Annotated in this window: 50 protein-coding genes and 1 riboswitch (2 of these 51 cut by a window edge); of the genes, 41 read left to right on the top strand and 9 right to left on the bottom strand. The window is 57.8% G+C overall.

All coding sequences use genetic code 11. The features are described from left to right. The 30 genes from ACTHO6_RS07240 to ACTHO6_RS07095 all read left to right on the top strand — a co-directional run. Positions 1-2468 carry the 3' portion of a DNA translocase FtsK gene (locus ACTHO6_RS07240; protein ID WP_440240846.1) on the top strand. 610 nt of this gene lie to the left of the window's left edge, so only the last 2468 of its 3078 coding nucleotides appear in the window; its start codon lies beyond the left edge, outside the window; its stop codon occupies positions 2466-2468. A gap of 193 nt (positions 2469-2661) precedes the next feature. Further along, on the top strand, positions 2662-3057 hold the full coding sequence (locus tag ACTHO6_RS07235) for a hypothetical protein (RefSeq protein WP_440240845.1): 396 nt from the start codon (positions 2662-2664) through the stop codon (positions 3055-3057). A gap of 250 nt (positions 3058-3307) precedes the next feature. Then, positions 3308-4291 carry an NAD-dependent epimerase gene (locus ACTHO6_RS07230; RefSeq protein WP_440240844.1) on the top strand — a complete coding sequence of 328 codons (984 nt, stop codon included), beginning with the start codon at positions 3308-3310 and terminating at the stop codon, positions 4289-4291. Then, complete coding sequence (locus ACTHO6_RS07225; protein ID WP_440240842.1) at positions 4284-5564, top strand: nucleotide sugar dehydrogenase; 1281 nt, start codon at positions 4284-4286, stop codon at positions 5562-5564. Before ACTHO6_RS07230 ends, ACTHO6_RS07225 begins: the two co-directional genes overlap by 8 nt. Positions 5565-5604: 40 nt before the next feature. Next, on the top strand, positions 5605-7503 hold the full coding sequence (locus ACTHO6_RS07220) for a polysaccharide biosynthesis protein (protein WP_440240840.1): 1899 nt from the start codon (positions 5605-5607) through the stop codon (positions 7501-7503). Between the two features lie 5 nt (positions 7504-7508). Further along, positions 7509-8576, top strand: a complete 1068-nt coding sequence (locus tag ACTHO6_RS07215) for an LCP family glycopolymer transferase (protein WP_440240839.1) — start codon at positions 7509-7511, stop codon at positions 8574-8576. Beyond that, positions 8573-9325, top strand: coding sequence for a YveK family protein (locus ACTHO6_RS07210; protein ID WP_440240838.1), 753 nt, complete (start codon positions 8573-8575; stop codon positions 9323-9325). Before ACTHO6_RS07215 ends, ACTHO6_RS07210 begins: the two co-directional genes overlap by 4 nt. Next, the gene (locus ACTHO6_RS07205; RefSeq protein ID WP_440240836.1) at positions 9306-9995 is read left to right on the top strand and encodes a CpsD/CapB family tyrosine-protein kinase; all 690 of its coding nucleotides are present in this window, start codon (positions 9306-9308) and stop codon (positions 9993-9995) included. The genes ACTHO6_RS07210 and ACTHO6_RS07205 overlap by 20 nt, the downstream gene beginning before the upstream one ends. Positions 9996-10025: 30 nt before the next feature. Continuing rightward, on the top strand, positions 10026-11429 hold the full coding sequence (locus tag ACTHO6_RS07200) for a flippase (protein WP_440240835.1): 1404 nt from the start codon (positions 10026-10028) through the stop codon (positions 11427-11429). A 15-nt stretch (positions 11430-11444) separates the two neighbouring features. Next, a complete protein-coding gene (locus ACTHO6_RS07195; protein ID WP_440240834.1) occupies positions 11445-12296 on the top strand; it encodes a CDP-alcohol phosphatidyltransferase family protein in 852 nt (283 codons plus the stop codon). Then, entirely contained in the window at positions 12217-12933 is a 717-nt protein-coding gene (locus tag ACTHO6_RS07190; protein WP_440240833.1) for an NTP transferase domain-containing protein, read from the top strand. Before ACTHO6_RS07195 ends, ACTHO6_RS07190 begins: the two co-directional genes overlap by 80 nt. 11 nt (positions 12934-12944) lie before the next feature. Next, entirely contained in the window at positions 12945-14135 is a 1191-nt protein-coding gene (locus ACTHO6_RS07185; protein WP_440240832.1) for an O-antigen ligase family protein, read from the top strand. Continuing rightward, positions 14104-15330 (top strand): glycosyltransferase family 4 protein, encoded by a 1227-nt coding sequence (locus tag ACTHO6_RS07180; RefSeq protein ID WP_440240830.1) that lies wholly within the window; start codon positions 14104-14106, stop codon positions 15328-15330. The genes ACTHO6_RS07185 and ACTHO6_RS07180 overlap by 32 nt, the downstream gene beginning before the upstream one ends. Beyond that, the gene (locus tag ACTHO6_RS07175; protein WP_440240829.1) at positions 15296-16309 is read left to right on the top strand and encodes a polysaccharide deacetylase family protein; all 1014 of its coding nucleotides are present in this window, start codon (positions 15296-15298) and stop codon (positions 16307-16309) included. Before ACTHO6_RS07180 ends, ACTHO6_RS07175 begins: the two co-directional genes overlap by 35 nt. Next, positions 16293-16940: a sugar transferase gene (locus ACTHO6_RS07170; RefSeq protein WP_440240827.1), complete on the top strand. Its 648-nt coding sequence runs from the start codon at positions 16293-16295 to the stop codon at positions 16938-16940. Before ACTHO6_RS07175 ends, ACTHO6_RS07170 begins: the two co-directional genes overlap by 17 nt. Further along, on the top strand, positions 16909-17928 hold the full coding sequence (locus ACTHO6_RS07165) for a GNAT family N-acetyltransferase (RefSeq protein ID WP_440240825.1): 1020 nt from the start codon (positions 16909-16911) through the stop codon (positions 17926-17928). The genes ACTHO6_RS07170 and ACTHO6_RS07165 overlap by 32 nt, the downstream gene beginning before the upstream one ends. An 11-nt stretch (positions 17929-17939) precedes the next feature. After that, positions 17940-19124 (top strand): DegT/DnrJ/EryC1/StrS family aminotransferase, encoded by a 1185-nt coding sequence (locus tag ACTHO6_RS07160; RefSeq protein WP_440240824.1) that lies wholly within the window; start codon positions 17940-17942, stop codon positions 19122-19124. Next, positions 19111-20391, top strand: coding sequence for a diaminopimelate decarboxylase (locus tag ACTHO6_RS07155; RefSeq protein ID WP_440240823.1), 1281 nt, complete (start codon positions 19111-19113; stop codon positions 20389-20391). Before ACTHO6_RS07160 ends, ACTHO6_RS07155 begins: the two co-directional genes overlap by 14 nt. After that, positions 20388-21437 carry an ATP-grasp domain-containing protein gene (locus tag ACTHO6_RS07150; protein ID WP_440240822.1) on the top strand — a complete coding sequence of 350 codons (1050 nt, stop codon included), beginning with the start codon at positions 20388-20390 and terminating at the stop codon, positions 21435-21437. Before ACTHO6_RS07155 ends, ACTHO6_RS07150 begins: the two co-directional genes overlap by 4 nt. Positions 21438-21612: 175 nt before the next feature. Next, entirely contained in the window at positions 21613-22494 is an 882-nt protein-coding gene (locus tag ACTHO6_RS07145) for a putative RNA methyltransferase (protein ID WP_440240821.1), read from the top strand. A 134-nt stretch (positions 22495-22628) separates the two neighbouring features. Further along, positions 22629-23192, top strand: a complete 564-nt coding sequence (gene lepB, locus ACTHO6_RS07140; protein ID WP_440240819.1) for a signal peptidase I — start codon at positions 22629-22631, stop codon at positions 23190-23192. A 94-nt stretch (positions 23193-23286) separates the two neighbouring features. Next, complete coding sequence (locus tag ACTHO6_RS07135) at positions 23287-24783, top strand: helix-turn-helix domain-containing protein (protein WP_440240818.1); 1497 nt, start codon at positions 23287-23289, stop codon at positions 24781-24783. A gap of 192 nt (positions 24784-24975) precedes the next feature. Next, positions 24976-26619 carry a urocanate hydratase gene (gene hutU, locus ACTHO6_RS07130; RefSeq protein WP_440240999.1) on the top strand — a complete coding sequence of 548 codons (1644 nt, stop codon included), beginning with the start codon at positions 24976-24978 and terminating at the stop codon, positions 26617-26619. Positions 26620-26625: 6 nt separating this feature from the next. After that, the gene (hutI, locus tag ACTHO6_RS07125; RefSeq protein WP_440240817.1) at positions 26626-27900 is read left to right on the top strand and encodes an imidazolonepropionase; all 1275 of its coding nucleotides are present in this window, start codon (positions 26626-26628) and stop codon (positions 27898-27900) included. Beyond that, positions 27897-28898 carry an agmatinase family protein gene (locus tag ACTHO6_RS07120; RefSeq protein WP_440240816.1) on the top strand — a complete coding sequence of 334 codons (1002 nt, stop codon included), beginning with the start codon at positions 27897-27899 and terminating at the stop codon, positions 28896-28898. The genes hutI and ACTHO6_RS07120 overlap by 4 nt, the downstream gene beginning before the upstream one ends. A gap of 226 nt (positions 28899-29124) precedes the next feature. Beyond that, positions 29125-30066: a GntR family transcriptional regulator gene (locus tag ACTHO6_RS07115; RefSeq protein WP_440240815.1), complete on the top strand. Its 942-nt coding sequence runs from the start codon at positions 29125-29127 to the stop codon at positions 30064-30066. A gap of 131 nt (positions 30067-30197) precedes the next feature. Next, positions 30198-31022, top strand: coding sequence for an aldo/keto reductase (locus tag ACTHO6_RS07110; RefSeq protein WP_440240814.1), 825 nt, complete (start codon positions 30198-30200; stop codon positions 31020-31022). A 222-nt stretch (positions 31023-31244) separates the two neighbouring features. Beyond that, a complete protein-coding gene (locus ACTHO6_RS07105) occupies positions 31245-31988 on the top strand; it encodes an IclR family transcriptional regulator (protein ID WP_440240813.1) in 744 nt (247 codons plus the stop codon). A 177-nt stretch (positions 31989-32165) separates the two neighbouring features. After that, positions 32166-32798, top strand: a complete 633-nt coding sequence (locus ACTHO6_RS07100) for a TetR/AcrR family transcriptional regulator (RefSeq protein WP_440240812.1) — start codon at positions 32166-32168, stop codon at positions 32796-32798. Positions 32799-32809: 11 nt separating this feature from the next. Further along, a complete protein-coding gene (locus tag ACTHO6_RS07095) occupies positions 32810-33280 on the top strand; it encodes a DUF4188 domain-containing protein (protein ID WP_440240811.1) in 471 nt (156 codons plus the stop codon). A 12-nt stretch (positions 33281-33292) separates the two neighbouring features. Here ACTHO6_RS07095 and ACTHO6_RS07090 read toward each other — a convergent pair whose 3' ends face one another. From ACTHO6_RS07090 to ACTHO6_RS07080, 3 genes are all read right to left on the bottom strand, one after another. Next, complete coding sequence (locus ACTHO6_RS07090) at positions 33293-34900, bottom strand: alkaline phosphatase family protein (RefSeq protein ID WP_440240810.1); 1608 nt, start codon at positions 34898-34900, stop codon at positions 33293-33295. 134 nt (positions 34901-35034) lie between these two features. Next, the gene (gene alr / locus ACTHO6_RS07085; protein ID WP_440240809.1) at positions 35035-36222 is read right to left on the bottom strand and encodes an alanine racemase; all 1188 of its coding nucleotides are present in this window, start codon (positions 36220-36222) and stop codon (positions 35035-35037) included. A gap of 211 nt (positions 36223-36433) precedes the next feature. After that, on the bottom strand, positions 36434-36763 hold the full coding sequence (locus ACTHO6_RS07080) for a DUF3892 domain-containing protein (protein WP_440240808.1): 330 nt from the start codon (positions 36761-36763) through the stop codon (positions 36434-36436). 154 nt (positions 36764-36917) lie between these two features. Here ACTHO6_RS07080 and ACTHO6_RS07075 point away from each other — a divergent pair, with 154 nt between their 5' ends. The 3 genes from ACTHO6_RS07075 (at position 36918) to ACTHO6_RS07065 (ending at position 41243) form a co-directional block, all read left to right on the top strand. Beyond that, complete coding sequence (locus tag ACTHO6_RS07075) at positions 36918-37565, top strand: TetR/AcrR family transcriptional regulator (RefSeq protein ID WP_440240807.1); 648 nt, start codon at positions 36918-36920, stop codon at positions 37563-37565. A gap of 43 nt (positions 37566-37608) precedes the next feature. Continuing rightward, positions 37609-39339, top strand: coding sequence for an ABC transporter ATP-binding protein (locus ACTHO6_RS07070; RefSeq protein WP_440240806.1), 1731 nt, complete (start codon positions 37609-37611; stop codon positions 39337-39339). 68 nt (positions 39340-39407) lie between these two features. Further along, entirely contained in the window at positions 39408-41243 is a 1836-nt protein-coding gene (locus tag ACTHO6_RS07065; protein WP_440240998.1) for an ABC transporter ATP-binding protein, read from the top strand. 139 nt (positions 41244-41382) lie between these two features. Here ACTHO6_RS07065 and acnA read toward each other — a convergent pair whose 3' ends face one another. Continuing rightward, complete coding sequence (gene acnA / locus ACTHO6_RS07060; protein ID WP_440240805.1) at positions 41383-44112, bottom strand: aconitate hydratase AcnA; 2730 nt, start codon at positions 44110-44112, stop codon at positions 41383-41385. 312 nt (positions 44113-44424) lie between these two features. On the opposite strand from acnA, the gene ACTHO6_RS07055 reads away from it, so the two are divergent. The 3 genes from ACTHO6_RS07055 to ACTHO6_RS07045 are packed head-to-tail and all read left to right on the top strand — an operon-like array spanning position 44425 to position 47983. Further along, positions 44425-46206, top strand: a complete 1782-nt coding sequence (locus ACTHO6_RS07055; protein ID WP_440240804.1) for an ABC transporter ATP-binding protein — start codon at positions 44425-44427, stop codon at positions 46204-46206. Next, complete coding sequence (locus ACTHO6_RS07050) at positions 46203-46877, top strand: response regulator transcription factor (protein ID WP_440240803.1); 675 nt, start codon at positions 46203-46205, stop codon at positions 46875-46877. The genes ACTHO6_RS07055 and ACTHO6_RS07050 overlap by 4 nt, the downstream gene beginning before the upstream one ends. Then, positions 46874-47983, top strand: a complete 1110-nt coding sequence (locus tag ACTHO6_RS07045; RefSeq protein ID WP_440240802.1) for a sensor histidine kinase — start codon at positions 46874-46876, stop codon at positions 47981-47983. Before ACTHO6_RS07050 ends, ACTHO6_RS07045 begins: the two co-directional genes overlap by 4 nt. Positions 47984-48043: 60 nt before the next feature. Here ACTHO6_RS07045 and ACTHO6_RS07040 read toward each other — a convergent pair whose 3' ends face one another. From ACTHO6_RS07040 to ACTHO6_RS07025, 4 genes are all read right to left on the bottom strand, one after another. Further along, positions 48044-49069, bottom strand: coding sequence for a ThiF family adenylyltransferase (locus ACTHO6_RS07040; RefSeq protein ID WP_440240801.1), 1026 nt, complete (start codon positions 49067-49069; stop codon positions 48044-48046). Positions 49070-49074: 5 nt separating this feature from the next. Next, complete coding sequence (locus ACTHO6_RS07035; protein WP_440240800.1) at positions 49075-49782, bottom strand: molybdenum cofactor biosynthesis protein; 708 nt, start codon at positions 49780-49782, stop codon at positions 49075-49077. Positions 49783-49880: 98 nt separating this feature from the next. Continuing rightward, on the bottom strand, positions 49881-50735 hold the full coding sequence (locus tag ACTHO6_RS07030; protein ID WP_440240799.1) for an SPL family radical SAM protein: 855 nt from the start codon (positions 50733-50735) through the stop codon (positions 49881-49883). Beyond that, entirely contained in the window at positions 50696-51241 is a 546-nt protein-coding gene (locus ACTHO6_RS07025) for a methylated-DNA--[protein]-cysteine S-methyltransferase (RefSeq protein ID WP_440240798.1), read from the bottom strand. Before ACTHO6_RS07025 ends, ACTHO6_RS07030 begins: the two co-directional genes overlap by 40 nt. 269 nt (positions 51242-51510) lie before the next feature. Between ACTHO6_RS07025 and moaC the strand changes: the two genes are divergently transcribed. The 5 genes from moaC (at position 51511) to ACTHO6_RS07000 (ending at position 56933) form a co-directional block, all read left to right on the top strand. Next, on the top strand, positions 51511-51993 hold the full coding sequence (gene moaC, locus ACTHO6_RS07020; RefSeq protein WP_440240797.1) for a cyclic pyranopterin monophosphate synthase MoaC: 483 nt from the start codon (positions 51511-51513) through the stop codon (positions 51991-51993). 3 nt (positions 51994-51996) lie between these two features. Beyond that, positions 51997-53295 carry an MFS transporter gene (locus tag ACTHO6_RS07015; protein WP_440240796.1) on the top strand — a complete coding sequence of 433 codons (1299 nt, stop codon included), beginning with the start codon at positions 51997-51999 and terminating at the stop codon, positions 53293-53295. Positions 53296-53390: 95 nt separating this feature from the next. After that, positions 53391-53506: riboswitch (SAM riboswitch) on the top strand. Positions 53507-53595: 89 nt separating this feature from the next. Then, on the top strand, positions 53596-54777 hold the full coding sequence (locus ACTHO6_RS07010) for a pyridoxal phosphate-dependent aminotransferase (protein WP_440240795.1): 1182 nt from the start codon (positions 53596-53598) through the stop codon (positions 54775-54777). 274 nt (positions 54778-55051) lie between these two features. Next, positions 55052-55522 (top strand): hypothetical protein, encoded by a 471-nt coding sequence (locus tag ACTHO6_RS07005; protein ID WP_440240794.1) that lies wholly within the window; start codon positions 55052-55054, stop codon positions 55520-55522. A gap of 205 nt (positions 55523-55727) precedes the next feature. Then, the gene (locus ACTHO6_RS07000) at positions 55728-56933 is read left to right on the top strand and encodes a PLP-dependent aminotransferase family protein (RefSeq protein WP_440240793.1); all 1206 of its coding nucleotides are present in this window, start codon (positions 55728-55730) and stop codon (positions 56931-56933) included. A 179-nt stretch (positions 56934-57112) separates the two neighbouring features. Here the strand turns inward: ACTHO6_RS07000 and ACTHO6_RS06995 are convergent, their stop codons facing one another. Next, positions 57113-57671: the 3' portion of a family 1 encapsulin nanocompartment shell protein gene (locus tag ACTHO6_RS06995; RefSeq protein ID WP_440240792.1), read on the bottom strand. It continues 290 nt past the right edge of the window; only the last 559 of its 849 coding nucleotides appear in the window; its start codon lies beyond the right edge, outside the window; it ends in the stop codon at positions 57113-57115.

The raw sequence follows: 57671 nt of genomic DNA, 5'->3' as shown, positions 1-57671 counted from the left end.
AGATCAAGCAGTGGGAGCAGGAAATCAGCGAAGGGTATTTCCCCGAGGACAAAGCGGCGGCACAAGATGAGGCCAGCGGCAAAGCGGCCCTGTCTACGGATGAAAAAGCGGGGAAAGACCACGAGCGGTTGGATCGCCCGATCCGGGCGTTTGGGCAGCAAGCGAACGTGCTGGCAGAAGCCGAAGCGCAGACGGCTGCTGCGACAACGGCGGAGGCAACGGCTATGACAACGGCGGAAGCAGCGCAGGAAGCGTTGGACGAGCCTGCGACGGAGCGCGTAGAGCCGGGGGACGCCGAGCAGGAGCGCGTCCGGCTGCGGCAGGAGGCAGAGGAAGCACAACCGGACGAAGCGCAACCGGATGAAGCCGTGCCAGTTCGCGGCGAGGAGCCAGCGTCTTCTGTTCAAGGCATGAGCGCGACAGCCGAAGCAGACGAAGGACGGGCAGCGACTGCTGTTGAAGCCGCGGAGGAGCCGCGTCGGGAAGAAGCGGTCGGCCCGGAGCAGGAAGCAGTGGAACCAGCAGACCTGACAGACACAACAGATCTAGCAGAAAACGAGCGAGCATCTGGCGAAACCGGCACCGATTTGCACGAAGCAAAGGCCGTCGAGGCGCGTCTTCCCTTCGCAGCAGCCGAGTCCTTGCCGGAAGCACGGCCAGAGACGGCGGCAATGGAGCAGCACGCCCAGCCAGTGGAGCAGCCGAATCAGCCAGGCCAACCAGAGAAAGAGCCAATGCTGGTCGCAGCGCTTGGCGAAATGGTCCGCACGGAGATCGAAGCAGGCATAACGGCTGCCTGCGAGCGCGTTCAGGACGGCGAGGCCGTCCAGCCAGCCGCTCCTTCCGGCAACGGCACAATCCGTCCGCTCGACGGCCCGAGCAACAGTGGCGATGTGTCCGTTTCCCCTGAGGCGGAAAAGGAACAGGAACAGGTGCCCGCCTCCCCAGACGACGTTCATCGTCTGCTGGCGCGCGCCATGCCAGAGGCCGCAAGCACGCCGAGCATTCTCGCCCCTCCTCGGCCAGAGCCAGCTCCCGAAGCGGACATCCAGGAGCCGCCGTATTGCCTGCCGACGCTCGCGCTGCTCAATCCCAGTCCGCCGGTAAGCGACGACGACGATGAACATACGCAGTTGCAAAAACTGCTTTTGGAAGAGACGTTATCTAACTTCAACGTCAGCGCGAGCGTCGTCGGCATCGTCAAAGGACCGTCTGTCACGCGCTTCGAGTTGCAGCCGGCCCCAGGGGTGAAGGTGAACAAGATTACCGGGCTGATCGACGATATCAAGCTGAATTTGGCGGCCAAGGACATTCGCATCGAGGCCCCGATTCCAGGCCGCAACGCGATCGGGATTGAGGTGCCGAACTTGACGAGCAGGCCCGTGCTGATCGAGAAAATCATCGGCTCGGAAAAATTCCAGCAGCATCCGTCGCCATTGGCTGTGGCGCTTGGCATGGACATCGGCGGCGAACCGATTATCGCCGATATCAAAAAAATGCCGCACGGCCTGATCGCAGGCTCGACCGGATCGGGGAAAAGCGTCTGCATCAACTCGATTATCGTCAGCCTGCTGTACAAGGCGACGCCGGAGCAAGTCCGCCTGCTGTTGATCGACCCGAAAATGGTCGAGCTGGCGCCATACAATCATTTGCCGCATCTCGTGACGCCGGTGGTGACGGAGGCCAAGCAGGCGACAGCGGCGCTGAAGTGGGCCGTCGAGGAAATGGAGAAGCGCTACGCTCTGTTCGTCGACGCGGGGGTACGGGATATCGACCGCTACAACCAGACGACAGACGACCAACTGCCGTATATCGTCATCGTCATCGACGAGTTGGCAGACCTGATGATGGTCTCTCCGCAGGACGTGGAGGACTGCATCATCCGCATCGCGCAAAAGGCACGCGCCTGCGGCATTCACTTGTTGCTCGCGACCCAGCGCCCGTCCGTGGACGTCATCACGGGCAATATCAAGGCAAACGTGCCGACGCGTCTGGCCTTTGCCGTCTTCTCCCAGGTCGACTCGCGCACGATTCTCGACCAGTCCGGGGCAGAGCGGTTGCTGGGCAGAGGGGACATGCTGTTTTTGGAGAGCGGCACGACGCCTGTGCGCTTGCAGGGGAACTTTGTGTCCGACGACGAGATCGAGAGAATCACGCAGACGATCAAGAAGCAGCGCAAGCCGGCGTATCTGTTCAGCAAGGAAGACCTGGAGCAGCAGGTCCAATCCTACGATGTGGGCGACGATCCGCTGTACATGGAGGCGCTCCTGTTTGTGGCCGAACAAGGTCAGGCTTCCGCATCCGGGTTGCAGCGCCGCTTCCGGGTCGGCTACAACCGCGCCGCGCGCCTGATCGAAATGATGGAGGCAGACGGCTATGTCGCCGGACAGAGCGGAGGCAAGGCGCGGGCGGTGCTGATTACCCGCGAGGACGCGCAAGCGTTAGTGGAAGGGACGACATTGCTGTAGCAAAAAAAACGAGAGAATCGCAGGAGCTTGCACAAAAGGGCAAGCTCCTGTTTGTTCTCATCCGGCCTGTGGCGAACAAATGGATTTATTTTTTGTTAATTCAACATTTTCTGTCGAATGAATTGCGTAACGATTCGCCAAGATAGTATGCTATAGGATAGAGGATGGCGATAGCTGGAAGGGGACCAAGACAATGAATCCGCTCGCAAAAAAGTATCAGCAAATCGATGACCAAATCGTGTTGTTCAATGAAGAGTATTACTTGAGCGTGGAGAAGCTCGATATTTCCTCCCTGACACAAGAAACGAGGGAAGCGCTGTTCAACCACCTCTACGATTTCGACAGCAACGATATGGAGCTGGAAATCGACGTGTCCGAGGAAGAGAAAGGGGTGTGGTACCTGCAATTGCTCGTGCCGCACGTGCTGACCTTGCCGGAAGCGGCGAAACGACGCATCGACCAAGGCGCGGCGCAGCTTGCCCAGCATCTGGCGGGACGGGTGGGAGCACTCGGTCAGGTACGTCTGCAAAACGACGAAATCTATGAATACGTGAAGCGGTACAATCCGGATTTGGAGCGGATCGCCTAACATCAGGCATCTCTTCTGCCCTGCGGGAAACCAGGGAGGAGGGATGTTTTTTTTCTTGGAGCAAGGCCGGGAAAGGCGGGTTCGCTTTTCGCGATCTTGGTTGTCGTGGCCAAAGCCATCGGCAAAGGGGGCTTTCGGCACGGGACCTCACCGCGCATCCCTGTCTGGGCAAGTCGTCCTGCGACCTCTTTCATCCTGCTGGCATATTTGTCCTAGAACCTCCGTATGAATAAGCAAAGAGGTGGGAGGTATGCCGATTTTAGTGACGGGCACGGCTGGATTCATCGGGTTTCACGTGGCGAAAAGACTTTTGGAAGGAGGAGAAGTCGTATGGGGGGTGGATAATTGCAACGGGTACTACGATCCCCGCTTGAAAGCCAAAAGGCTGGAAATGCTCCAGGCGTTCGACCAGTTCCGCTTCCATCAAGCGGATATAGCCGACGAGGAGACAATGGACGAGTTGTTTCGCAAAATTCAGCCGGAACGGGTCATCCATCTGGCGGCGCAGGCTGGCGTCCGCTACAGCCTGGAAAATCCTCATGCCTACACCTCCGCCAATATCACGGGCTTTTTGCACATCTTGGAAGGGTGTCGGCAGACGGGCGTCAAGCATTTGCTGTATGCTTCGTCAAGCTCTGTGTACGGGGGCAACAAGAAGCTGCCTTTTTGCGAGACGGATCGGGTCGATGAACCGAACAGCCTGTATGCCGCAACGAAAAAAGCCAACGAACTGATGGCGTACACGTACAGCCACCTGTACGGCATTCCTGCGACAGGACTGCGTTTTTTCACCGTGTACGGACCGTGGGGGCGCCCGGATATGGCGCTGTACACATTCACCAGGGCGATTTTGGCGGGGGAGCCTGTCCGCATCTACAACCACGGGAAAATGACGAGGGATTTTACGTACATTGACGATGTGGTGGAAGGAGTCTGCCGACTCATGGGACGGCTGCCACAGCCGCAGGACGGCAAAGCGCCCCACCAGGTGTTGAATATCGGCAATCATCAGCCTGTAGATCTGCTGCAATTCCTCTCGATTTTGGAACAAAAGCTGAACCGATCCGCCCATCGCCACTACATGCCCATTCAACCGGGGGACGTACCGGCTACGTTCGCCTCCGTCGATGCCTTGTATGCCGAAACAGGCTTTCGCCCCCAGACGCCGATCGAGGTAGGCATTGCCCGGTTTGTCGATTGGTATCTGGACTATTACGGTGACGCCCATGCGTAAAAAAGTGGGAGTCGTAGGACTTGGATATGTCGGATTGCCTGTTGCGGTTGCGTTTGGGCAAAAGGTACCTGTCATTGGGTACGATGTGGACCGGAAGCGAATCACCGCGCTGCAGGCAGGCTGGGACGAGACGGGAGAGCATACGGCGGAGGAGTTGGCGCGGACGAACGTCTCCTTCACGGATGATCCCGGCAAGCTGGCAGCGTGCGACTTCATTATCGTCACGGTGCCTACGCCTGTCGATAAGGCCAAGCGGCCCGATTTGAGGGCGCTGCTCTTCGCCTCGGAAACGGTCGGGACGTACATGCAGCCGGGGACAATTGTCGTCTATGAATCGACGGTGTATCCTGGCGCGACGGAAGAAGTGTGCGTGCCAGCGCTGGAGCGTTCGTCCGGAAAGCGTGCAGGCGAAGATTTTTTTGTCGGCTATTCTCCCGAGCGGATCAATCCGGGGGACAAGGAGCGCAAGCTCGCCCAGATTGTCAAGGTCGTCTCCGGCCAGAACCGTGCCATCTGCGACGAAATCGCAGAGATGTACGCGCTGGTAGTAGAGGCGGGGATTCATAAGGCGTCCTCCATCCAGGTCGCCGAAGCGGCCAAGGTGATCGAAAATACCCAACGCGACCTGAATATCGCCCTGATTAACGAGTTGGCGATCATTTTTGACCGATTGGGCATCGCGACTGCGGAAGTTCTGGAAGCGGCGGCAACCAAATGGAACTTCCTTCCGTTTGCGCCGGGGCTGGTCGGCGGCCATTGCATCGGCGTCGATCCGTACTATTTGACCTATAAAGCCGAGAGCGTGGGCTATCATCCGCAGGTCATCCTGGCGGGACGCCGCATCAACGATGGCATGGGAAAATTCGTCGCTACTTCCCTGGTCAAGCAGATGATCTGGCGTCATATCCCGATCCAGGGGTCGCGTGTGACGATTTTGGGGATGACCTTCAAGGAGAATGTTCCGGACATTCGCAATAGCCGGGTTATCGATATCGTCCACGAGCTGCGGGAATTCGGGGTCGAGGTGCAGGTAACGGACGATCTGGCAGATCCGGCGAAGGCATGGGCCGAGTACGGCATCAGGCTGATGGATTGGGAGGAGTTGCAGCCGGCCGACGCGTTGGTCCTGGCCGTTCCGCACGCGAGATACGTGCATCTGGGCTGGGGGGAGCTGACGTCTTTACTGCACGGGGGGCGCGGCGTGATTGCGGATGTAAAGAGCGTGCTGAATCAAAAAACATGCCCGTCTGACATCGTTGTCTGGCGCTTGTAAAGGCGCGACCAACGAATGCAGCGGCCTGGAGCGGATGAATATGAGCTACCGGAAGAGAAGATTCTGGTTAAGCTTATCGGACGCAGGGATTATCAGCATAGCGGTATGGCTGGCCTGCCTGGTTCGATTTGATTTTTCCCTTACCCAAGTAAGCGTTCATCAGCCGATCTATCTGATCTTCGGACATGTCCTGTTTGTTTTGGCGGGCATGCATCTGGCTGAGTTGTATCGTCCTGTCTACCGCTACGTCAGCGCAAACGAGCTTGTCTCGATCGTCAAGGCGACGAGCCTGTCCATCCTGGCGCTCAGCTTCTTTTTGAACAACCTGGGATCGTGGCTGTTTTTGCCCGCCCGCTTTCCGATCTCCCTGTTTTTGATTACGTGGACGTTCGTGCTGGCGGGGATCACCGGTTCTCGCTTCGTCTGGAAATGGTGGAAGGAGGAGCGGGAAAAAAGAAGCCAGGACCGCAGGCGGACGCTGATCGTCGGAGCGGGGAGCGCAGGCGTGCTGGTGGCGCGAGAGATGAGGCGGTCGCCTCTGTCGGAGCAGCGGCCGATCGCTTTCATTGATGACGAGCCGAGCAAGCAAAATTTGCGTGTGTACGGCTTGCCCGTCGTCGGCAAAAGAGAGGACATTCCCCGCGTCGTACAGCGGCAGGCCATCTCAGATATCGTCATCGCCATGCCGTCCGCTTCGCGGCAAACGATCCGGGACATTTTTGACCTATGCAAAACGACGAAAGCCAGCGTCAAAATTTTGCCGCACGTCTCGGATATTCTCAGCGGGAAAATCAGCATGAGCATGATTCGCAACATCAGGCTGGAGGATTTGCTGGGACGCGAGCCAGTGGAGATCAATCTGGAGGAAGTCACCGGCTACTTGCGGCAGCAGGTCGTTCTCGTCACAGGCGCAGGGGGATCGATCGGTTCGGAGCTATGCCGTCAGATCGCCCGCTTCGGCCCGGCGAAAATGCTTTTGCTCGGGAATGAGGAAAACGGCATTTTCGAAATCGGTCTGGAGGTCAAGCGGTTGTTTCCTGATTTGCAGACGATGAGCCTCATCGCGGATATTCGCGATCGGCAGCGAATAGCCGCGATCATGGGCGAGTACCGCCCGACCGTCATTTTTCATGCGGCTGCCCACAAGCATGTGCCGCTGATGGAGCAAAACCCGAGCGAGGCGTTGAAAAACAATGTGTTGGGAACGAAAAATGTCGCGGAGTGCGCACTGGAAATAGAAGCGAAGCATTTCATCCTGATTTCGACCGACAAGGCGGTGAACCCGACTTCCGTGATGGGCGCCACCAAGCGCATCGCCGAGCTGCTGATCCAGGGCTACAACCGCTTGGGACCTACCCGCTTTGCTGCCGTTCGCTTCGGCAACGTGCTGGGGAGCCGGGGGAGTGTCGTCCCGCTTTTTCTCGAGCAGATTCGGGCGGGCGGTCCGGTGACGATTACGCATCCGGACATGGAACGGTTTTTCATGACGATTCCGGAAGCGGCCCAGCTGGTGATTCAGGCGGGCGCGCTGGCCCGTGGCGGTGAGGTTTTCGTGCTCGACATGGGCAAACCCGTCAGGATCGTGGATATGGCGATGGATCTGATCCGGCTGGCAGGTCTGGAGCCGGAAAAGGATATTCCGGTCGTCTACACGGGGATTCGTTCCGGCGAAAAGCTGTCCGAAGAGCTGTTCACGGCGGAAGAAGGGTTGACTTCAACCTGCCACGACCGAATTTTCATCGGCAAGCCGCTCGACTTTTCCTGGAGCGAGCTGTTGACGGCCATATCCCGGCTGGAGCAGCTTGCGACAAAGGGCGGGATGCTTGAGGACGATGGTGTCATCATGAAAATGTTACAAGGAATCATTCCGAATTACCAGTCTTCTGCCCAGCCTCAGCCGGAAAATCAGCCAGTGCCGTACTCGATCGCGACAGGATGATGGAGATGACGAGGAAGGAGAGGGCAGCCAGGAAAAAGAAGCGGAGCCGTCTTTTGCTGATCGGAGGGCTGGCTTGTCTGCTCGGACTGGGGGGATACGCGGCTTCTATCTACGTGTCGCTGCAAGCGACGGCCAAAAGCATGTACGTCCCGATCCGCACGCAAAAGTCGCTGGCGTCCTCGGCGCTCCCGGCATCGTCCGGGCAGCCGCCGCTAAACAAGCAGGAACTGTCCTCGCTTCCGCAGCAGGAGCCAGTGCCAGCGGAAGCGCAGGAGCCGCTCACGGTGCTGCTGCTCGGAATTGATGAGCGGGAAAACGACAAAGGACGCTCGGATGTCATTCTCGTGCTGACGATCAATCCGCAGGCAAAGTCGGCGCTTCTGGTCAGCATCCCGCGGGATACGCGCACGCTGATCGCCGGGACGCAGAAGATGGATAAGATCAATCATGCGTACGCTTTCGGCGGGATCCAGCAGGCAGTGGACACGGTCGAGCAATTCATCGCGGCGCCCGTCGACTATGTGGTGGCAGCGAATATGGAAGGATTTGCCGGGATCGTGGATTCGGTGGGCGGAGTAGACGTCGAGAACCCGTTTGCCTTCACCTACGCAGACTACCACTTCCCGCTCGGCCCCATCCATTTGGACGGCAAGCAGGCGCTCGTCTATGCGCGCATGCGCTACGAGGACCCGCGCGGCGATCTCGGCCGAAACGAGCGGCAGCAGCTGATTTTGAAAGCGTTGATGCAAAAGAAGGCGGCTTTGGCGTCTCCCGCCACGTTGAACGGAGTGCTGGAAACGATGGCCAAATACGTGAAGACGAACATGACGTTTGCCGACATGCAAAGGCTGGTTCAAGGCTACAGTGCGGCCGTATCGAGCGTAGAGACGATCCGGCTGGAAGGAAAGGGTCAACTCGTCAACGGAATCTACTACTTTCTCGTCAGTCCGGAAGAGCGAACAAAGCTGATCGACCAGCTGTCCGCCTTTCGCCAGCTGACAAAAGCCCGCCCACCGTCTACAGCCGAATCAAGCGAGTGGCAGTCTGGAGGGGCGAAGGGGGGAACAAAATGAATGAAACCGTGAATCTGCGGGAAATCTTGCTGGTCTTGTCCAAACGCTGGGGCGTGATTCTGCTGGTTACCTCCCTGTTTACCGTCGGCACGGCACTCATCAGCTTCTTTCTGTTGACGCCGATGTATCAGGCCAAGACGGAAATTTTGGTGAATCGCTCCTTGCAGGCGGAGGGGGACGGGGGCTTGTCGGCAGCCGAGATTGATTCCAACCTGAAGCTGATCGAAACCTACCGGGTCATCATGGAAAGTCCGCGGGTGATGGAGCGGGTCGTAGAAGCAATCGGACCAGGGGCGAGCATGGAAGCGCTGCTGCTGCACACACAGGTAGAGGCGGTCAAGGATTCGCAGGTGATTTCCATTACGGTGGAAGACCCCGATCAAGCGAGAGCGGTGCGGATCGCCAATACGATTGCCGCGATCTTTCAGGAAGAAGTCGTCCAAATGCTTGGCATGAACAACGTGCATATTCTCGCAGAGGCGCGTCATAATCCGGCGGCCCTGCCTGTCAGTCCCAAGCCGCTGTTGAACGCGGTCATCGGCTTCGTGCTCGGGCTGGCTTCTTCCCTGGGAGTCGTGTTTTTCATGGAGCAGCTCGATACCCGGCTGCGTTCGGAAAAGGAAGTGGAGGCGTATTTGGGATTGCCTGTGCTGGCCACGATTGCCGTCATGGACAAAAAGACGAAAAAGCATTTTCGGCAAAAAAGAGGGAAGGAGGGGAGAGGCGAGTATGAGAAGGCAGAAGCGTGACGATCGTTATCAAAAGCTGATTGCGCATTGGGAGCCGTTCTCCCCGCTGGCTGAGGGCTACCGGACCTTGAAGCTCAACCTTGCCTTTTCCGCGCAAGGCCAGAAGCTGCAGACGATTTTGGTGAGCAGTCCAGGGGCGTCAGAAGGGAAGACGGTGACAGCGGCCAACCTGTCGCTGATGCTGGCAAAGGATCAGCGCAAGACGGTACTGATCGATTGTGACCTGCGCAATCCCCGGATCCACTTCACCTTTGAGCTGCCGAATTTGTACGGAGTCAGCTCGTATCTGAACGGCATGTGCCCGTTTTCCGCGATTGTCCAGGAATCCGGGGTGCCCTACCTGTCCATTGTGACAGCAGGACCGCTTCCGCAAAGTCCGGCTGAGCTATTAGGCACCCCGCGCCTGCCGGAATTGCTGGAACAGCTGCGCAACCATTTCGATGTAGTGGTCGTGGACAGTCCGCCGCTCATCGTGAGCGACGCGATGCTGCTGGCCGGAAAAACGGATGGGTGCGTGCTCGTGGTAGACGCCAGCAAGACGAAGCGGGACGCGGCCGTTCGCGCAGTCGACCAGCTGAAAACGGCTGGCGCCAACCTGCTCGGGGTCGTGCTCAACAACAAAAAGCTGGGGAAGCGGGAAAGTTATTACGGGTATGGGTATAGGGAATAGTCCAGCCGGAAACGGGAGCGATTGGTGCCTATGAATGCACGTAAATTCGTCTGGCACAAGCAACTGGTCAAGGTGCGCTACAACCGGGATGTACGTGAAGTGCTGCACGGTTCCGCGATTACGTTTTTGTTTCGTCTGTTCGGCTTCGTCCTGCTCTATACGCTACAGCTGTTGATTGCAAGGGAATACGGGCCGGGCAATCTGGGCGTCTATTCGCTTGCGATCACCTTGCTCAATATCGGGATGGTGCTGGCTTTGTTTGGCACCGACACGGCGATGCTTCGTCTCATGGCCGAGTATCGCGCGCAAGGAGCGCTTTCGCGAATGCGGCAACTGTTCAGCAAGGTGGCGCTTTGGACGTTTTTGCCCTCCCTTCTGTTGGCCGGGCTGGTTTATGTATGGGCGGACCCCATCTCCCGCTTCGTGTTTGCAAAAGAGCTGCCCGCCGAAACACTCCGGGTCATCGCCTGGATGCTGCCGTTTGTCTCGCTCGCCAGACTGTGCGCCTCGGCATTTCGCGCGCTGCACCGCGTGACCGCTTCCGTGATCGTCGACACCGTCGGCATGCGCTTTTTGCACCTCCTGTTTCTCCTTGTCGCTCTGCCCTTGTTCGCTCCGACCTCACAGCTTCTGATCGGCTCGCTCGCAGCAGCCGTCATGTTGAATACGTTGTTCGGCATGGGGAAGTGGTATGGTCTCTTCCGGGATAGGCGGACGGACTTACAGCCGCCTGAGCAGAGCGAAGGAGCGGCCATCAGCTTTCGCACGCTTTGCACGCTGGCATTCCCGATGTATTTAAGCGCTTCCATGGAGCTTTTGATGAGCTGGACAGACACGATTATGCTGGGAATTTTTACAGATGCAAAGACAGTCGGGGTCTACAGTGTCGTCCTTCGCCTCTCGATGGTGACGAGCTTCGCGCTTATTTCGATCAACACGATGCTTTCTCCGAAATTTTCCGAGATCTACGCGCGGGGCGATCTGGACGGGTTGAGAAAGATGATTGCCTTTGCCAATCGGCTCATTTTCTTCGCATCTGCGCCGCTCAATTTGCTCGTCGCCATTTTCGCCGAGCCGCTGCTCTCGTTGTTTGGCGAAGAGTTCGCCGCAAGCAGTCTGATCCTGGTCATCCTGTGTCTGGGACAGTTCATCAACGTAGCCTCGGGCAGCGTCATCCCCCTCTTGACCATGACCGGTCACCAGAAAACAGCGCGCAATATTCTCGTTTTTTCCGCTCTGTTGAATGTGGGCGGTAACAGCCTGCTGATTCCCTGGTTCGGCCTTGCGGGAGCAGCCATCGCCACCGCGATTAGCGTAAGCTGTCGGGATATTTGCGCTTCATATTGGGCTTACCGGTATTTCGGGTTTCGCACGTGGTATATTCCGTTCTTCTCTGAAAAACCAGTTCGTCTCGCTGCGAAGACGAGGTCATGAAGAAGGGGGCTTACGGTGAAAGAAGACTTGTATCCGAGCATGTTGTGGGACAGCGAGGAAGTTCGGAAGTCCCGGATTCAGGTGCAAAAGCCATGGGAGCGAGAGGAATTTTGGTCGTTTTATTTCTCCAGGCGGATTTCCATTTACGTGAGCCTGTTTCTGGCGAAAAAGCAGCGAATCTCGCCGAACGCCATTACGCTGGCAGGAATCGCTGCCGGTCTGATCGCTGCTGCGGCCTTCCTGTACGGATCGGCGACTTCCTTTGTCATCGGTTGTTTTTTCTACCAAATGTGCTATCTCGCCGATTGTGTGGACGGCGAAGTCGCCCGCATGAAAAAGCAAAGCAGCGCAGGCGGCGTCTGGTTGGATATCGGGCTGAACTACGCGCTGTATCTCGTCTCGTTTTGCGTGATCTACGGGGTTTCCAAGAGTCAGCCGACACTCGGTCCCTATCTGATCTATTTGATCCTGGTGACGATTTTTGCGGAAATTTTGGCGACGAACGGCTCGGATCTCGCATTCGGTCAGGGGAGAATCTCGCGCGAAACCGTCTCCATGCGCAAGCGCAGCAAGTGGGTCGATGCCGGCGTCTTTCTATTTTTCACCCAGACAGGTTTCCAAAGCGGAGTGCTGATTGCGGCCATGCTGTGGGCACTAAGCGGGCAGCACCAGGTTCTCGTTTGGTGGACCGACTATCACCTGCTGGTGGGACTCCTCAGGGCGCTTTACAAGCTGAAGCTGAACGTCAAATACGTCACGGCATCGAGGCAAGAGGGAGGGGAAGCCAATGAAAGCGTTGCTCATGGCGGCGGGACTCGGATCGCGGATCAGCGGGCACATCGACGGGAGTCCCAAGTGCACGATTGAGGTCGGGAACAAGGCGTTGATCGTCAATACGATTGAGGAGTTGCAGCGAAGCGGAATCGACGAGATCGCCATCGTGGTCGGGTATCGCGCTCCGGTCATTACCCGGTTGCTTTGCAGTAAGCCCATTCGCTTTTTCTACAATCCGTTTTACGACCGTACCAACAGCATCGCCTCGCTGTGGTTCGCTCGCGAGTTTCTTACGGGCAGCGACTGTCTTTTGCTCAACGCAGACGTGTATTTTGAACAAAAGGTGCTGGATGTGGTCATGCAGGAGCAAAGAAGTCCGGTGATGTTCGCGGACCCTTCGCGACGAAGAGAGGGCGATTACAAATTCGGCTATGAAAATGGCTTGCTGCGCAAGCATGGCAAAGAGCTGTCCCTGGAGGAAACGACAGGCGAGTACGTCGGAATCGCCCGGCTGCATCAGGAGTTTGTGCCGCTTTTTCAGGAGCGGCTGCAAAGTCTGATCGAGCAGCAACAGCACGATTTATGGTGGGAAAACGTGCTGTACTCGTTCCTGGGCGAACAAGAGGTGCATGTCGCGCCCATTCCGCCGGGGCTGTTTTGGGCAGAGGTCGATACATGGGAGGATTACCAGCGGATTCTTCAATTCACGAATGATCCAGCCCATACGTGAGGGGGGCTTGCGTGAAGCTCTCGCTGGATAAAGTCCTGCTGTTCCTGTACGTCCTCCTGAAGCCCTTCTACCTCTTTCCGAGCGGCAATCCGCAGATAGCGGACTTTGTCATGCTGCTGCTCATTGCCTACACCTTGTTGTTTCGCGTCAACCAGTTGCAGCGCAAGTATTGGTTTTTCGTGCTGCTTACGCTGGCGTTTCTGTACGATATTTTGCTCGTCAACGGACTGTGGGCGATCGTGCTGGGCGGCGCCATAGAAGTGTTCGAGTCGACCAAATGGTACGGCTACAACTGTGCCGTCCTGCTGACTGTCGTCGTGTTGTGCCAGCGCGAGCCGCGTGCATACGCGAAATGGCTGTTCTGGTCCGTCGCCTGCTCGCTCGCGGTGCAGACGCTGGCGCTTCTTCTCGGACTCGCGCCGGGAGACCAGGACTTCCGTCAGTCGCTGTTTTTCAACAATCCGAATCAGCTCGGGTATTTCGGCTTGCTCTGCCTGGGGATTTGCCTGTTCTGTGCGCGGTTCTTTCCCGTCCGAGCCATCTATTTGTTTCTGGTCATTAGCTGTTCGTTGAGCGTGATCGCCGCTTCCTTGTCCAAGGCGGCGATGGTGAGTGCGGTCTTGATGTACGCGGCCTTTCTGTTCGTCTCGTCGAAGGAGCGGACCGGGCTGTTCTGGAAAAACGTCGTCTGCGTGCTGGCCTGTTTTTTTCTGCTCTTTTGCATTTTTCTGTACACGAATGAAAACGTGCTGTACGAGGCGACGATGTACACGCAAGTCAAGGAGCGGCTGGAAACGTTGGGAGAGGACTCCGACGACAACCTGGCGTCCAGAGGCTACGACCGGATCGCGAACCATCCCGCGTACATGTTTTTCGGGGCAGGCGAAGGGCAGTACGAGCGGTTTGAAAGCAGCATCGCCCTCGAATTGCACTCCACGGTCGCCAATCTATTTTTCTCGTATGGCCTCGTGGGAACGCTGCTGTTTTTCCTGCTCTTGTACGCCGGGGTGCGCGGTCATCGGCTCTACGCCTGGTATCCGCTGTTTTTTCAAATCGTGTACGGTGTGACGCACAACGGAATCCGGGAGACGTTGTTCTGGATCTTGCTGGCGCTCTATTGTGCGACAGCCGGGATAAGCTCTGGCTCCATCAGAAAGGGCGGTGACCTGCATGGGGAAAATTTTGCAAATATGCGCCATTGACCAAACGGTGGAAAGCCTGCTCTTGCCGCTCATCCAGAAGCTGGCGGAGGAAGGCCATGAAGTGCATACGGCTTGCACAGACACCGGGCGTTTTCAGGCGCTGCGGGACAAGGGCCTCACACTCTGGCCGATCGCGATCAAGCGAAAAATCGAGCCGCTCTCCAACCTGCGTTCCATTTTGGCGCTATATCGGCTGATGAAACGGGAGCGCTACGATGCCGTACACGTCCATACCCCGGTTGCGGCCGTACTGGGCCGGGTGGCAGCGAAGCTCGCGGGAGTCAGCACGGTCGTCTACACGGCGCACGGCTTTTACTTTCACGACGGCATGAGCCGGGGGCAATACCGGCTGTACTACGCCGTGGAAAAGTGGTTCGCGAAGCATTTGACAGACTACTTGCTTGTGCAGAGTCGGGAGGACTACGAGCTGAGCGTGCAGGACGGCTTTTCGCCGCCGGAGCGAATCATGCATATCGGCAACGGGGTGGATGTCGAGCGGCGGTTTCATCCGCAGGCGGTGTCGCCGGAGGAAGCGAGGGAGGTGCGTTCGGCGCTTGGAATCGGCGCGGATGATCTCGTCATCGCCTACGTAGGGCGGATGGTTGGCGAAAAAGGGATTTTCGAGCTGCTGGACGCGTTTTCCAGGCTGGCGCGAGAGTCGGGCCGCGTGCGGCTGTTGCTCGTCGGGGACGTGTCGGACAGCGAACGGGACCAGCGCGGCAAGGCGCTACGGGAGCATTGCCGAAAGCATCCGCAAATCGTCCTGACCGGGTTTCGCCAGGACATCCCGCAGCTGCTCGCCGCAAGCGACATCTTCGTCCTGCCTTCGCATCGCGAAGGGTTGCCCCGCTCGATTATCGAAGCGATGGCGATGGGCAAGCCGATTGTCGCCACGAACATTCGCGGCTGCCGGGAAGAGGTGGCAGACGGCGTGAACGGGATTTTGGTAGAGCCTAAGCAGTCCGGGCATTTGTACACGGCGCTGAAAAAGCTCGCCTGCGACGCGCGGCTGAGGGAAGCGTACGGACAAAACAGCCGCTATTTGGCGGAGGAGCATTTTCATGAGCAGCACGTACTCGCGAGGCAGGCCGAGCTGTTTGCCATGCTTCTGGCGGCCAGGACAGAGCCGTCGCGCACGGAAAAGGAGGGGGAGGAACGGCTTGGGCAAAACAGGAGCATTGGTCATCTCCCTTGATTTTGAGCTGTATTGGGGCGTTCGCGACAAGCGGACGTTAGCCGACAGCGAAAGGAGCTTGCAGGGGACTCGTCAGGTGATTCCGGCGATTCTGGAGCTGTTTGGCAAGTACGAGATTCACGCCACCTGGGCGACCGTAGGCTTTTTGTTCTGCGAGACGCGCGAGGAGCTGACCAGTACGCTGCCAAAAGAGCTGCCGGACTATGCCGATCCGAACCTGTCGCCTTATCGCTACGTGCAGTCGGGAGCGCTTGGCGCGCGCGAGCAGCTAGACCCGTATCATTACGCCCCGTCCCTCATCCGGCTGATTGCCAGCTACCCGCACCAGTTCATCGGCAGCCATACGCATTCCCACTACTACTGCCTGGAGCCGGGACAGACCGCTCAAACATTTGCGGAAGATTTGGCAGCCTTCCAAAGAGCGGCGCGCAAGAAAGGGTACTTCCCGACCAGCATCGTCTTTCCGCGCAATCAGCTCCAGCCCGCCTACCTGGCTTCCTGCAAGCAGCACGGGTTCACCGCGTATCGCGGAAACGAGCGGTCGTGGATCTATCAGGCGGGTCCGGGAGCGCAGGATACCTTGCTCAAGCGGGCTTTGCGGCTCGCCGACGCCTATGTCAACCTGACCGGGCATCATGCGTACGAGAAGCTTGACAGTAGCCAGGACGGGCTTGTCGATGTCCCGGCGAGCCGCTTTTTGCGCCCGTATTCGCCCCGGCTGCGCTGGCTGGAAAGCATCCGATTGAACCGGATCAGGCGCGATCTGCTCTATGCGGCCCAAAATCGCAGGCTGTACCATCTGTGGTGGCACCCGGAAAACTTCGGCAGCCATCCCGAGGAAAATCTTCGCGTTCTGGAGCGGTTGCTTCACGATTACGCGGAATTGCGCAGCCAATACGGGATGCAGAGTCTGAGCATGGAGGAGGCTGCTGCGAGTTGGATCAGGCAAAGGGAGGGACAGCATGAAGTCTCTGTTTGATCGTGTGGTCGCTTTGTTCCTTCTCATCGTCTGCTTCCCGCTGCTGCTCCTGCTCTTCCTGTTGATTCGCTTCAAGCTGGGCGCCCCGGTCCTGTTCGTCCAGGAGCGGCCAGGCCGGTACGGAAAGCCCTTTTTGCTGTACAAATTTCGCACCATGACCAATCAGCGCGATGCGTCCGGACAATTGCTGCCGGATGCCCAAAGGCTGACGCCATTTGGCATGAGGCTTAGAGCCTACAGCCTGGATGAACTGCCGCAGCTATGGAATGTGTTGAGGGGCGAACTGAGCTTGGTCGGCCCGAGGCCGCTGCTCATGGAATACCTGCCGCTTTACACGCCTCGCCAGATGAAGCGGCACGAGGTGCTGCCAGGCATGACGGGCTGGGCGCAGGTCAACGGACGAAACGCAATTACGTGGGAGCAAAAATTCGAGCTGGATGTCTGGTACGTCGAAAACCGCAGCTTTTGGCTCGATCTGAAAATTTTGCTGCTGACGGTCAAGCGGGTTTTCCCAAAAACGGGGATTCGCTGCGAAGCGGGCAGCACGGTGGAGAAATTCACCGGAAGCACACAGGCGGAGCCGGTTAGGAGGGAAATGGGTGAGTTTGATCGTGCTTACGAGTCAGGATGACTGGACCGCTTATTTGCGCCATTTCGAACAGGCGGATGTTTCCTACGCAAAAGAATACGTGAGCCTGTACGCCGACAGGGAGGGGGGCGTGCCGGAAGCGGTGTTTTTTTCCGAGGGGGACTGCCGGATTTTTTATCCCTACCTGGTCCGCTCCCTTGACGCTCTCTTGCCGGGGTATGCGGATATCGTCTCCATCGGCTACGGCGGTCCTCATGTCGTTCCGAAGACAGCAGGAACGGAATCGTTTTCCGCCCAGTTTTCCGCCTATTGCCGCAGCCAGAACTACGTGACGGAAACGGTGCGGTTTCATCCGCTGGAGAAAAACGCCGAGCGGTTTCGCGAGCAGATGCGGCTCGATCTGGTACGGACGACCGTCGCCGTCGATGTCCGGCCGCCGCTTGCGCAGATTCGCGCCGACTACAGTCAAAACGTCAGGCGCAATCTGAAAAAAGCTGCTGCCAACCAGGTGAGCATCGTGGAAGCGAGCGACCGGGACGGCTTGCAGGCGTTCCTGCCGTTGTACCGGGAGACGATGGAGCGAAACTGCGCTGCTCCTTCCTATTCCTATGAAGCGGAATTTTTCACGGGGCTGCTGAAGGAAACCGCGTTGTGCAAGCCGCGCCTCCTGCTCGCGATGCACGAGGGCGCAGCTGTCGCAGGCGCAATCATGCTCAGCGGAGCCCGCTTTGCCCATTACCAGCTGGGAGCTTCGCGCAAGGCGGACATGCCGCTTGGGATCAACCATCTGCTCTTCGACGCGATGATTCAGCGGGCCAAGGAAGACGGGCAAGAGTATCTGCTGCTTGGCGGGGGGAACCGGGATGGAGACGGCTTGTTCCGCTTCAAAGCGTCGTTTTCCAAAACCGGCCATTATCCGTACTGGATGGGCAAACGCGTGCACGATCCGGCGGCTTATCGGCTGCTATGCGAAAAAAATCAGGCAAATCGCGCGGGGGACGGGGCTTTTTTTCCAGCCTACCGGGCGTAGGGGGATACGCGATGGGAGAACATTCGCGCATTTATTTGTCGCCGCCGCATATGGGGACAGAAGAACAGGAGCTGTTTGCCAGTGCGTTTGCGTCCAACTGGATTGCGCCGCTGGGGGAACACGTCGATGCATTTGAACAGGAGCTGGCCCGCTATGTCGGCGTGAAGGAGGCGCTTGCCGTCTCTTCCGGTACGGCCGCGCTCCATCTCGGGCTGAGGCTTGCGGGAGTGGGGCCGGGCGATACTGTTTTTTGCTCCAGCCTGACGTTTGTGGCGAGCGCCAACCCGATTTTGTACCTGGGGGCGACGCCGGTCTTCATCGATTCCGAGGCAGCGACCTGGAACATGTCGCCAGTCGCGCTGGAGCGGGCGCTACGGGAAGCGGCCCGGCAGGAGAAGCTGCCCAAAGCGGTCGTGATCGTCCATTTGTACGGGCAAAGCGCCGACATGGACCCGCTTGTCGCGCTGTGCGAAGCGTATAAGGTGACGGTCGTGGAGGATGCGGCAGAATCGCTCGGGGCCGATTACAAAGGGCGGATGAGCGGCTCGATCGGTCAGTTCGGTGTGTATTCGTTCAACGGCAATAAAATCATGACGACCTCCGGCGGGGGGATGCTCGTCTCGGACGATAGCGAGGCGCTGGAGCGGGCGCGGTTTTGGGCGACGCAGGCCCGCGAGCGGGTGCGTCACTACGAGCATGAGCAGATGGGCTACAACTATCGCTTGAGCAATTTGCTGGCGGCTGTCGGCAGAGGGCAGCTGCGCGTGCTGGAGGAACGCATCGCGGCACGGCGACGCGTCTATCAGCGCTATGAGGCAGAGCTGCGCCAGCTTCCCGGCATCGCGTTCATGCCGGAGGCTCCGACAGGGCGGGCGACGCGCTGGCTGACGGCGCTGACGGTTGATCCGCAGCAGGCAGAGGTCACGGCGGGGCAGGTGATCGACGCACTGGAGCGGGCAAACATCGAGGCGCGTCCGGTCTGGAAGCCGATGCACCGCCAGCCGCTGTTTGCCGGGTGCCGCTATTACCGGCATCTGCCGGAGCAGAGCGTCTCCGATGAGCTGTACGCGCGGGGGGTCTGCCTTCCCTCCGGCTCCAGTCTCACGGAATCGCAGCAGGAGCGGGTCATCTCCACCGTCAGACAGTGCCTGTCAGGACGAGGACGGGCAAAGGAGCCGGGCCATGTACACGTATGAACAGCTTGCGACTTGGCGAGAGCGTTGTCAGTCGTCGTTCTTTTTGCTCGATCCGGACAGACTCCGCGACAATTACGAGCGGTTTTCCCGTGCCTTTTCCAGCCGGTATGAACAGGTGAGCATCGGCTACTCGTACAAGACGAACTACTTGCCGTATGTGTGCCAATGCCTGCATCGGCTGGGCGCACTGGCGGAGGTCGTCTCCAGGCTGGAGTACGATCTTGCGCGGAAGCTTGGCGTCGAGCCGACCGCAATCATTTTCAACGGGCCGCTGAAGACGGCGGAAGACATCCGGCTCGCCCTGGAGCTGGGCAGTCTGGTCAATCTCGACTCGGTTGCGGAGATTGCCCCTGTGCTCGCCTACGCGAGACAGCATCCCGAACAGACGGTTCGCGTCGGCTTGCGCGTCAATTTCGATTTGTCGCGCGGCGGCGTCAGTCCGTTGCAAAACGGCTACGCCGTGAGCCGCTTCGGCTTTTGTGTGGAAAACGGCAGCTTTGCCCAAGCGCTCACGCTGCTGGCTGCCGTGCCGAATGTGCGGGTCGCGGGCTTGCACGGGCATTTTTCCACGAATCGCAGCGTAGGGGTATATCGACAGATTGCCCGCGAGCTGTGCCGACTGGGCAAAGCGCACCTCGGCGAGCAGCTTGCCTATATCGACATCGGGGGCGGATTTTACGGCGAGCTGCCTGCCACGTTCGGGATGGCCGGCGTTCCGAGCTTTGACGACTACGCTCTCGCCATCACGTCTGTCCTCAAAGACGAACTGGCAGAAACGGCTAGCCTGCCGCAGCTCATCCTGGAGCCGGGCATCTCGCTTGTGGCCGATGCAGTCGAATTCGTCTGCCAGGTCGTGGATGTCAAGGAGAACCGCGGCGAGCGCTTTGTGCTCGTCGACGGCAGTGTCCACAATATCAAGCCGACCATGCACGCGTACCAGCTACCTGTCAGCGTCGTGACACAGAACAGCGAGGCGAGGGAAGGGACGTACCACGTAGTAGGCTATACGTGCATGGAAAAAGACTACTTGCTGCAAAACTTTCGCGGCAACGTGCCAGAGCCGGGCGATTTTCTTGTGTTCGGGCACACAGGGGCGTACACGCTCGTGTTCAATCCGCCGTTTATTCGCGAGCGGCCGCCTGTCCTGGCCAAGGCAGGCCGCGATGTCGTCGTCGCGAGGCGCAAAGAGACGCTGGCGGAGTTTTTCCCGGAGTCGCTCTATGAATTTCCATTCCAGGCTGGCAAGCAGGAGGATACGCGTAGATGAACGTACTGCTGACGAGCGTAGGCCGCAGGGTCAAGCTGATCGAGTATTTCGTCCGGGAATGGGGCAGCGCGGGCAAAATCATCGCGGCGGACTGCGATCCGACCGCTCCCGCGCTGTTCGCCGCCCACCACAGGCAGATCGTCCCGCGCATCGACGACCCGGCGTATGTGCCGACGCTGGAGGAGATTTGCCTGCGCTATGACATCAAGGCAGTGCTCTCCCTGATCGATCCCGAGCTTGGCGTGCTTGCCGCCCATGCCGACCGCTTTTCGCGGCTGGGCGTGCAGGCCGTCGTCTCGGGGACGGATGTGGTGAATCTGTGTCTCGACAAAAAGGCGACCTGCGATTTTTTGCGCGCCCACGGGCTTTCGTGCGTGCCTACGTATACGCTGGAAGAGGCGAAAGCAGCGCTTGCCTCGGGAGCGCTGGCCTATCCGGTATTGGCGAAGCCGCGAATGGGCAGCGCCAGTCTGGGCCTTGCCCGGATCGAAAACGAGGCGGAGCTTGCCGCGCTTGCGCATAAGCAAGCGGAGCTGATCGTCCAGCCGTTTTTGCAGGCGGAGGAATACGGCGTGGACGGCTACGTCGATCTCGTCACGGGCGAGTTGACGGCGCTTTTTACACGCCGAAAAATCCGCATGCGGGCGGGCGAGACGGATCGCTCGCTGGCAATCCGGGACGAGCGGCTGACGTCGCTGGTGACGTCGCTCGTCTCTGTCCTGCCGCTTCGCGGACCGTTCGATATCGATTGCTTTTTGCTCGGGGAGCAGTACGTGATTTCCGAGATCAACCCGCGTTTTGGCGGCGGCTATCCGCATGCGCACGAAAGCGGCGTTAACGTGGTCGCCGCCTTGCTCCGCAACTTGCGAAACGAGGCGAGCGAGCCGAACCTCGGCGACTACGAAGCAGGGACGATCATGCTGAAATACGATCAGGTCATGCTCGTCCCCGGCAGTCGGCTGACAGGGGAGGGGATGGTAAAAAGCGCGCCAGCCTTGGGCAATCTGTTGTATAATGAAAGCGGCGGGGGACAAGTGCCCCCGTGAGTATGGTGACAGGAGCGTCGTTCACGATGACAATGAGCCCTCAATTCATGCGCTATCGGTAAGAAAAGGTACAGTCCCCCATGATCCCGCTCGTTTTTTTTAAAAGGAGAGCTGGGGTTTATTTGACTGTGCCTTTTTTCATTCACCGATACCGAATGAATGGGGTGTTTTTTTTATGCTTCCAACCAGAAAAGAGCGGCTGGCCCACCTGCTGGCCCGGCATAGCGGAATGTTCCGCTGCCCGGTCTGCCAGGCGGCGCTGACGCTCCATCATACAGCCAGCCTTGTCTGCGCCAATCGCCATTGCTTCGATTTGTCGAGGCACGGCTATGTGCACCTGGCGAATGCGGGCTACCGTTCGAAGTACGAGCAAGAAATGTTTTTGGCGAGAAGAACCATTTCCGAGAAAGGCTTTTTTTCTCCACTGCACGCCGTTGTCAGTCAAAAGCTCGTGGAATGCGCTGCGATAGGCGACGAGCCGTTTTGCGTGCTGGATGCCGGGTGTGGCGAAGGCTCGCACCTGGCGCGCATTCGCGAGGAGGTGAACAATCGCCGTCCAGTTGATTTCGTTGGCGCGGGGGTCGATCTGTCCAAAGCAGGCATCGCGCTCGCAGCCAAAGCGTATCCCGAATTCCTCTGGTGCGTCGGCGATTTGGCCCGTGCTCCGTTTGCCGACGGGAGCTTTGCGGTCATCCTCAATGTGCTGTCGCCCTCCAACACGCGAGAGTTTGCGCGTATGCTCAAAACTGACGGGCTTGTCATCAAGGTCGTTCCCGGCGAGCGATACTTGCAGGAACTGCGCGAGCGGCTTTCTATGCAGCCGGGCAAGCGGACGTATTCCCGTGCAGCGACCATCCAGCATTTTGCAGCCAGCTTTTCGCTGATCGACTGCGAGCGGGTGGCGTATTCATTCCGGCTGGATCAGCCGAGCGTGGCGGCGTTGATCCGGATGACGCCGCTAACATGGGGGGCCGAGCCGCAGCAGTTGGTAAAGGCGCACGAACTGGCGGGCAGAGAAATCTCCGTCGACTTTACGCTTCTCGTCGGAAAAAGATAGGCGGGGCGGCAGACCCGGCCGCGCCCAGTCGTCTCCCGGACGGATCCAGCCTTTTGGGATTGGCTGTCTGTTGTGGTATGATGAAGGGTAGAGAGTAGGGGGAATGAACAGGACGAGAGGAGTGACAACGCACAATGAAAGAGATCATGGGATGGATTCGCTCGATTGCTTTGGCAGTCGTGTTCGCCCTGGTCCTGGGAATCTTCGTGTTCCAGCCTTACAAGGTGGATGGTCATTCCATGGACCCTACCTTGCAGGACCAGCAGCGCATTTACGTGTCCAAGCTGTCGCATACGTTTTCGTACTTGCCGGACTACGGCGAGATCGTGGTGATCGACAGCCGGGTGGAGCGTGAACGGTCCTTCCTGGACGACATCGTCAGCCATCCCCTGGTGGCGCTGTTGACGGGCACGGCTGACGACCATTCGATGTACGTCAAGCGCGTCATTGGCAGACCGGGCGACGTGCTGGAGCTGAAAAACAACCAGGTGTACCGCAACGGCGAACCGCTGAGCGAGCCGTATATCAAGGAAGCGATGCGGGATGTGGCTGACGCCAAATGGACGGTGCCGGCAAACCACATTTTCGTCATGGGGGATAACCGCAACCACAGCACGGATTCCCGGGACATCGGCTTTATTCCGCTCGACCACGTCATGGGCACGATGATCGAAAATCCGTTCCAATCGGAGAAATAGAGCAAGAAGCAAAGGTTGTCCGCGAGAGGGCAACCTTTGTTTGCAGGAAGAAATGTCGGATTTTTTGGGCAAATGAAAGAAAGGAGTGCTGAGGATGCCCCGTTTGCTGATTGCGGACCGAGACCCGACAGAGCGGGCAGGGATCAGCTGGCTCGTCGCAAGCTGCGCCATCCCGTACGACAAGGTGCACAGCGCCGGGACGACGGCCGAGCTGTTTCAGGCGATGGAATCGCATACGCCAGAGGTCGTCTGCATCGAGCTGGACATGATCGACAAGGCGCACTGGGAGCGCTTGAAGCTGCTGGTCGCCCAGTACCGGCCGACGGTGCTCGTCACCACCTCGGAAGCGACGTTCGAGCGGGCAATGCAAGGCATCGAGCTGGCTGCGCGCGATCTGTGGCTGAAGCCGCAAACGCCGGAGTACATCCGCCGTGTTTTGACGCGCTGCTGTCAGGAACGAACGGGTGACGCACGCTTGGATGCGGGGGCGGGGAGCAACGAAGGACGGCGCGGGGAGATTTCGTATCACGACCTGTTTTTGCCGCAGCCATCGTCGCCAGGTGCGCACACCGTGATGCTCGCCCAGTTGGAAGACGCGAAACGACACCCGGAGCTGCTGCGTTTTTTCGCGGACTATCCGTTTCGGGACAAGCCGGTACTGCTGCCGACGAGTGAGGCGCTTGTCGCCGTGTTTCCGGGGGAGATGGGGCTTTCCTGGTTCCAGTGGCACCAGTTTGGCAAACGCTTGCTGATGGATTGGGAGGCGACGAGCGACGCTCCGCTATTTCTCGTCCTTTACAAGGCCGAGGACGCCGGACAGAGCTTGCAGCAAACATACGAGCAGGCCAGTCAGGCGTTGCAACTGCGTTTTTTCAAAGGCTATCGGCAGGTAAGCATGGTCGAAGGAAAGGTCAACTGGACGATGCTCGACCCGTTTTTGACGCCAGCCGAGCAGCGGACGTGGATCGACATGCTGCACAGCGGCAATCGCGAGCAGTTGAAGCAGTGGCTGTACACGCATTTTTTCTACAAGGACGAGCCGTATCCCGAGCCGGGACTGCTGCGCATTCGGTTGACGAGCATTTTGGCCCAGGTGAGGCGCTACATGAAGGCGCACGGGCTGGACAGCGCGGCTTTGGAGGAAGCGTACCACCGTGTGTTCGAGACGATCCTGTATGCGCCGATTTTGTATCGCATGGTGACGGAGCTGCTTCTGTTCATCAATCAGCTGCTCGACGCCGCAAACAGCCGTAGCGGGGAAAGCAGGGCTGACGTGGTCGAACGGGCGATGCGCTACATAGAAGGACGCTACACCGACCCGACTCTGCGGCTGGAGGATGTCGCCCGGCACGTCGATCGCAGTCCGGCGTATTTCAGCACGTTGTTTGCGCAAAAGCAGGGCAGCTCCTTCCGGCAGATTCTCACGGCAATGCGGGTGAAGGAAGCCCAGCGGCTGCTGATGGAAACCGCTCTGTCCGTGCAGGAGGTGGCGGAGCGCAGCGGGTTCGTCAACGCCCATTACTTTCGGAAAATTTTTAAGGAAAAGACGGGGACAACCCCACGTTTGTTACGAAATCAAAAGAAAAGATAGAAATCGAAAGAAAGGAGAGGTTTTGCGCCCATTCCCTCTGCTTGGGGCGTAGCAATCGAAAGAAGAGGCACCAAATCGAAAGCCGGGTGCCTTTTTTTGTATATCCCGCCGCTTTTACAATAAAGCCAAGAGATATCGATTCGATGGAAAGCAGGTGGAAATTCCGTGACGAGGACACAAACGATTACCCGGATGATACAGGCATATGCGGGCACCGAGCTGCATACAAAAGGCTGGGTGCAGGAAGCGGCGCTGCGCATGCTGTTGAACAACCTGAACCCTGACGTGGCCGAGCGCACAGAAGATTTGGTCGTGTACGGCGGAATCGGGAAAGCGGCCCGCAACTGGGACTGTTTCGATGCGATTGTCAAAACATTGCAAACATTGGAGGGCGACGAGACACTGCTGATCCAGTCGGGCAAACCGGTGGCGGTGTTCAAGTCGCACACCGATGCGCCGCGCGTGCTGTTGGCGAACTCCAACCTCGTGCCAGCCTGGGCCAACTGGGAGCACTTCCACGAGCTGGACAAAAAAGGCTTGATGATGTACGGGCAAATGACAGCCGGAAGCTGGATTTACATCGGCAGCCAGGGGATTGTGCAAGGCACGTATGAGACGTTTGCGGAGCTTGCCCGCCAACATTTTGCAGGCACGCTCGCGGGGACGATCACCGTCACGGCCGGGCTCGGCGGCATGGGCGGCGCGCAGCCTTTGGCCGTATCGCTCAACGGCGGCGTGAGCATCAACATCGAGGTTGACCGCACCCGCATCCAGCGCAGACTGGATACGCGCTATCTCGATGTGATGACAGAGAGCCTCGACGAAGCGATCCAGATGGCGGAGACGGCCAAGCGGGAGAAAAAAGGCATTTCGATCGGGCTGCTGGGCAATGCCCCGGAAGTGCTGAACGCGATGCTTGCCCAGGGCTTCATCCCGGACGTGTTGACCGACCAGACTTCTGCGCACGATCCGCTCAACGGCTACATCCCGGAAGGCATGAGTCTCGAAGCGGCGGCAGAGCTGCGCACGCGCGATCCCAAGGAGTATGAGAGACGCTCCAAGGCAAGCATCGCCCATCACGTTCGCGCCATGCTGGCTATGCAGGAAAAAGGAGCCGTCACTTTTGATTACGGCAACAACATCAGGCAGGTGGCGAAAAACGAAGGCGTCGAGGAGGCGTTCCGCTTCCCTGGCTTCGTGCCCGCCTATATCCGTCCGCAGTTTTGCGAGGGCAAAGGGCCGTTCCGCTGGGTCGCGCTGTCCGGCGATCCCGAGGACATTTACAAGACCGACGAAGTGATTCTCCGCGAGTTTTCCTACAATACGCATCTGTGCAACTGGATTCGCATGGCGCAGGAGCGCATTCAGTTCCAGGGACTGCCGTCCCGCATTTGCTGGCTGGGCTACGGCGAGCGCGCGCGATTTGGCCAGATCATCAACGACATGGTAGCGCGCGGCGAGCTGAAAGCGCCGATCGTCATCGGCCGCGACCACCTCGATTCCGGCTCCGTCGCCTCGCCCAACCGCGAGACGGAAGCGATGAAGGACGGCAGCGACGCGGTGTCCGACTGGCCGATCCTGAATGCGCTGATGAATGCGGTAGGCGGAGCGAGCTGGGTATCTGTCCATCACGGCGGCGGCGTTGGCATGGGCTATTCCTTGCATGCGGGAATGGTCATCGTGGCAGATGGTACGCCGGAAGCCGCCCGGCGCCTGGAGCGCGTCCTGACCACCGATCCGGGAATGGGCATCGTGCGCCATGCGGATGCCGGCTACGAGCTGGCGATTCGCACCGCGAAGGAAAAAGGCGTCAACATCCCGATGTTGGAGGGGTAAACAGCGATGAAAAAACCAGTATGGATTCGCCATGCCAGCCAGCTCGCCACGCTGGCTGGCGGGTCTTCTGCTCCGGTGACAGGGGCCGGAATGAACGAGCTGGCGATTATCGAGGACGGCAGCGTCTGGCTGGAAAACGGCGTGATCGAGCGGGTCGGCACCGACGACGAACTGGCGAGCGTCTACCGCGAGCGGGCGCATGAAGCAGACGTCATCGACGCCACGGGCAAGCTGGTCACGCCAGGCTTGATCGACCCGCATACGCACCTCGTGCATGCGGGTACGAGACAAAACGAGTTCAACATGCGCCTGAACGGCGCGACGTACATGGACATCATGAACAACGGCGGCGGCATCCACGCGACGACCGCGGCGACGAGACAGGCGACACACGAAGAGCTGTATGCCGAGAGCAAGCGGCGGCTCGACCAGTTTTTGCTGCACGGGGTGACGACGGTCGAGGCCAAGAGCGGCTACGGCCTCACCCTGGAGGACGAACTCAAGCAGTTGGAAGTAGCGAAAAAGCTGCATGAGGAGCATCCGGTCGATCTCGTTAGCACGTTCATGGGCGCGCATGCGGTTCCGCGCGCGTACAAGGAAACGCCGGATGCGTTTGTCGATTTGGTCGTCGAGCAAATGATTCCCGAGGTCGCGCGGCGCAAGCTGGCTGTTTTCAACGACGTGTTTTGCGAGCGCGGCGTCTTTACCCCCGAGCAGTCGCGGCGCATTCTAGAAGCCGGGATGCGCCACGGCCTGCTGCCGAAAATCCACGCGGATGAAATCGAGCCGTACGAAGGAGCGGAGCTGGCGGCTTCGCTCGGCGCCGTCTCTGCCGATCATTTGCTGCGCGCCTCCGATCGCGGGATCGAGCTGATGGCAAAGGCAGGCGTGATCGCGGTGCTGTTGCCGGGCACGGCCTTGTTCCTGATGGCCGAATCCGCGAACGGGCGCAAAATGATTGACCGCGGCGTGGCGGTCGCGCTCTCGACCGACTGCAACCCTGGCTCCTCGCCGACAGTCTCGCTGCCGCTGATGATGAATCTCGGCTGCCTGAAAATGGGGATGACTCCGGCGGAAGTGTTGACGGCTGCGACGATCAACGCGGCGCACGCCATCCGCCGCGCGCACGAGGTCGGCAGCATCGAGGTCGGAAAAAAAGCGGACATCACCATTTTTGACGTGCCTGACTTCATGACCTTGCAATATCGCTACGGCGTCAACCACGTAGACACGGTCATCAAGCAGGGCACGGTCATCGTCGCGGGAGGGAGACGCGTATGACAGCAGGGTACCCGTATCCGCTCCTGAAGCCGCCCAGCTTTTCCTGGGACCGGAGCGCAGCGCCTGCCGAGCCAAAAGTAAGCGAGTGGATTGCGACGCTCGATCCGGCAACGGCGGGCAGCACCGACTGGAGCGACTACGATGTGGCGCTGCTTGGGGTGCCGCTGTCGCGCTCGTCCATTTCGGCGTCAGCAGCGAGCGAGAATCCGGACGCGATGCGGCGGGCGTGGAAGTATTTTACGACCTACAATCTCGATCACGACGTAGACTTGCAGCCGCTGCGCGTCGTCGATCTCGGCGACGTCAGGCAGCATGTGACCGACATCGCCCAGTGCCACCGCAACATCCGGGAGGCGATGGCGCACATGCGCACGCACCATCCGCAGCTTTTGCCCGTGATGCTGGGCGGCGATCATTCGATCACGGCGATGCTCATCAAAGGCTACAAGGACGTCCATCCCGACGAGCGGGTAGGCATCCTGCAACTGGACACGCATTTTGACCTGCGCGACCTGGCGGATAACGGCCCCTCGAACGGCACGCCGATCCGCAATCTGATCGAGAGCGGCACGATTGGCGCGCGGGATGTGCACAACATCGGTTTGCACGGCTTTTTCAACGCCCGCTCGCTCAAAGCATACGCCGACGAAACAGGCGTGCGCTATACGACGCTTCGCCAGGCGCGGCAAAAAGGGGTGGCCCGGACGGTGCAGGAAGCGCTGGAGCAGCTCGCGGGCCAGGTGGACACGATCTATTTGACCGTGGACATGGATGTGCTCGATTGCAGCTACGGCCCTGGGGTTCCTGCTTCCACGCCCGGCGGCATGCACAGCGACGAGCTGTTCGAAGCTGTCTACGCGGCAGGGCTGCATCCGAAGGTCAAGGCGATGGACCTCGTCTGTCTCGACCCGTACAAGGACCGCGCTGAAGCGACGGTCAAGACGGCTGTTCACGTGCTGCTGTCGTTTTTGACCGGATTTCGCCTGCGTGGACAATAGGTGAACAGGGAGGCTTTGCAGCTCTGTCGCGGAAACAGCCTGGGCCATGTCGGAACCGTCTATTTAGGCATAAACGAACGGATGGGGATGTGAAGGCGAATACTCGCTGCATGGGGACGGAGAAAAAAGAAGACCGGATGCAAATTGGCTCTCGTATCTGGCCCTTGCTTTGTCGTCATACAGTATGACAGAATATTACTGCGATACCATTTCACGGGGTGATTCGATGCAGAAGTCTGTCCATGGTTCATCCGCCATTCCCGTCTTTGTTCAATTGAAGGAACAATTAAAAAATTTGATGGAGCAACGAATTTATCAGTCACCTGACAAATTGCCGACAATCCGGGAACTGTCCGGTTTTTTACGTTTGCGTCAACAGACGGTCGAAGATGCGTATGCGGCGCTGGAAGCAGAAGGCTATGTGGTGCTGGACGATACGGGGGCGGTGCTGATTGCCGACCAGCTCCCGACGAAAAAGAGCGGCCAGCCAGAACCCGCGAGCGCGGCAGCGCAACGGGAACAGAAGGGCTTGCCGCGTGTTCCGAAGGAGGCGAGACAGTCGCTTTTGCCAAAGACGCAGGACCGGGCGAAGCCGACCATCCTGTTTGCCGAGTGCAATGTGGTGCAGGTGCAGGAATACGCGGTCGAGCTGGAAAAGGCGACAGGCTACACGGTCAAGCCATGCCTGCTTAAAGACCTGGAGCGGTTTGCAAGCAGCATCCGCAACGGCTATTACGATCTCGTCGTCACGACATTTTTACACATAGAAGAGGTGCAAAAATGGTTGGACAGTCTCGGGGACTGCCATGTGCCGAAGGTGATCGGCTGTTTGCTGGAATCGAATCTCCAGTCGATCCGCGAGCTGCAACAGCTGCCGCCTGGCAGTCTGGTGGGCATCGGCGGCACGACATGGGAGGGCGCCTATAACTTCCGTCAATCCATCGTCAATGCGGGGATGACGCATCTGGAGCTACAGATCGGCTCGATGGAATACCCGTCCTCGTTGGATGAACTTCTTTCGGCCAAGCCCAGGCTGATCGTATGCACCAGCATCGTCGGCGACTATCTGAAAAGGCAGTCGCGCTTTTTGCCGCTTTTGATCGAGGACCGTTATTTGAACGCTCAATCCGTGCAGTACATTCAGCAGTGCGTCGAAGGCTGGCACTGAGCGAAGCCCCCTAATGGTTGAGGGAGATCGTTGGTTTCCAAAAGGGGATAGGTGAGTTCTCCGATCGCTCAACCTGTGATATACTTTCCTCATAATCCGTACATAAAAAGCGTGAATCGGGAGGAGATCGGATGACAGCACAAATCACAGATCGTTCCGTTTTGAACAACGGAGTGGAAATGCCCTGGCTGGGTCTGGGCGTCTGGAAAGTAAAAGGCGGCCAGGAAACCGTGGCCGTTCGCACGGCGATTGAGGCCGGCTACCGCAGTGTGGACACCGCTGCTGTCTACAGCAACGAGGAAGGCGTAGGCGAAGGAATCCGCCAGGCGGGAATCGACCGCGACCAGCTGTTCATCACGACAAAGGTGTGGAACGCCGACCAAGGCTACGAGTCGACCCTCAAGGCTTTCGACGCAAGCCTGAAAAAGCTGGGTCTGGACACGCTTGACCTGTATCTGATCCACTGGCCGGTCAAAGACAAGTTTGTGGAGACGTGGAGAGCGCTGGAGAAGCTGTACCGCGATGGATACGTCCGCGCGATCGGCGTGAGCAATTTTCACATTCACCATCTGGAGGAGCTGAAAAAGCACAGCGAGATTACGCCTGTGGTCAACCAGGTCGAGTACCATCCGCTGCTCACGCAAAAAGAGCTGCACGCGTATTGCAAGGAGAGAAGCATCCAGTTGGAGGCGTGGAGCCCGCTGATGCAAGGGAACCTCGATCATCCGCTGCTGGCGGAACTGGGACGAAAATACGGCAAGTCGCCCGCGCAAATCGTCATTCGCTGGGATTTGGAAAACAAGGTGGTCACCATTCCGAAGTCCGTTACGCCGGAGCGCATCGTGCAGAACGCGCAAGTCTTTGACTTTTCGCTGAGTGCCGAGGACGTGGAAAAAATCAATGCGCTGAATGAGAACAAGCGCTTTGGGCCCGATCCGGACAACTTCGCTTTCTGACAAACCTCGCGAAACAACCAACGCCAAAAACGCCAAATCAGTAGGGGGCTGTCCCGTATGTCTAGCGAGAGACAACGGGATGTGCCCCTTTTCCGGTGCCTTTGTCTGGACGGGGGAAGATTCGCTCTTTACTATGCTTTTAATTTTTGTATACTGAAAAGTAGATCTTTGTTTCATCAGATGAAACGAACGGAACCAAGTAGGAAGCAGGTGTAAGAACAAATGGATGAACAAAAAGCAAACGTTCGCTCCGTCGAGCGTGCTTTGGATATCCTGCTCTGTTTTACGGACGCCACAGACCTTGGGCTTAGTGAGATATCGAGCCGGCTTTCCTTGCACAAAAGCACGGTGCATCGTTTGCTGGCAACGCTGGAAAACAAGGGGTTTCTCATCCGTGATGTCCAGACGGAAAAATATCGGTTAGGCTTTCGCATTTGGGAGCTTTCCGCCAACTTGACGCATAATGATGATCCGGCCACGCTGCTGTTGCCCGAGATGGAGCGACTGCGGGATTTGGTTGAGGAAACGATCAGTCTGTACGTGCGGGATGGAAACGAGCGGATACGCATTCAGGCTGTCCAAAGTCGACAGCCGATTCGCAGGGTCGCGCCGATCGGGGCGCGCATGCCGCTGGCCGTCGGGGCGTCCAGCAAGGTGTTGGTCGCCTATGCCGAGCCGTATGTGCTGGAGCAAGTCCTGAACGATGCAAACTGGCCGGAATACGTGAATCGGGAAGCGTACGTCGAGCAGCTGGACCAGATCAGAAGACAAGGCTTTGCAACCAGCGTGGAAGAGCGGGAGCTGGGAACAGCGGCAGTCGCGGCGCCAGTCTTCAACCGCAATGGACAGCTGGTGGCATCCATCGCCGCGTCCGGCCCATCCAATCGCCTCACCCCGGAAAAAATGAGCGAGTACGCTCCTTACATCATGGAAGCTGCCTATCGCATGGGAAAAATGATGAAATAGCCAAAAAGCCAACACGCTGCAAGCAGCAAGCGTGTTGGCTTTTTTGTGCTGCCATTCGGGCAACGCAGGCGGCGCCAATGGCTTGAGTAACTTTACTGAGATAAATAACTTTACTCAGGTTAACTAATGTGCTATGATGCTGCTTGGATACAACTGGATAGGGAAAGAGAGGGAACTATGGCGGAAACCATTTCGTTGCGGGAAAAGAAAAAAGCAAAAACAAAGCTCGCCCTGCTGGAAGCAGCACTGGCCCTCATCGGCGACGGAACGTTTCGCAGCGTACTCGTCGACGATATATGCGAGCGGGCGGAAGTATCGAAGGTGACATTCTTTAAGTTTTTTCCACAAAAAGAGGAGCTGCTCATCTATTTCATGAGCGTCTGGCAGGCTCGCTGCTACTGCGAGCTGGTAGCCAACGGGAAGCGCGGCTTTGCTGCGGTGCGCCACGTCTTTTCCATGGTGGCGGAGGAAAGCGGGAAGTATCCCGGAATCATGCTCAGCCTGATTAGCTTTCTCGCCGAGCAAAAAATGCACCCGTCTGTTCCCCCGCTGTCAGAGGCGGAGCTGGCTTTGCTGTTCCCGGACGTGGAGGACAGGGCGGCTATGGGCAGTACGGACTTGCACCAGATTTTTGCCCGCTGTGTGCGGGAAGCGCGCGAGGACGGACAGCTGGCAGCCGATGTCAGCGAGGAGCAGGCTGTCGTGCTGTTGTTCTCCATGTTTTACGGGGCGTATTTGACTGCGCATTTGTTCCGGTCGGACGATTTTATGGCGTGCTATGAGCTTCATCTCAAATCTTTGACCAAGTAGGAGAGATCGCGATGGCAAAAGTAATGCCTGGACGGTACACAGCCACTTTGGAAGGGTCGTACGTGGTGTTCATCATCGGTATGCGGATCAACCAGCTTTGGGCCGTCCACAAATGGGTCCCGATGGCCCGGGCAATGGGTAACATGATGGAGGAGTTGTATCGGCATCCCGAGCTTGGCTTTTTGGGCAGCCGATCCAGCGTGAGCCTGCGCACGATTACCCAGATTCAATATTGGCGTTCGTTTGAGCATTTGGAAAAGTACGCGCATGGCCCCCTGCATCTGAAGGCGTGGAGAGCGTTCAATCAGGCAGTGGGCGCAAGCGGCTCGGTAGGGATTTACCATGAGACGTACCTGGTGGAAGCGGGCCATTACGAGTGTGTGTACGTCAACATGCCTGTTTTCGGTTTGGGAGAAGTGGGAGAGCTTGTTCCCGCAACAGGCAAACGGGAATCGGCCAGACAGCGGATCACCAAAGACTAGAGCGGCATCCGCCTAGTCTTTGGTGTTGACCAGGCGCAGCAGCCATTCCTTGAGGTCGACGATGCGCAGCGACTTCGGACGGGAATCGGTGCCGGTGACAAGCAGCGGGACGAGTGAATCCGCTTCATGCAGCGAGCCGTGAGCGCCGCCGCCGAGATGCATAGGAGAGCTTTCCGCCATCAGCTCGTAGCCGGGCTGCACAGTGGCGATGATGTATCTTCCGGGGTGGGAGTTCATGGCTCCGTACAGCCGGGCCAAAGCATCCGGGTACTTTCCGTACGTGAGCCGCTTTTTGCTCACGGTCATGTCCAGCACTTTCGGATCGCCTGTGACCGTCCATGTCTGTCCGTACTCGTCCTGGAGCGGACCGCCTGGCTTGTACGTCACCCGTTTGTTGCTGCCTCCTGCCGTGATGACAATCGACTGTCCGTCTTTTCGCGCGATCACATCCAGCCGCGGCTCACGCTGTAGCTGCGCGGCGACGGCAGAGAGGGGCAACTGCGGATCGAGCGCGTACACGTACGCCATCCGCTCATTGGCTGCGATGACAATCTGGTCGCTGGTCTGCGGCGGCCGGCTGATCGGGGCGATCCGGTACGGGGCGAGCAAGCCGGGCAAATCAATTGTCGCCGCTTGCCGCTCGTCCTGCACCGCGTTTTGGGCGCTGTCGCCCATGACGATCCAGCGCACCTGCTCCACGGCCTGGTCCCACGAGCCAAATGCATCGAGAATGGTTTGCAGCGCCTTGTCGGCATGTTCAATGCCTTCCATCGTCAGTGGTCCTTTGCCGTGTACCTCCATGTCATTTTCCGGCAAGTACGTGATCGTGAGCGGGGGCAGCCTGTCATGCGCGATGAGAAAAGCCGTCTCCTGGGCGGAAAATTCGTCGTTCATTCCGTATTTGCGCCAAATGCGGGTATGGCGCTTCTGGTTCGGATCGAGCTGGGCAAAAGCGGCGTAAGACAGTAGCTTCGGCCCGGTTACGCGCAATTCTTCCGGCAGCTGTGCGGCAATTTCGATCAGGTGCGGGATTTGCAAGGTATGCTCCGTTTTGCCCCGCCAGACGATCGCATTGATCGAAGCCGAGTCTTTTCCTTGCTCGGCAAGCGCTTCGTGGATCGTTTGTACTTGTGGATTCAGCTGGCTTTGGTTCAACTGCTGAATCGCATCCAAGAGCACCTGCGGCTGGTCGATTTTCATCGCTTCTTTTGGACCGTAGCCGTAATAAACCATCCGCTTTTCTTGTTCGCTGTACCAGGACAGACCCGGCACGTGATGCTGGTCAGCGTAGGTCCCCGTCAGCAAGGTGCTGTCGATCGTCACGGACATCGTGGGGAATGAGCTGACGACTCGGGGGAAGTAGTGCCCCTTTTCCCGCAAAAAGGCCAGGGCAGGAGCACGGCCCTGACGGATCGCCTCCTGCAACGGCTTGTCCATTAACGAGTCGATGAGGATGAGTACAACCGGCTTTTCCCCTGGCGTTGTTTCCGCTTGCTCGGTCAAGAGCGGAGCGGGAAGACTTTTCTCCTGAATGTGCAATTTTTCGCCAGGCTTGCAGCCGCTGAGTGGCAAGCTGAGCATAAGCAACGAAAGGATGGCGGATGTCCACTTCGACTTCATGCTCCCATTCCTTCCATGAATATCGTTGTTTTATTTTTTGCCGCCGCCGCTAAATTATTCCACGAATGCCCTCAGAAAAAATCTCCCCCTCGCGAACCGGCAGACGCCGGGCATGAGGGGGAGAGCGGATGTGGTTATCCTTTTGGCAGCAAATGGGTCATCTCCACGACCTTACCTTTTTCCAAAAACAGGCGAGGAATGCGGTGGCTCAAAGTAGCGACGACCTCATAGTTGATCGTTCCGAGCATTTCCGCAACTTCATCGACAGTAATCTCCGCGGTGTCCTGCTGGCCGTACAGCACGACCTCCTCTCCCTGCTTTGCTTCGCTCTCGCCAACGCCGAGGCTGACCATCAGCTGATCCATCGTCACGCGCCCGGCAATCTGCAGCCGTTTGCCGCAATACAGCACAGCGCCGCGGTTGGACAGTGCACGCGAGTAACCGTCCGCGTAGCCGATCGGAACCGTTCCGATGACTTCCCCTTGCTTCGCTATGTACGTCGCTCCATAACTGATCGTGTACGGCTCTGACTGCATCGTTTTCACGTTGGAAAAACGCGATTTCAAGGTGAGCGCAGGCACGAGCTTGACGCGGTTCAGTTCCTTGATATAGGCCGATGGATACAGACCGTACATGCCGATGCCCAGCCGGATCATATCGGCGCTGTACTCGGGAAAAGCGATGGCAGCGGCGGTGTTGCACATATGCACAGTGGGCAGCTTGAAGCCGTGCTCTTCCAGATAGCGCAGCGCGTTCACGAACAGCTCATGCTGCAGCTTGGTCAACGTGTGGTCCGGCTCATCTGCCGTGGAAAAGTGGGTGAAGATTCCTTTCCATTCCAGATCGGGACTTGCTTCCAGCGCTTTGACGACAGACAGCACGCCTTCTTTTGTCCGAACGCCCAGGCGGCCCATGCCGGTGTCCATGTTGATATGGATAGGTAGGCGGCTGGCAAACGGGGTCGATTTGACGATTTTTTGCGCTTCCTTGATCCATTCCACCTGGAAGGCCGACAACTCGATATTCCAGGCCCCAGCTTCCTTGACGCGGGAGAGCGGAGTAAAGCCCAGGACGAGGATGGGGGCAGTAATTCCCGCCTGCCGCAAGACGATGCCTTCCTCCAGCATGGCGACGGCGAGCGCACTCGCTCCGTACTCCAGAGCGTATCGGGCCACTCCCACGGAGCCGTGGCCATAGGCGTTCGCTTTGACGACGGCCATGATCTTCGTCTGCTTCGGAATATGGCGGCGAATGGCGCGGATGTTTCCTTTGATGGCATCCAGGTTGACCTCAATCCACGTTTCGCGAAACGGTTTCTTCATGACGGGTACCTCCCCAAAAACAAAATGGAAAGCCTTGTTTTCCCTTTGGAAAGAATGTCATGCATACTCTCTTCTCATAAGTATTCGTCTTCCGGGCTACTTAGGCGTGGCCGATTCCAAAGCACCCATAAAAAAACAGTTCGCTTAGCCAACCAGCCTGCCCCTGCAACGCCAAGCGGCGCTCGCCAGCCTGAGCGCTTTTTTTCTGTGGTCAAAAAATGGGCAACTGGTCCAGATTGTTTTCTTTAATACCGTCCGGCTCGCTGCGCAAAATATCCCGTCCGTATTTGTGAAACACGTCTACGTGCGCAAGTTGTCCCGCTTTTGCTTCCTGCAAGGCGGTGACGTAATCCAGCTCCCGCCCTTTGTTTGTGCGAAAGGCGATCAAGTCCCCGTCATCGTTTTTGCGCACGGCGACGATCTGCTCTTTGTCTGAATCAGGCGATAGGACTTTTTTCGCTCCTGCGCTTTCCTGCAACGTTTGCTGCTCGCCTGCCGCTTTGTAGTCGGCGTAAACTTGCTCAAAGCTTTTCTCGCTCATCACGGAATCCCTCCTTATGCATAAGGTGGCTCAAGGCGGGAGAGAACATGCATTCGTTTGAAACCAAGGCCCGACATTCGCCTCTTGACACTGGCTGGCAGGAGACTTATAGTTTGACTGACACGAAAGTCAATGAAAAAGGAGGGAGCAGCTCGTGCCTCGCTCAAAGGAGCAGAATGAAGAAATCCGCGTCCAGCGCAAAGAAGCGATCATGCAGGGCGCCCTTGCTGTTTACGTGGAAAAAGGATACGCGGCCGCAGACATCAAGGACGTCGCGCTGCGTGCCGGCGTGGCCAGAGGTCTGGTGTATTACTACTACAAAGACAAGCGCTCGCTGTTTCGCGATTTGTTTGCGCATATGTTCCAGCTCTCCAACAAGCACACCCGCCATCATTTTTCCCAGGCGGGAACGGCGGGAGAACTGTGTCGGCAATTCGCGCACGGCATGTTCCACAATCTGTTTGAAAGCTCCTTGCACGTCATGTTCTTTTTCCGCATGCGGCACGACTTGCGCGAGCTGTTCACGGACGAAGAGCTGAAGACGCTGATGTGGCACGACAACAATTTGCAGGTACTGGTGGAGACGTTGCGCCGGGGGATGGAGACAGGCGAGATTCGCCGGATGGAGCCGGAGCTGCTCGCGGAGCAATATTGGGGAGCCATGATGCACGCCATGGGTTTTTTGCAGCGGAAAAAAAGAAGCTTGCTCGCGGAAGGACACGACATGGAGCAGGTCAAGCAGCTGCTCGCGCCGGACATCGAGGCGGCGACAGAATCGTGCGTCGCGATGATGCGGGCGTGAGGGCAGCCGCCACCGCAGCCTATCAAGCAAGAGGAGGATTTGTTTGCTGAAATTATTGCGTTTTTTGCGGCCATACCGCTCGATGGTCGTCATGACGATGTTGTTTATGTTGCTGCAATCGCTGGCGAATTTATATTTGCCAAACCTGATGTCCCATATCGTCAACGAAGGGATCGTCAAGGAAGACACGGCCTATATCTGGAGAACCGGAGGCTGGATGCTGCTCGTATCCGCCGTTGCGGCCGCTTTGTCCATCGCCGCCAGCTACCTGGCTTCCCGCTCTGCTTCCGGCTTTGGCATGCGGCTGCGCAGCAGCGTATTCAGCCACATTGAACGGTTTTCGTTGCAGGAGTTCGACAAGCACGGGACGGCCTCGCTGATTACCCGGACGACGAATGACATTACGCAAGTCCAGCAAGTGCTGAACATGATGCTGCGGATGCTGGTGATGGCGCCGATGATGTGTTTTGGCGGAATTATCATGGCGCTGTCGAAGGACGCGGAGCTGTCTCTCGTCATCATCGTGGCGATTCCGATTTTGGCCTTGGCGATTTTTTGGATCGGCTCAAAAGGAATTCCCCACTTCCAGGCGATGCAGGGCAAAATCGACAGGCTGAACCTGGTGCTGCGCGAGTCGTTGACCGGAATCCGCGTCGTGCGGGCGTTCAACCGGATCGAACACGAGCGGGAGCGGTTTGACCGCGCCAATGAGGATTTGACGGCGACGGCGATCAAAGCCAACCAGATCATGGCGGGGATGATGCCTGCCATGATGCTGATGATGAACGTCACGTCGATTGCCATTATCTGGTTTGGCGGCTTGCGGATCAGCGCCGGACACATGCAGGTAGGCGACCTGATGGCCTTTTTGCAGTATGCGATGCAAATCTTGTTTTCGCTGATGATGGCGTCGATGATGTTCAGCATGGTGCCGAGAGCTTCGGCTGCGGCAGCGCGCATTCACGAGGTGCTCGCGACCGAGCCGATCATTGCCGACAGGGAGCAGCCTGATTCATCTGGCGCGGGAAAAGGCGGGCAAGTCGATTTCGAACAGGTGACGTTTCGCTATCCCGGCGCAGAGAAGCCTGCGCTGTCTGAGCTTTCTTTTACTGCCAGATCCGGTCAGGTGACGGCGATCATCGGAGGGACAGGTGTGGGGAAAACCACGCTCGTCAGTCTGATCCCGCGCTTCTATGACGTCGAGTCCGGCAGCGTGCGCGTCGGTGGCGTCGATGTGCGCGAGTGGCCGCAAAGCGAGCTGCGTTCCCGCATCGGCTTTGTTCCGCAAAAGGCGCTGCTGTTTACGGGGACGATCGCGGACAACATCCGCTACGGAAAAGAGGAGGCGACAGACGAGGAAGTCCGCCATGCCGCAAGCGTGGCGCAGGCGGCCGAGTTTATCGCGAACATGCCGGACGGGCTGGATACCGTCCTCGCCCAAGGCGGCCAGAACCTGTCAGGCGGGCAAAAGCAGCGCCTCTCCATCGCCCGTGCACTCGTCCGCAAGCCGGAGGTGTACATTTTTGACGACAGCTTTTCCGCCCTCGACTTCAAGACAGATGCCAACCTGCGGGCTGCCTTGAAGCAGGAGACAGGGGGCGCGACGGTCATCATCGTCGCGCAGCGGGTCAATACCGTGATGGACGCCGACCAGATCATCGTGCTGGAGGAAGGCAAAGTGGCAGGGATCGGTACACACCGCGAGCTGCTCGCCACCTGTAGCGTGTACCAGGAGATCGTTAAATCCCAGCTAACGGAGGAGGAAATCGCATGAGTGAAGGCCAACCACGTCCTCCCCAGGGAAGACCGGGAGCGGGGCCAGGGCCGGGAGGGCAGCGTCCGATGGGCTTTGGCGGGCCGGGGATGCTGACGATGCCCGGGCAAAAGGCCAAAGATTTCAAAGGCACGCTGCGCCGCCTGCTCGGCTATTTGAAGCCGCATCGCTTTCGGCTGTTCATCGTCTTTGTGACGGCAGCGGCAAGCACCGTCTTCGCCATTCTCAGTCCGAAGCTCTTAGGGGATGCGACGACGACGATTTTTGCCGGGTTCATGGGCAAGTTGAAGGGAGTGCCGGGCGCAACGTTTGACTTTGGCGCTATTTGGCAAATCATTTTGACCCTGATCGGGCTGTATTTGTTCTCCGCGCTGTTCGCTTATATCCAGCAGTATGTGATGGCGAAAGTCGCGCAAAAGACCGTCTATGCGCTGCGCAAGGAAGTCAACGAGAAGCTGGCGAGACTGCCGCTGAAATACTTCGACGAGCGAACGCACGGCGAAATCATGAGCCGGGTCGTCAATGACGTGGATACGATCAGCGGCACGCTGCAACAAAGTCTGACGCAGATGATAACCTCGATCATTACGCTGGTCGGCGTCATTGCGATGATGCTTTCGATCAGTCCGCTGATGACGGTCATCTTGCTTGTGACCTTGCCGCTCAGCGCCGTGGCGATCAAGCAGGTGGCGTCGCGTTCCATGCCGCACTTCAAAGGGCAGCAGCAGGCGCTCGGCGAACTGAACGGACACGTCGAAGAGATGTACACGGGCCACAGGATCGTCAAGGCGTTCGGCCGGGAGAAGAGCGCCATCGAAACGTTCGACGCGATCAACGAAAAGCTGTACCAGTCTGGCTGGAAGGCGCAGTTTATCGCCGGAATCATGATGCCGCTGATGATGTTCGTCGGCAATATCGGCTTCGTGCTCGTCTGCGTAGTGGGCGGCGTGCTCGTTACGCGCGGCAGCATCGCCATCGGGGATGTGCAGGCGTTTATCCAGTACGCCCAGCAGTTTTCCCAGCCGATCACGCAGACGGCAAACATTGCCAACATTATTCAGTCCACGTTCGTCTCGGCGGAGCGCATTTTTGAAGTGCTCGATGCGCCGGAGGAAGAAGCCGATGCCGCTTCCGCCGCTGTCTCAACCCGCATGCAAGGGCATGTGAGGTTTGAGCACGTCTCGTTTGGCTACAAGGAAGGCGAACCGCTCATCACGGATATGAATCTCGACGTGAAGCCAGGCATGACGGTCGCCATCGTCGGTCCCACTGGCGCTGGAAAGACGACGTTGGTCAACCTGCTGATGCGCTTTTACGAGATTGACGGCGGACGGATTACGATTGACGGCCGCGATATTCGCGACCTGCCGCGCGGCGAGCTGCGCAGCCAGTTCGGGATGGTGTTGCAGGATACGTGGCTGTTCAACGGCACGATCAAGGAAAACATCGCCTACGGCAGAGCGGGGGCGAGCGAAGCGGAGATCGTACGGGCGGCGAAGGCCGCACACGCAGACCATTTTGTGCGGACCTTGCCGGAAGGATACGAAACGGTGCTGAATGAAGAAGCGTCGAACATCTCCCAGGGACAAAAGCAACTGTTGACCATCGCGCGGGCGTTCCTCGCCGACCCGGCCATTTTGATTCTGGATGAGGCGACGAGCAGCGTCGACACCCGGACAGAGCTGTTGATTCAACAAGCGATGGCGGGACTGATGAAGGGGCGCACGAGCTTTGTAATCGCCCATCGCCTCTCGACGATTCGCGACGCCGATCTGATCCTCGTCATGAACAACGGAGCGGTGATCGAGCAGGGCACGCACGAAGAGCTGCTGGCGCAGGGCGGTTTCTACGCGGATTTGTACAACAGCCAGTTTGCGCGGGGCAGCGAGACACAGATCAGGTAGCGAGGATAAGGAAAAAGCCGGGCGGCCAAGGAAAGCGGGAAGCCCGGCAGCATGACAGAAAAAAAGGGCAGACTGCCGAGACACTCGGAGTCTGCCCTTTTGGGTGGGTGCTGTTTCGAACTTGTTTGGTTTTGTATGCTTACGCGTTTACTGGTTTGCCTTCGTCCAGCAGCTGGCGCAGAACGGTTTGCAGAATACCGCCGTTGCGGTAGTAGTCAACGTCTACCATGGAGTCGAGACGAACGATGACGTCGAACTCGAACTTGCTGCCGTCTTGGCGGGTTGCTTCTACTTTCACGCGCTGGCCTGGTTGCACATCGTCGGAGAGACCCAGAATGTTGAAGGTTTCTGTACCGTCGATGCCCAGGGACTTCCAGCTTTGGCCGTCGGCGAATTGCAGAGGCAGAACGCCCATACCTACGAGGTTCGCACGGTGGATACGCTCGAAGCTTTCTGCGATTACCGCTTTGATGCCGAGCAGGAACGTACCTTTTGCTGCCCAGTCGCGGGAAGAACCTGTACCGTACTCTTTACCGGCCAGTACCACGAGCGGAGTACCGTCTGCTTGATACTTCATGCAAGCATCGTAGATGGACATGACTTCGCCGGTTGGCAAGTATTTGGTTACACCGCCCTCTGTGCCAGGAGCCACTTGGTTGCGGATGCGGATGTTGGCAAATGTACCGCGCATCATCACGTCATGGCTACCACGGCGAGCGCCGTAGGAGTTGAAGTCTTTGCGCTCTACGCCGTTTGCTTGCAGATACAGACCCGCAGGGCTAGTAGGCGAGATGTTACCGGCTGGCGAGATGTGGTCCGTTGTCACGGAGTCGCCAAACAGAGCGATTGCTCTGGCAGCCACGATCTCATCGATGGAGCCGATGTCGCCAGTCAGGTTTTTGAAGAATGGCGGCTCCTGGATGTAGGTGGATTTTTCATCCCATTCATACAGGTCGCCAGTTGGAACGTCGATTTTGTTCCAGGCTTCGTTTTGCGTGAATACTTGACCGTACTCGGTACGGAACAGGTCTGGGTTCATCGCTTTCCCCATGGCTTCCGCGATTTCTTGCGGAGTTGGCCAGATGTCTTTCAGGTAGACAGGCTGACCGTCTTTGCCAGTACCGATTGGCTCGGTTGTCAGGTCGATGTCTACCGTACCCGCCAGTGCGTAAGCGATCACCAATGGAGGAGAAGCGAGGTAGTTCGCTTTTACCTGGGCATGGATACGGCCTTCGAAGTTGCGGTTACCGGACAGGACCGCTGCTACCGTCAGGTCTTGCTCTGCAATTGCTTTGCTGGTTTCCTCTGGCAATGGACCGGAGTTACCGATGCAAGTGGTGCAGCCGTAGCCGACTACGTTGAATCCGAGCGCATTCAGCGAATCAATCAGACCAGCGTCTGTCAGGTATTGCGTAACGACACGGGAACCTGGAGCCAGGGAGCTTTTCACGAAAGGAGGCTTTTTCAAACCTTTTTCCACTGCTTTTTTGGCCAGGATACCTGCACCCAGCATGACGCTAGGATTTGATGTATTGGTACAGGACGTAATCGCAGCGATGACGACAGAACCTGTTTTCAGCGTAGCGGTTTCCCCGTTCGCATACGTAACCGGTGCGCTTGCGGCGATTTTCTCTTCGGAGAGACCGAAGCCGCCTTTGTCGATCGGTGTGCGCAGGCTGTTGTTGAAGGATTCCTTCATCGCAGTCAGTTCTACGCGGTCTTGCGGGCGTTTTGGACCAGCCAGGCTCGGTACGACGGTGGACAGATCCAGTTCCAATGTCTCGGAGAAGATCGGGTCTGGCGTGTCGTCGGTACGGAACAGACCTTGTGCCTTTGTATATGTTTCTACGAGGGCGATCAGATCTTCGCTGCGGCCTGTTTGGCGCAAGTAGTTGAGCGTTTCAGCGTCTACCGGGAAGAAGCCCATGGTAGCACCGTACTCAGGAGCCATGTTGGCTACAGTAGCGCGGTCAGCAAGTGAGATGTTGGACAGGCCAGGACCGTAGAACTCCACGAATTTCCCGACTACGCCTTTTTTGCGCAGCATTTGCGTAACAGTCAGCGCGAGGTCGGTTGCAGTCGCACCGGCATTCAGCGTACCAGTCAATTTGAAACCAACGACTTCTGGCGTTACGAAATACAGCGGTTGGCCGAGCATGCCTGCTTCTGCCTCGATACCGCCAACACCCCAGCCGAGAACCCCAAGACCGTTAATCATGGTAGTGTGGGAGTCGGTACCTACGAGAGAGTCAGGGAAGGCAACCAGTTCGCCGTCTACTTCGCGGGTCGCGATGACAGTCGCCAGATACTCCAGGTTTACCTGGTGAACGATACCCGTAGCTGGAGGAACGGCACGGAAGTTGTCAAACGCTGTTTGCGCCCAGCGCAGGAAGCGGTAGCGCTCTTGGTTGCGTTCGAATTCGAGCTTCATGTTGTTGTTCAGGGCATTCGCGTTACCGAAGTCGTCAACCATGACGGAGTGGTCGATCACGAGGTCAACCGGTACGAGCGGGTTGATTCGTTTTGGATCTCCGCCAGCGCGCTTCATGGCGATACGCATTGCAGCCAGGTCAACGACAGCCGGTACACCGGTGAAGTCTTGCAGGACGATACGAGCCGGCATGAGCGGCACTTCTTGGTTTTCGTCGCGGCCTTTTGTCCAGTTCGCCAGTTGTTGTACGTGTTCTTTTGTGATCGCGCGGCCATCGAACTGACGTACGGCGGCCTCAAGCAGAACTTTAATCGAGAACGGCAGCTTGGAAACGTCGCCGATTCCTTGTTCTTCCAATCCTTGCAGGCGATAATAGGTGAAAGACTTGTCGCCTACTTGTAGGGAAGATTTCACTTTGTAAGCATCTTGTTTAGCCAATGTATACAACCTCCCTATTGTCACTTGGGGTTTCGTCTGGTGAAACGCGGTTTCGTTTCTCTTATTACGCATTTATTATACTCGATTTGTTGCTCGTCTTCTACCCCAAATTCATCATTTATATACAAAAATCATGGGAGAAAAAATAGACCTGCTTGTATGCCTCTGTATTTAATGAAGGAAAAAAATCCAGACTTCATGTATTATCCCGTTTATATTTCGTTTACATTCATTCGCTATGGTTCTCTTGTCAGCAAAAAAGGGGCAGAAGAAAGAAAACGCGCCTACGTATAGAAAGAAGGAGGAAAATAGATGAGAGCACAACCTGACGACAAGCGGGCAACACTGGGCAATTGGCGCCCGTTTTTTCAATTAATCAGGCAGACCAAGCCGTCCAAGCTGAAAATCGGGGTGGCGCTGTTCATGAGCGTGGCCACGACACTGGTCAGCCTGGCCGTTCCCCTGTTTACGAGAGACCTGGTGGACAGCTTCACGCTCTCCTCGATCAGTCAGGGTCAAATCGTGCTTCTGCTGGTCGCGTTCATCGCGCAGGCTATTGCCAGCGGACTGTCCATTTACTTGCTCAACCACGTCGGCCAGAGCATCGTCGCAGCTCTGCGGGACCGGTTGTGGAAAAAGCTGCTCGTCCTGCCTGTCTCCTATTACGACAACCATCGGACAGGAGAGACGATCAGCCGGATGACGAACGACACAGGCGTCGTCAAAGGACTCATCAGCGACCATCTCGCCAACTTTTTTACCGGCATCATCGCGATTATCGGCTCCGTGGCCACTCTGCTTTACCTGGACTGGCAGATGACGCTCGTGATGCTCATCGCCGTTCCGCTCTCGGCGGCCATTCTCATGCCACTGGGCAGACAGATGTACAAGATTTCCAAGGGGCTACAGGATGAGACGGCGCGTTTTACGACGATCATGAATCAGGTATTGTCGGAAGTGCGGCTCGTCAAGGCGTCGAATGCGGAGCCGCACGAGTACGAGGCAGGGAAAAAAGGGATTGCCAACCTGCTTCGCTTCGGCTTGAAGGAAGGCCAGGTACAGGCGATGATCGCGCCATTGATTTCGTTTGTGCTGATGGTGTTACTCGTCGTCATTATGGGCTACGGCGGAATGCGCGTGGCGTCGGGAGCTCTCTCCGCTGGTGAGCTTGTGGCCTTTATTTTGTACCTGGTGCAAATCATCATGCCGATGGGGCAATTCACCCAATTTTTCACCCAGCTGCAAAAAGCGATGGGCGCGACAGAGCGAATCATTGCGACACTGGAGGAGCCGGAGGAGGATCATCAGAGCGGACGGACGGTGCAAAATGCCGCCTTGCCGCTTGTGGTGGAGAACGTGAGCTTTGCCTATGAAAACGGGGAACCCATTCTCGAAGACGTCAGCTTCACGATCCCGGCCGGGAAGGTAAGTGCGATCGTCGGGCCTAGCGGCAGCGGCAAAACGACCTTGTTTGCCCTGATCGAGCGCTTTTACAAGCCGCAAAGCGGCGTCATCAGGCTGGGCAGCGACCCGATCGACACGTTTTCCCTGGCGTCCTGGCGCAGCCAAATCGGCTATGTTTCACAAGAAAGCCCGCTGATCGCCGGCACGATCCGGGAAAACATCTGCTACGGCATCTCCCGCGAGGTGACGGAGGCAGAAGTAAAGCGGGCTGCTGCCATGGCGTACGCAGATCCGTTCATCGCCGAACTGCCGGACGGCTACGAGACGCAGGTGGGCGAGCGGGGCGTCAAGCTCTCCGGCGGACAGCGCCAGCGCATCGGCATCGCCCGCGCCCTGCTGCGCGATCCGCACATTTTGATGCTCGACGAGGCGACGGCCAGCCTCGACAGCAAATCGGAAATCATCGTGCAAAAAGCGCTGCAAAACCTCATGAAGGGACGCACGACGATCGTCATTGCGCATCGGCTGTCGACTGTGGTGGACGCGGACCAGATCATCTTTTTGGAAAAAGGAAAAGTTACGGGCATAGGGACGCACGAGCAGCTGTTTGAATCGCACGACATGTACCGGGAGCTGGCCAGCCAGCAATTGCTGAGAACAGAAGGGACAGAAAGGATGCTGAGGACATGACCAGAATCATGATCGTGGATGACGACCCGCACATTCGCGAACTGGTGCGCGTCTTTTTGCATAACGACGGGTTCGAAACCGTCGAGGCGGAGAACGGGGTCGAGGCGCTGGAAAAAATGGAGTCGTCCGGTGCGGACCTGGTCGTGCTCGACATCATGATGCCGCAGATGGATGGCTGGGAGCTGTGTCGGCAGCTGCGCGCGCATTACGATATCCCGCTGCTCATGCTGACGGCCAAGGGCGAGACGGCGCAAAAAATCAAAGGGTTCGAACTGGGGACGGACGACTACCTCGTCAAGCCGTTTGAGCCTGCGGAGCTGGTGGTGCGGGTAAAGGCGCTGCTCAAACGCTACAAGATCGCAGCGTCGCACAAAGTACAGGCGGGACGGTTGCAGCTCGATCGCAAAACGTTTGAGATCGTGCAGGACAACCGTTCGTGGACGATTCCGTTAAAAGAGTTCGAGCTATTGTTCAAACTCGCAAGCTACCCGGGCCAAACGATCCCGCGAGAGCAGCTGATCGAGCAAATCTGGGGCTTCGACTTTGAAGGCAACGAGCGGACGGTTGACGTGCATATCAACCGCTTGCGGGAGCGCTTTCCGGAAGGGGAGTACGGCTTTCGGATTCGCACCGTGCGCGGACTCGGCTACCGCCTGGAGGTAGACAAATGAGCAGAACGCCAGATCAACAGCCAAGGCACAAACAAAGGCGAGAGCTGCCGTTGCACAAGCACATCGGGTGGAAGCTTTTTGCGACGGTCGGGATCGTTGCTCTGCTGATCGCCTGCGGGGCAGCGGCTTACTGGAGCGCAGTCGTCTTTTACCGCTTTACGGGGCTTGCGCCGGGCGATTTTGTGCAGGCGCTGGTCCACACTGTCGCGAGCTTTTTCTTTTTTATTCTCGCCGGCTTCACGTTCTCCCACTTTATCCGCCCGCGGCATGTCGAATTGTTTCAGATGCTCATGGACGCCTTGAGGCGCATCGCCAAGGGCGACTTCAACGTCAACCTGGATGTGAAAATGGAGCGTCAATGGGGGCAGCTGGTGGAGGGCATCAACCATATGGCCGAGCAGTTGCAGGCGATGGAGCAGATGCGCCAGGAGTTCATCTCCAACGTTTCCCACGAAATCCAGTCGCCGCTGACCTCGATCAGCGGATTTGCCCGCGCCCTGCAAAACGAGAGCCTGAGCCTGGCGGAGCGTCGGCACTATCTGGAGATCATTGAGACGGAGAGCAAGCGTCTGTCCAAAATCAGCGACAATCTGCTGAAGCTCACGGCGCTGGAAGGCAGGCACCATCCGGTCGAGCGCAAGCGCTATCGGCTGGACCACCAGCTGCGCAACATCATTTTGGCCTGTGAGCCGCTCTGGCTGGAAAAAGAGATCGAAATGGAGATCGAGCTGGAAAAAGCGGAAATCGTCGCAGACGAAGACATGATGAGCCAGGTGTGGAACAACCTGCTCAGCAACAGCATCAAGTTCACGGAGCCGGGCGGCACAATCAGCGTCAAGCTGCGCGCGCTTGCCGGGGGCGTGCAGGTGCAAATTTCCGATACGGGCATCGGGATCGCAAAGGAAAATCTGGAGCGGATTTTTGAACGCTTTTTCAAGGAAGACAAGTCGCGCAACCGCGCCAAGGGCGGCAGCGGTCTCGGGCTGTCGATCGTGAAAAAAATTCTCGATCTGCATCAGGCGACGATCTCCGTGCAAAGCGAGCAGGGGCGGGGGACGACGTTTACGGTTACGTGGATGGGGGGCTATCATGAGACAAGACCTTGAGGACCGACAACCCTCAAGGTCTTGTTCGCATGGGCAATGGTTGGTTTGCGCGGTTTTCGTCTACGCCCCAATGTACTTCGCATGCAGCGAACGGGCCACGCTGAGCTCATCCGTTCCCTGGACGAGCACGCGTCCGTCCGGGAAGGCGACGAGCGTGTACGAATCGACATGAAAGCGGAGCAAAAATTTGTTTTGCTCCAGCTCCCCGAGCGGAGCAAGTCGCTCTGCCAGGGCGTCCAGATCGAGAGTGGCAGAAGCGCCCGGCGAGATTTGCACCGTGTTTCGCCCGCAGAGCGAAACCGCTTGTCCCTCCAGTGTCTCCGGCTGCAAAAACGCATACTCATGCTTGCCGCATGTCGGACAATCGCTGCGCCGGGCATTTGCCACCTTGATTTGCTGATGGCGATTTTGCCAGATTTCAAAATGCTCCAGGTTCGGATTGAGCGCATCCGTTGCCCCGACCAGCAGCTTGAACGCTTCCGTCGCCTGATAGGAAGCGACGATATGGATGATCGGACCGATGACCCCCGCGGTATCGCAGGTCGGCATTTCCCCCGGATTCGGCGCCTCGGGGAACAGGCAGCGCAAACATGGCGTGACGCCGGGGCGGATGGTCGTAAACGTGCCCGTCGCGCTCACCGCGCCGCCGTACACCCAGGGAATTCCGTGCTTCACGCACACGTCGTTGACCAGATAGCGCACCTGAAAGTTGTCGGTGGCATCCAGCACGAGATCGACGTCGCGCAAAAGCTCCTCGGCGTTGTAGGCAGACAGATCGGCGACGATCGGTTCAATCGTGACCTCCGAGTTGATTTTCGTCAGCTTGGCATGCGCCGCGATGGCTTTTGGCAAATGCTGGGCGGCGTCTGACTCGTCGTAGAGCATTTGCCGCTGCAGGTTGCTCGGCTCGACGAAATCGCGGTCAATGAGGCGAACAAAGCCTACTCCGGCGCGAACCATATGATTGGACAGCACCGTGCCGAGCGCCCCCATCCCGACGATGGCGACGCGGCTTTGCAACAGTTTTTCCTGTCCGCTCCGCCCGATCGGATGAAACAGAATCTGGCGGGAATAACGTGTATCCAAAGCGGTTACTCCTCCTTTCCTTCGTACGCCGCAAGCGGATTCCAAGGGCCCTGCTGATGGCCCTTCCATTCGCTGCCGTCCTCCCAGATCTCTTTTTTCCAGATGGGGACGATTTGCTTTAGCCTTTCGATGGCGTAACGGCCGGCTTCAAAAGACTCGTTGCGGTGCGCCGTTGCCACTGCGACGACGACGGCGATCTCCTCTGCGGCCAGGTCGCCGATGCGGTGGTGCATGGCGACCTGGGCGCCGGGCCAGCGCTGCTCGATCTCGGCAGCCACCTGCTTCATTTTTTCTACAGCCATCGGTTCGTACGCTTCATAGGACAGGTAGACCGTGCGCTGTCCGTGCGTAAATTCGCGAACGGTTCCGACAAACGTCAGGATCGCGCCCGCATGCGGGTTGCTCACCAGCCTGACAAGCTTGTCCGCAGACAGCGGCTCCCGGGTAATCGCAAAGCGAGGTACTTCTTCGCCGCCGCTGACAGGAGGCAGGAGGGCGATTTCGTCTTCCGGGCTGATAACGCGATCAGGAGCAGCGTACTCGTGATTCAGGGAGACAAAACAGCTGTCGACAAGCGGCGCGAGAGCCGGATACTGCGCTTTCACTGCTTGCAGCAGGTCGCGAACGGTTGCTGGCTCCGGCAAAGTCAGCCGGATCTCGCGAGTATGTGCCCGCTCGGCCAGTCCGGCAAACAACAAGATGGTAATGGTCAATGCAATTCCTCACTTCTGATTGGAATGACAGTTGTCTATGGCTTGACGATATCACAATCCGCCACAGATGCCAATGCGCGGAGGGGTTCTGTGCGGGCCTAGGGTGCGAAGCCTTTTTGGCTTATGAACAGCTCGTCTTCTGCGAACACGCGCAGCAGGCGATCGTAGACAAGCCGATAGGCGTCCGGCTCCGCCCATTGCTCCAATCCCAGCTCGGCAAAAAGCGAGGGGATTCCGTTTCTCTTCGTCCGCTTGCCGCCGCTGCCGTCGCCCATGTAAAAGTCATCGAGGCAAACCCGCTTGACCAGTGGCCGCAACAGGGCGGGAAAAGCCTCGCTGCTCGGCAAGACAGGCGCGATCGCCACCTGCGTCGGGACTCCTGCGGCTGCCAGCTCCCGGAGTGCCCGGAGCCGTGCGGGAATGGGAGGGGCCTGCGGGGAGAAATGTCTGCGAATTTCCTCCAGGTCGGTTTCCACCGTCATGCTGACGCGTACCCGCTGTCCGAGGCGCAGCAGCAAGTCCAGATCGCGGGTGACGAGCGGGCTGCGGGTCTGGACAAGCAAAAAATCGGGCGGATGCTCTACCATGACCGCAAGCAGGGAGCGCGTCACTTTTTCCCGATATTCAATGGGCTGGTAAGGGTCTGTGCTCGACGACATGAAGATGGAGACGGTTCCTTTCGCTTTAGCCCGCTGCAGCTCTTTGGCGAGCAGAGCGGCAGCATCCGTTTTGATATCGACCCACGTCCCCCAGTCTTGCCCGCGAAACAGCGACACGGGCATTTGCCGCACGTAACAGTACGAGCAGGCGAATGAGCAGCCGATGTACGGATTGAGCGAATGCGTGTAATCGGTCAAAAATCCGCTTCCTTTATGGAGCAGCGTTTTTGGCTGCCTGGAAAAGAAAGTGACGTTCACGTTGATCCCTTCTTCGTTTTTTCGTTGGGGAAACATTCTTTTTCCAGCGCGAGCAGTTCCGACTTCATGTCCAGGCCGCCGCGATACCCGGTCAGGCTGCCGTTTTTGCCGACGACCCGGTGACAGGGGACGGCCAAAAGCAGCGGATTGGCTCCGATCGCAGCACCTACCGCTCTGACGGCGGCGGGCTTTGCGATTTGAGCGGCAAACGCGGAATAGGAAGTCGTCTGCCCGTATGGAATTTGGCGCAACGCCTCCCAGACCGCGAGCTGAAACGGCGTGCCTTCCAGATCGAGCGGGAACGAAAAGCGCTGGCGCATCCCTTGCCAATACTCGCGAATTTCCGCCGCATAAGGGGCGAGCAGCTCGTGATCCTGCACGGCCACATAGCGGGGCCTGCGCCGGGCGAGCCAATCGGTCAGCTCCTGCAACGAGCCGTTCCGGGAGCCGACGAAGCAGAGTCCCTTGGCTGTCGCGGCGAGATACAAGCTCCCCTTTCTCACGGTTACTCTCGACCAGTGTACATATGGTTTCTCCCTCATTTGCGCAAACGCCTCCCAAACCTAAGCTTTTCCAGCACTTGCTGGCTGTGGTACGCCCAGTATACCGTCGTCACCGTATTTCCGTACGGATTTGCCAGTAGGAGAGCAAGATTGTGAAAGAAGAGCCGCGAGCCGCAGCCATGGGTAGAAGCGATGTTTCCATTGCTTTTCCCAGGCCGCGGGAGTAAGGTAGGAGTAGACAAAAGACCGATTTCAGCCGGGTTTTTTGACCGGTTGCAGGTCGCGCGAGAGGGAGGACGGATAGTCGCATGAACGATCAACTGACGCATTTTAATGAACAAAACCGCGCGCGGATGGTGGATATCTCGGAAAAGGACAACACAAAGCGGGAGGCTGTGGCAGAGAGCAAAATCGTCATGAAGCCGGAAACGCTCGCCCGCATTCGCGAAGGGCGGATCGAAAAGGGAGATGTGCTGGCAGTCGCACAGGTAGCAGGTGTCCTGGCAGCGAAAAAAACGTGGGAGATCATCCCGATGTGCCATCCGCTGCCTTTGACCGGAATCGACATTCGCTTCGCTTTTGAAAACGAGACGACGCTGGCCGTTGAGGCCTGTGTGCGAACGACCGGGAAGACGGGCGTCGAGATGGAAGCCTTGACCGCTGTCAGCGCCGCTGCTCTGACGGTGTACGATATGTGCAAGGCGATGGATAAAGGAATGGTCATCGGTCCGACTTGCCTGGTGAGCAAAACGGGCGGAAAAAGCGGCGATTTTCGCCGGGGAGAGAACTAGACCATGAGACAGAAATGGCAATCCTATCCGAGCAGCATTCGTCTGCTGGCGATGGCTGCGATCCTGTTTTCCACAGGAATGGCCTGTATTTGGCCGCTTGTCACCATCTATATCCACGACTATCTGGGGAAGCCGCTGACCGTAGCGGGTTTTTTGCTGTTAGGGAATCAGGGGGCTTTTCTGATCGGCAGCATCGCAGGCGGCATGCTGTTCGACCGTTGGGGGAAAATGCGTACGATCGTCTTTGCCTCCCTCGGCATCATTCTGGTCTCGGTCGGGCTTGGCGTCACGCATGACTTTCTGGTCTATACGGTCTTGCTGCTGATGAACGGGCTGTTTTACGGCGCGCTGTCTCCGGTCATGAATGCACTCGCTGTCGTCCTGTGGCCGGAGGGCGGGCGCAAAGGAATCAACATGATCTACGTCGCGCTCAATGCCGGGGTGGCGGCTGGCTCTGCCCTCGGCGGCATGCTGGCGAGTATTTCGTTTGCCTGGACGTTCTTTGGCAACGCCATCGCGCAAGTGATCGTGCTTACCATGTTCGCGCTCGTCCTGCCTCGGCAACTCAAGGCGGTCACAGAGCGGGGCCATCAGGCGGAGCAAGCCAAGACAGCAGGCGCTCCCGCCGCTGCCGTTCAAACCCCGGCAGCCCATCGGAAACCGGTTGAGGCCCTTTCGCCGCTACAGCAACTGCCGACGAAAAAAGTGGCGTGGGGCGCCTTGCTACTCTTGTGCAGCGGGCTGTTCATCAGCTGGATGGTCTACGTCCAGTGGACGACGGTGCTGTCGACCTACATGCAATCGCTGGGCATTTCCTTGCGCCAGTACAGCTTGCTGTGGACGATCAACGGCGGACTGATTTTGTTCGGCCAGCCGCTGATCGCCTGGGTCATCCGCCGCTTCGCCCGCACGCTCCGGGCGCAAATGCTGCTCGGCTCGTACGTGTTCGTGCTGTCGATGCTGATTTTGGCGCAGACGACCTCCTACGCTGGTTTCGTCGCCGGAATGTTCATTATGACGCTGGGAGAGATGCTCGTCTGGCCGGCCGTACCTGCCGTGGCGGCGGAGTTTACCCCACAGGGGCGCGAAGGCTTCATTCAAGGGCTGATCTCGGGTACGGGATCTGCGGGACGCATGCTCGGACCGTTGCTCGGGGCCGTCATTTTCCAGCACCTCCAGGCGCAAGGGCTTTTGTACATCATGGCGGGGCTGGCTCTTTTGTCTGTGCTGTTCTTCGCCCTGCACAGCGCTTTTCAAGGCCGCGTCCAAAAAGTGCCTGCGACGGCCGCGGAAAAGCTGTAGCCAGGAAAAATTCGTTGGCCGTGCGAAGCATCTTGACACGTTTGGAGCAGGCAAGGTAGTATGAAGAAGATTAAAACAGTATATTCCGTGTGATTTACTTATAAAGAGAGGCGGAGGGACTGGCCCTATGAAGCCCGGCAGCGGATCTGCACGCTTTTCGTGTTGCAGATGCTGTGCCAATTCCAGCAGGAGAATTCCTGACAGATAAGGACGTGACCAAGCTTGATCTCCCCCTTTTTCTGTACGGAAAGAGGGGGTTTTTGCTGTACATTGGCCAAAAAAGAAAGGAACTGAAGACAGATGCGCATCCAACCTTCCGACATGATGGATCGGCTCCCGACCCAGTTTTTTGCGACATTGGTGGCAAAAGTAAACAAAGTCATCGCTAGCGGGCATGACGTCATTAATCTGGGCCAAGGGAATCCGGACTTGCCTACCCCGCCGCATATTGTGGAAGAGCTGAAGGCACAGGCAGAAAATCCGCTGCACCACAAATATCCGCCATTCTCCGGTCGCTTGGAGCTGAAGCAGGCGGTCGCCCACTGGTACAAGCAAGAATTTGCTGTGGACCTCGATCCGGAGGAAGAAGTGGCGATTTTGTTCGGAAGCAAGACCGGACTCGTGGAAATTTGCCAGGTGCTGATGAACGCGGGCGATGTAGCGCTCGTGCCGGACCCTGGCTATCCGGATTACTGGTCCGGCGTCGCGGTCGTGAACGGCCGGATGTCCATGATGCCGCTGATGGCAGAAAACCGGTTTTTGCCCGACTACAGCAAAATCCCGCAAGCCGATTTGGACCGCGCCAAGCTGATGTTTTTGAACTATCCGAATAACCCGACAGCGGTGAATGCCCCGTTTGCCTTTTACGAGGAGACCGTCCGGTTTGCGCGCAAGCAAGAGATCGTTGTCTGTCACGACTTCGCGTACGGCGCGATCAGCTACGACGGCCAAAAGCCTGTCAGCTTCATGCAGGTGCCGGGGGCAAAAGAGGTCGGAGTAGAGTTCTACACGCTGTCCAAAACGTACAATATGGCCGGCTGGCGCGTGGGCGCGATGGTCGGCAACCGCGAGCTGGTGAGACTCATCAATCTGATTCAGGATCACTACTTCGTCAGTCTGTTTGGGGCCGTCCAAATGGCTGCGGCTAAGGCGATGACAGACTCGCAGCAGTGCGTGCGCGATCTGGTGGCCGTCTACGAGAGCCGCCGCAATACGCTGTTCTCCCATTTGCATCGCATCGGCTGGCAGGCTCCGCCGTCGCAAGGCTCGTTTTTTGCCTGGCTCCCCGTTCCGGCGGGCTTTACTTCGGTGGAGTTCTCCGATTTGCTGCTGGAAAAAGCGCACGTGGTCGTCGCGCCTGGCGTAGGCTTCGGCCCGAGCGGAGAAGGCTACGTGCGGGCCGCCCTGCTGTCGGACGAACAACGCCTGGCAGAAGCGGTACGGCGGATCGAGCAGCTGGGGATCTTTGCAAATACGAAATAAGAGAGCGAGTGACCACACCCCCTGAGGAAGGGAGTGTGGTTTTTTGTTGCGGCTCAGGCTTGTTCCATGGGCGAGCGGGTCTCTTCCCGCACGCCTGCGCGATACGCTGCCGCGCAGGAAGTCCCCCCGGAGCCAGGCTGCCCGCGCGATACTTGCTGCTGAGATCATGAGACGGGCACTAGGAATAAAAATCATTCTCATCGTTGACAGATAATGATTTTCATTATACGATGTTGTTAATGATAATTGATCTCATCAGGAGCAGGAGGGTACTATGCGCTATCAGATTAACGGTTACACGGACATGTACACGGTGATCGCCAACGAGCGGAAGATCGGTGGAGCCATTGAAGCAGCTCAGGTACGACTGCGCACAGGAGAGGTTTTCACCAATGCGGTTCTCACTCGTTTGGAAATGTCAGGTGCGCATTTTTGCTCGATCGGCTTCGTGACAGAGGACGGCAAGCGGCTGATTGTGCATGTGGACGACATCAGCATGATCGCGGATGCGCGCCACGTCAATGTATGTGAGCTTGCCAATGAATGCATGCGGAAAGAAAAGTGCGCAGAGCGCCTGAAACGCCTGAAGCGTCTCTGTGAGCTGAACGAAGGAAGCTGTACGCCGACCTTCCAGGAAGAGGCGTTGCTTCTGGCAGAAGACATCGGGCTGGAGGAAGCGCGCACCCATGTGGACCTGTCCTTCCTGCCTCATGCAGAAAAATCGCGGGTTGTCCGCATCGCGTAGAGTATTATTCCAGCGAGCTACATATTCGCCCCTTTCCCTTTTTTAGCGGAGAGGGGCTTTTTGCGTGTGGTGGAGCGCTTTCGAAAAGGCGTACCGCACTCGCTCCACATAGTCAAAACCTATTTGCTCCATAGCTAGCGGGGATTGGACTTTGCCTGGTGTCGGTGATAAAACAAGGATAAGCGAAATCAAGGGGGAACGGGAGATGGAGTATTCCTTTTCAAAATCAGTAGACGCATTATCCTCCTCGGCTGTCCGGGAAATCTTGAAGCTGACGCAAGGCAATCAAGTGCTATCGCTTGCAGGTGGACTGCCAGCCGAGGATTCTTTTCCGATTGAGGCCATGCGTGAAGCTTTTCATCGCGCCTTCGATCGGGGGGCCAAATCCCTGCAATACGGTTTGACGGACGGATACATCCCGCTTCGGGAGTGGATTGCCTCGCGCATGAAGCAAAAACAGATGCATGTTGGCTTGGACAATATGCTGTTGACCACCGGCTCCCAGCAGGCCGTCGACTTGCTGTGTCGCGTCTATTTTGACGAAGGCGACGTCGTGCTGGTAGAAAATCCAACGTATCTGGCTGCCGTTCAATTGTTCCAATTCCGGGGAATTCGCCCCATTCCGGTACAAGGGGACGCAGAAGGGATGGACCTGGACGATCTCGCGAAAAAAATCGCCCAGTATCGACCGAAAATGGTCTATGTCATTCCGACTTTTGCCAATCCGACAGGGAAGGTGTGGAGCCTGGAGCGCCGCCTGGGCTTGCTGGCCCAGTGCAGAGCGAACAACATTCTCATACTGGAAGACGATCCGTACGGCGAAATCCAATTTGACGGGGAAGCTCCGTATCGTTCCCTGTTCTCTCTCGATGAGCATCCGACCGATTCCTGCGTCGTGTACACAAGCACGTTTTCCAAAATCGTTGCCCCGGGTCTGCGTACCGGCTGGGCCATCGGTGACAAGCGCGTCATCCAGATGATGGTGAAGGCGAAGCAAGCCGTCGACCTGCAATCCAGCACGATTGACCAGATGGCGCTCCATGAGCTGCTCTCTTGCTTCGATCTGGAGGGCCACATCGCAAACATTCGCGCTTCCTACAAGGAGCGAATGGAGTGGATGAACGAATTGCTGCTCGCCCAAAACTGGGACGGCGTGCAGTGGGAGAAACCAAGAGGAGGCATGTTCCTCTGGGTGAATTTGCCCGAGCATGTGGATGCGGAAAAACTATTGGCCCGCTCAGTGCAAGAAGGCGTGGCCTTCGTCCCTGGCAAGCCGTTTTACGCGGCTGAGCCGCAGAGCCATACGATGCGCTTGAATTACACCCTGCTCAATCGCGAAGATACCGAGCTGGCGATTGCCCGACTTGGCAAAGCATTCAACGCGTACAGCCAAAGCCTGGTGACACAGTAGCGTCTGCGTTCGCGGGGGAGAAAGTTGACTCAACGAAGAAATTTGCCGATGAGAACAAAACCCACAAAAAAACGTGCCCAAGGACAGCAAAGTCCAATGGGCACGTTTTTTCTATACCTAAAAATGGTCACAGCCGGCATTCTGCCTGACCCGCAAGCGGAGTCAAGCCAAGCCGTTCTTTATTCTTCGGTTTCCTCCAGCGTGCAAATCGCGCTCGGACGCTTGATGCGCAGCACCACGCACTCGTAGACGCGGAACAGGCTGTTCATTTGCTCGTCACCGAGGAAAGCTGTGTCGAAGTCTTCCGCAATCACCAGGTCCAGATTGTGGCGGCCCGTTGCGACCAGTACGCCGGAACGGCCCTTGATGGTTGGCGATTGGTAAACCCCGTCAGTGACGAGGTTGCGCACATGCTCGATCTCCAGCACGTTGGTGCCCTTGTGCACGCGGTGCAGCAGGGAGTACAGCTCAGGAGACACCACCAGAGCATACGGACCGCTGTGGCCCATTTTCAACAGCTTGTTGCGCGCCTCCACGATATCGGCGAATGCGTTGCCGGATTCCATCCAGTCGCTTTTCAGGTGAGTGAGGCGGCCTTTTACATTCATCAGGCCTGGCAGATCGAATTCAGCCGCACCGTTGAAAATCAGGTCGTCCTCCATCAGGGCACAGCCAGAAGCCGCGTTGGCCGCAGCGCTCATATCAAGCGGCATACCGAGTGTGCGCGCTTGCGCCACG

Origin of the sequence: Brevibacillus sp. SAFN-007a (assembly GCF_051967035.1) — a bacterium.
Lineage (GTDB): Bacteria > Bacillota > Bacilli > Brevibacillales > Brevibacillaceae > Brevibacillus.
This window is presented reverse-complemented; position numbering and strand designations above follow the sequence as displayed.

Excerpts from the sequence above, each read along its gene's own strand:
- ACTHO6_RS07235 (WP_440240845.1), top strand. The coding sequence starts at position 2,662 with ATGAATCCGCTCGCAAAAAAGTATCAGCAAATCGATGACCAAATCGTG.
- ACTHO6_RS07230 (WP_440240844.1), top strand. The coding sequence starts at position 3,308 with ATGCCGATTTTAGTGACGGGCACGGCTGGATTCATCGGGTTTCACGTG.
- ACTHO6_RS07225 (WP_440240842.1), top strand. The coding sequence starts at position 4,284 with ATGCGTAAAAAAGTGGGAGTCGTAGGACTTGGATATGTCGGATTGCCT.
- ACTHO6_RS07220 (WP_440240840.1), top strand. The coding sequence starts at position 5,605 with ATGAGCTACCGGAAGAGAAGATTCTGGTTAAGCTTATCGGACGCAGGG.
- ACTHO6_RS07215 (WP_440240839.1), top strand. The coding sequence starts at position 7,509 with ATGACGAGGAAGGAGAGGGCAGCCAGGAAAAAGAAGCGGAGCCGTCTT.
- ACTHO6_RS07210 (WP_440240838.1), top strand. The coding sequence starts at position 8,573 with ATGAATGAAACCGTGAATCTGCGGGAAATCTTGCTGGTCTTGTCCAAA.
- ACTHO6_RS07205 (WP_440240836.1), top strand. The coding sequence starts at position 9,306 with ATGAGAAGGCAGAAGCGTGACGATCGTTATCAAAAGCTGATTGCGCAT.
- ACTHO6_RS07200 (WP_440240835.1), top strand. The coding sequence starts at position 10,026 with ATGAATGCACGTAAATTCGTCTGGCACAAGCAACTGGTCAAGGTGCGC.
- ACTHO6_RS07190 (WP_440240833.1), top strand. The coding sequence starts at position 12,217 with ATGAAAGCGTTGCTCATGGCGGCGGGACTCGGATCGCGGATCAGCGGG.
- ACTHO6_RS07180 (WP_440240830.1), top strand. The coding sequence starts at position 14,104 with ATGGGGAAAATTTTGCAAATATGCGCCATTGACCAAACGGTGGAAAGC.
- ACTHO6_RS07170 (WP_440240827.1), top strand. The coding sequence starts at position 16,293 with ATGAAGTCTCTGTTTGATCGTGTGGTCGCTTTGTTCCTTCTCATCGTC.
- ACTHO6_RS07160 (WP_440240824.1), top strand. The coding sequence starts at position 17,940 with ATGGGAGAACATTCGCGCATTTATTTGTCGCCGCCGCATATGGGGACA.
- ACTHO6_RS07155 (WP_440240823.1), top strand. The coding sequence starts at position 19,111 with ATGTACACGTATGAACAGCTTGCGACTTGGCGAGAGCGTTGTCAGTCG.
- ACTHO6_RS07150 (WP_440240822.1), top strand. The coding sequence starts at position 20,388 with ATGAACGTACTGCTGACGAGCGTAGGCCGCAGGGTCAAGCTGATCGAG.
- ACTHO6_RS07145 (WP_440240821.1), top strand. The coding sequence starts at position 21,613 with ATGCTTCCAACCAGAAAAGAGCGGCTGGCCCACCTGCTGGCCCGGCAT.
- lepB (WP_440240819.1), top strand. The coding sequence starts at position 22,629 with ATGAAAGAGATCATGGGATGGATTCGCTCGATTGCTTTGGCAGTCGTG.
- ACTHO6_RS07135 (WP_440240818.1), top strand. The coding sequence starts at position 23,287 with ATGCCCCGTTTGCTGATTGCGGACCGAGACCCGACAGAGCGGGCAGGG.
- hutU (WP_440240999.1), top strand. The coding sequence starts at position 24,976 with ATGATACAGGCATATGCGGGCACCGAGCTGCATACAAAAGGCTGGGTG.
- hutI (WP_440240817.1), top strand. The coding sequence starts at position 26,626 with ATGAAAAAACCAGTATGGATTCGCCATGCCAGCCAGCTCGCCACGCTG.
- ACTHO6_RS07120 (WP_440240816.1), top strand. The coding sequence starts at position 27,897 with ATGACAGCAGGGTACCCGTATCCGCTCCTGAAGCCGCCCAGCTTTTCC.
- ACTHO6_RS07115 (WP_440240815.1), top strand. The coding sequence starts at position 29,125 with ATGCAGAAGTCTGTCCATGGTTCATCCGCCATTCCCGTCTTTGTTCAA.
- ACTHO6_RS07110 (WP_440240814.1), top strand. The coding sequence starts at position 30,198 with ATGACAGCACAAATCACAGATCGTTCCGTTTTGAACAACGGAGTGGAA.
- ACTHO6_RS07105 (WP_440240813.1), top strand. The coding sequence starts at position 31,245 with ATGGATGAACAAAAAGCAAACGTTCGCTCCGTCGAGCGTGCTTTGGAT.
- ACTHO6_RS07100 (WP_440240812.1), top strand. The coding sequence starts at position 32,166 with ATGGCGGAAACCATTTCGTTGCGGGAAAAGAAAAAAGCAAAAACAAAG.
- ACTHO6_RS07095 (WP_440240811.1), top strand. The coding sequence starts at position 32,810 with ATGGCAAAAGTAATGCCTGGACGGTACACAGCCACTTTGGAAGGGTCG.
- ACTHO6_RS07090 (WP_440240810.1), bottom strand. The coding sequence starts at position 34,900 with ATGAAGTCGAAGTGGACATCCGCCATCCTTTCGTTGCTTATGCTCAGC.
- alr (WP_440240809.1), bottom strand. The coding sequence starts at position 36,222 with ATGAAGAAACCGTTTCGCGAAACGTGGATTGAGGTCAACCTGGATGCC.
- ACTHO6_RS07080 (WP_440240808.1), bottom strand. The coding sequence starts at position 36,763 with ATGAGCGAGAAAAGCTTTGAGCAAGTTTACGCCGACTACAAAGCGGCA.
- ACTHO6_RS07065 (WP_440240998.1), top strand. The coding sequence starts at position 39,408 with ATGGGCTTTGGCGGGCCGGGGATGCTGACGATGCCCGGGCAAAAGGCC.
- ACTHO6_RS07055 (WP_440240804.1), top strand. The coding sequence starts at position 44,425 with ATGAGAGCACAACCTGACGACAAGCGGGCAACACTGGGCAATTGGCGC.
- ACTHO6_RS07050 (WP_440240803.1), top strand. The coding sequence starts at position 46,203 with ATGACCAGAATCATGATCGTGGATGACGACCCGCACATTCGCGAACTG.
- ACTHO6_RS07045 (WP_440240802.1), top strand. The coding sequence starts at position 46,874 with ATGAGCAGAACGCCAGATCAACAGCCAAGGCACAAACAAAGGCGAGAG.
- ACTHO6_RS07030 (WP_440240799.1), bottom strand. The coding sequence starts at position 50,735 with ATGTTTCCCCAACGAAAAAACGAAGAAGGGATCAACGTGAACGTCACT.
- ACTHO6_RS07025 (WP_440240798.1), bottom strand. The coding sequence starts at position 51,241 with ATGAGGGAGAAACCATATGTACACTGGTCGAGAGTAACCGTGAGAAAG.
- moaC (WP_440240797.1), top strand. The coding sequence starts at position 51,511 with ATGAACGATCAACTGACGCATTTTAATGAACAAAACCGCGCGCGGATG.
- ACTHO6_RS07015 (WP_440240796.1), top strand. The coding sequence starts at position 51,997 with ATGAGACAGAAATGGCAATCCTATCCGAGCAGCATTCGTCTGCTGGCG.
- ACTHO6_RS07010 (WP_440240795.1), top strand. The coding sequence starts at position 53,596 with ATGCGCATCCAACCTTCCGACATGATGGATCGGCTCCCGACCCAGTTT.
- ACTHO6_RS07005 (WP_440240794.1), top strand. The coding sequence starts at position 55,052 with ATGCGCTATCAGATTAACGGTTACACGGACATGTACACGGTGATCGCC.
- ACTHO6_RS07000 (WP_440240793.1), top strand. The coding sequence starts at position 55,728 with ATGGAGTATTCCTTTTCAAAATCAGTAGACGCATTATCCTCCTCGGCT.